The 57671-nt window shown below is 71.9% G+C and carries 52 protein-coding genes and 1 pseudogene (2 of these 53 cut by a window edge); 25 read left to right on the top strand and 28 right to left on the bottom strand.

Annotated features, from left to right (window positions below):
• Positions 1–2480, bottom strand: partial view of a glycosyltransferase gene (locus OG985_RS27625; RefSeq protein WP_371671035.1) — the 5' portion only. The gene continues 1207 nt to the left of window position 1, outside the view; 2480 of the gene's 3687 nt are visible here — the first part of the coding sequence; it begins with the start codon at positions 2478–2480; its stop codon lies beyond the left edge, outside the window.
• Positions 2481–2666: 186 nt separating this feature from the next.
• Positions 2667–2930 (bottom strand): WhiB family transcriptional regulator, encoded by a 264-nt coding sequence (locus tag OG985_RS27620; protein ID WP_003975777.1) that lies wholly within the window; start codon positions 2928–2930, stop codon positions 2667–2669.
• Between the two features lie 681 nt (positions 2931–3611).
• Between OG985_RS27620 and OG985_RS27615 the strand changes: the two genes are divergently transcribed.
• From OG985_RS27615 to OG985_RS27600, 4 genes are all read left to right on the top strand, one after another.
• Positions 3612–4130 (top strand): cysteine dioxygenase family protein, encoded by a 519-nt coding sequence (locus tag OG985_RS27615; RefSeq protein WP_371671034.1) that lies wholly within the window; start codon positions 3612–3614, stop codon positions 4128–4130.
• 57 nt (positions 4131–4187) lie between these two features.
• Positions 4188–5147, top strand: coding sequence for a 2-phospho-L-lactate transferase (gene cofD, locus OG985_RS27610; RefSeq protein WP_371671033.1), 960 nt, complete (start codon positions 4188–4190; stop codon positions 5145–5147).
• On the top strand, positions 5144–6448 hold the full coding sequence (locus OG985_RS27605; RefSeq protein WP_371671032.1) for a coenzyme F420-0:L-glutamate ligase: 1305 nt from the start codon (positions 5144–5146) through the stop codon (positions 6446–6448). Before cofD ends, OG985_RS27605 begins: the two co-directional genes overlap by 4 nt.
• 75 nt (positions 6449–6523) lie before the next feature.
• On the top strand, positions 6524–7525 hold the full coding sequence (locus OG985_RS27600; RefSeq protein WP_371671031.1) for a DNA-3-methyladenine glycosylase: 1002 nt from the start codon (positions 6524–6526) through the stop codon (positions 7523–7525).
• A gap of 137 nt (positions 7526–7662) precedes the next feature.
• Here the strand turns inward: OG985_RS27600 and OG985_RS27595 are convergent, their stop codons facing one another.
• The gene (locus OG985_RS27595; protein ID WP_371671030.1) at positions 7663–8745 is read right to left on the bottom strand and encodes a sugar phosphate nucleotidyltransferase; all 1083 of its coding nucleotides are present in this window, start codon (positions 8743–8745) and stop codon (positions 7663–7665) included.
• A gap of 192 nt (positions 8746–8937) precedes the next feature.
• Entirely contained in the window at positions 8938–10320 is a 1383-nt protein-coding gene (locus tag OG985_RS27590) for a peptidoglycan recognition protein (protein ID WP_371671029.1), read from the bottom strand.
• 129 nt (positions 10321–10449) lie between these two features.
• On the opposite strand from OG985_RS27590, the gene OG985_RS27585 reads away from it, so the two are divergent.
• The 4 genes from OG985_RS27585 to OG985_RS27570 all read left to right on the top strand — a co-directional run bounded on the left by OG985_RS27585 (position 10450) and on the right by OG985_RS27570 (position 16411).
• Positions 10450–11205 carry a TIGR03089 family protein gene (locus OG985_RS27585; RefSeq protein WP_371671028.1) on the top strand — a complete coding sequence of 252 codons (756 nt, stop codon included), beginning with the start codon at positions 10450–10452 and terminating at the stop codon, positions 11203–11205.
• Between the two features lie 120 nt (positions 11206–11325).
• Positions 11326–12672: an LCP family protein gene (locus OG985_RS27580; protein ID WP_371671027.1), complete on the top strand. Its 1347-nt coding sequence runs from the start codon at positions 11326–11328 to the stop codon at positions 12670–12672.
• A gap of 230 nt (positions 12673–12902) precedes the next feature.
• On the top strand, positions 12903–14651 hold the full coding sequence (locus tag OG985_RS27575) for an LCP family protein (protein WP_371671026.1): 1749 nt from the start codon (positions 12903–12905) through the stop codon (positions 14649–14651).
• Between the two features lie 116 nt (positions 14652–14767).
• Complete coding sequence (locus OG985_RS27570) at positions 14768–16411, top strand: LCP family protein (RefSeq protein ID WP_371671025.1); 1644 nt, start codon at positions 14768–14770, stop codon at positions 16409–16411.
• Positions 16412–16441: 30 nt separating this feature from the next.
• Here the strand turns inward: OG985_RS27570 and OG985_RS27565 are convergent, their stop codons facing one another.
• Positions 16442–17470, bottom strand: coding sequence for a glycosyltransferase family 2 protein (locus OG985_RS27565; protein ID WP_371671024.1), 1029 nt, complete (start codon positions 17468–17470; stop codon positions 16442–16444).
• 127 nt (positions 17471–17597) lie between these two features.
• Between OG985_RS27565 and OG985_RS27560 the strand changes: the two genes are divergently transcribed.
• Positions 17598–19061 carry an LCP family protein gene (locus OG985_RS27560; protein WP_371671023.1) on the top strand — a complete coding sequence of 488 codons (1464 nt, stop codon included), beginning with the start codon at positions 17598–17600 and terminating at the stop codon, positions 19059–19061.
• A 32-nt stretch (positions 19062–19093) separates the two neighbouring features.
• On the opposite strand, the gene OG985_RS27555 is transcribed toward OG985_RS27560, so the two are convergent.
• On the bottom strand, positions 19094–19651 hold the full coding sequence (locus OG985_RS27555; RefSeq protein WP_371671022.1) for an acyl-CoA thioesterase: 558 nt from the start codon (positions 19649–19651) through the stop codon (positions 19094–19096).
• 119 nt (positions 19652–19770) lie between these two features.
• On the opposite strand from OG985_RS27555, the gene OG985_RS27550 reads away from it, so the two are divergent.
• Together OG985_RS27550 and OG985_RS27545 are read left to right on the top strand one after the other, a co-directional pair.
• Complete coding sequence (locus OG985_RS27550) at positions 19771–21066, top strand: LCP family protein (protein WP_371671021.1); 1296 nt, start codon at positions 19771–19773, stop codon at positions 21064–21066.
• A gap of 204 nt (positions 21067–21270) precedes the next feature.
• Entirely contained in the window at positions 21271–22452 is a 1182-nt protein-coding gene (locus OG985_RS27545) for a M48 family metallopeptidase (protein ID WP_371671020.1), read from the top strand.
• 49 nt (positions 22453–22501) lie between these two features.
• Here OG985_RS27545 and OG985_RS27540 read toward each other — a convergent pair whose 3' ends face one another.
• Both OG985_RS27540 and OG985_RS27535 read right to left on the bottom strand, forming a co-directional pair.
• Positions 22502–22867, bottom strand: a complete 366-nt coding sequence (locus OG985_RS27540; protein ID WP_371671019.1) for a four-helix bundle copper-binding protein — start codon at positions 22865–22867, stop codon at positions 22502–22504.
• 243 nt (positions 22868–23110) lie between these two features.
• Positions 23111–24268: an acyl-CoA dehydrogenase family protein gene (locus OG985_RS27535; RefSeq protein WP_371671018.1), complete on the bottom strand. Its 1158-nt coding sequence runs from the start codon at positions 24266–24268 to the stop codon at positions 23111–23113.
• A 190-nt stretch (positions 24269–24458) separates the two neighbouring features.
• On the opposite strand from OG985_RS27535, the gene OG985_RS27530 reads away from it, so the two are divergent.
• Positions 24459–25802, top strand: coding sequence for a UDP-glucose/GDP-mannose dehydrogenase family protein (locus tag OG985_RS27530; RefSeq protein WP_371671017.1), 1344 nt, complete (start codon positions 24459–24461; stop codon positions 25800–25802).
• 127 nt (positions 25803–25929) lie between these two features.
• Here OG985_RS27530 and OG985_RS27525 read toward each other — a convergent pair whose 3' ends face one another.
• The gene (locus OG985_RS27525; RefSeq protein ID WP_371671016.1) at positions 25930–26430 is read right to left on the bottom strand and encodes a CGNR zinc finger domain-containing protein; all 501 of its coding nucleotides are present in this window, start codon (positions 26428–26430) and stop codon (positions 25930–25932) included.
• A gap of 136 nt (positions 26431–26566) precedes the next feature.
• On the opposite strand from OG985_RS27525, the gene OG985_RS27520 reads away from it, so the two are divergent.
• Positions 26567–26926, top strand: coding sequence for a VOC family protein (locus OG985_RS27520; RefSeq protein WP_371671015.1), 360 nt, complete (start codon positions 26567–26569; stop codon positions 26924–26926).
• Positions 26927–26943: 17 nt separating this feature from the next.
• Positions 26944–27336, top strand: a complete 393-nt coding sequence (locus OG985_RS27515; protein WP_371671014.1) for a VOC family protein — start codon at positions 26944–26946, stop codon at positions 27334–27336.
• 37 nt (positions 27337–27373) lie between these two features.
• Here the strand turns inward: OG985_RS27515 and OG985_RS27510 are convergent, their stop codons facing one another.
• The 4 genes from OG985_RS27510 to OG985_RS27495 form a co-directional block, all read right to left on the bottom strand.
• Positions 27374–28501, bottom strand: coding sequence for a dipeptidase (locus OG985_RS27510; protein WP_371671013.1), 1128 nt, complete (start codon positions 28499–28501; stop codon positions 27374–27376).
• A gap of 177 nt (positions 28502–28678) precedes the next feature.
• Entirely contained in the window at positions 28679–29857 is a 1179-nt protein-coding gene (locus tag OG985_RS27505; RefSeq protein ID WP_371671012.1) for a dipeptidase, read from the bottom strand.
• Positions 29858–29862: 5 nt separating this feature from the next.
• Positions 29863–30390, bottom strand: a complete 528-nt coding sequence (gene purE, locus OG985_RS27500; RefSeq protein ID WP_371671011.1) for a 5-(carboxyamino)imidazole ribonucleotide mutase — start codon at positions 30388–30390, stop codon at positions 29863–29865.
• A complete protein-coding gene (locus tag OG985_RS27495) occupies positions 30387–31526 on the bottom strand; it encodes a 5-(carboxyamino)imidazole ribonucleotide synthase (protein WP_371671010.1) in 1140 nt (379 codons plus the stop codon). Before OG985_RS27495 ends, purE begins: the two co-directional genes overlap by 4 nt.
• A gap of 230 nt (positions 31527–31756) precedes the next feature.
• Here OG985_RS27495 and OG985_RS27490 point away from each other — a divergent pair, with 230 nt between their 5' ends.
• Positions 31757–32308: a GtrA family protein gene (locus OG985_RS27490; protein ID WP_371671009.1), complete on the top strand. Its 552-nt coding sequence runs from the start codon at positions 31757–31759 to the stop codon at positions 32306–32308.
• 112 nt (positions 32309–32420) lie between these two features.
• On the opposite strand, the gene OG985_RS27485 is transcribed toward OG985_RS27490, so the two are convergent.
• The gene (locus OG985_RS27485; protein WP_371671008.1) at positions 32421–33704 is read right to left on the bottom strand and encodes an ATP-binding protein; all 1284 of its coding nucleotides are present in this window, start codon (positions 33702–33704) and stop codon (positions 32421–32423) included.
• A 180-nt stretch (positions 33705–33884) separates the two neighbouring features.
• Positions 33885–34562 (bottom strand): response regulator transcription factor, encoded by a 678-nt coding sequence (locus tag OG985_RS27480; protein WP_371671007.1) that lies wholly within the window; start codon positions 34560–34562, stop codon positions 33885–33887.
• A 557-nt stretch (positions 34563–35119) separates the two neighbouring features.
• Here OG985_RS27480 and OG985_RS27475 point away from each other — a divergent pair.
• Positions 35120–36625 carry a peptide MFS transporter gene (locus OG985_RS27475; protein WP_371671006.1) on the top strand — a complete coding sequence of 502 codons (1506 nt, stop codon included), beginning with the start codon at positions 35120–35122 and terminating at the stop codon, positions 36623–36625.
• A 99-nt stretch (positions 36626–36724) separates the two neighbouring features.
• Here the strand turns inward: OG985_RS27475 and OG985_RS27470 are convergent, their stop codons facing one another.
• The 6 genes from OG985_RS27470 to OG985_RS27445 form a co-directional block, all read right to left on the bottom strand.
• Positions 36725–37972 (bottom strand): hypothetical protein, encoded by a 1248-nt coding sequence (locus OG985_RS27470; RefSeq protein WP_371674513.1) that lies wholly within the window; start codon positions 37970–37972, stop codon positions 36725–36727.
• A gap of 71 nt (positions 37973–38043) precedes the next feature.
• Positions 38044–39141 carry a hypothetical protein gene (locus tag OG985_RS27465; RefSeq protein WP_371674512.1) on the bottom strand — a complete coding sequence of 366 codons (1098 nt, stop codon included), beginning with the start codon at positions 39139–39141 and terminating at the stop codon, positions 38044–38046.
• Between the two features lie 38 nt (positions 39142–39179).
• The gene (locus OG985_RS27460) at positions 39180–40055 is read right to left on the bottom strand and encodes a hypothetical protein (RefSeq protein ID WP_371674511.1); all 876 of its coding nucleotides are present in this window, start codon (positions 40053–40055) and stop codon (positions 39180–39182) included.
• A 294-nt stretch (positions 40056–40349) separates the two neighbouring features.
• Complete coding sequence (locus OG985_RS27455) at positions 40350–41060, bottom strand: LPXTG cell wall anchor domain-containing protein (protein ID WP_371671005.1); 711 nt, start codon at positions 41058–41060, stop codon at positions 40350–40352.
• A gap of 149 nt (positions 41061–41209) precedes the next feature.
• Complete coding sequence (locus OG985_RS27450) at positions 41210–41716, bottom strand: ATP-binding protein (protein WP_371671004.1); 507 nt, start codon at positions 41714–41716, stop codon at positions 41210–41212.
• Positions 41717–41916: 200 nt separating this feature from the next.
• Complete coding sequence (locus OG985_RS27445; RefSeq protein ID WP_371671003.1) at positions 41917–42321, bottom strand: STAS domain-containing protein; 405 nt, start codon at positions 42319–42321, stop codon at positions 41917–41919.
• A gap of 239 nt (positions 42322–42560) precedes the next feature.
• Between OG985_RS27445 and OG985_RS27440 the strand changes: the two genes are divergently transcribed.
• A complete protein-coding gene (locus OG985_RS27440) occupies positions 42561–43529 on the top strand; it encodes an RNA polymerase sigma factor SigF (protein ID WP_371671002.1) in 969 nt (322 codons plus the stop codon).
• Positions 43530–43771: 242 nt separating this feature from the next.
• The gene (locus OG985_RS27435; protein WP_371671001.1) at positions 43772–45328 is read left to right on the top strand and encodes a ricin-type beta-trefoil lectin domain protein; all 1557 of its coding nucleotides are present in this window, start codon (positions 43772–43774) and stop codon (positions 45326–45328) included.
• Between the two features lie 46 nt (positions 45329–45374).
• Here OG985_RS27435 and OG985_RS27430 read toward each other — a convergent pair whose 3' ends face one another.
• Positions 45375–45782, bottom strand: a complete 408-nt coding sequence (locus OG985_RS27430) for an ATP-binding protein (protein ID WP_371671000.1) — start codon at positions 45780–45782, stop codon at positions 45375–45377.
• Between the two features lie 196 nt (positions 45783–45978).
• Between OG985_RS27430 and OG985_RS27425 the strand changes: the two genes are divergently transcribed.
• Positions 45979–46830, top strand: coding sequence for a helix-turn-helix domain-containing protein (locus OG985_RS27425; RefSeq protein ID WP_371670999.1), 852 nt, complete (start codon positions 45979–45981; stop codon positions 46828–46830).
• An 8-nt stretch (positions 46831–46838) separates the two neighbouring features.
• The gene (locus OG985_RS27420; RefSeq protein WP_371670998.1) at positions 46839–47063 is read left to right on the top strand and encodes a DUF397 domain-containing protein; all 225 of its coding nucleotides are present in this window, start codon (positions 46839–46841) and stop codon (positions 47061–47063) included.
• Here OG985_RS27420 and hutI read toward each other — a convergent pair.
• From hutI to hutU, 4 genes are read right to left on the bottom strand one after another with little or no spacing between them, the layout of a single operon-like run.
• Entirely contained in the window at positions 47026–48198 is a 1173-nt protein-coding gene (hutI, locus tag OG985_RS27415; RefSeq protein WP_371670997.1) for an imidazolonepropionase, read from the bottom strand. The two genes, OG985_RS27420 and hutI, sit on opposite strands and share 38 nt — an antisense overlap.
• Positions 48199–48239: 41 nt before the next feature.
• On the bottom strand, positions 48240–49622 hold the full coding sequence (locus OG985_RS27410; RefSeq protein WP_371670996.1) for a formimidoylglutamate deiminase: 1383 nt from the start codon (positions 49620–49622) through the stop codon (positions 48240–48242).
• Complete coding sequence (locus OG985_RS27405) at positions 49619–50842, bottom strand: allantoate amidohydrolase (protein WP_371670995.1); 1224 nt, start codon at positions 50840–50842, stop codon at positions 49619–49621. The genes OG985_RS27410 and OG985_RS27405 overlap by 4 nt, the downstream gene beginning before the upstream one ends.
• Positions 50839–52503: a urocanate hydratase gene (gene hutU, locus OG985_RS27400; protein ID WP_371670994.1), complete on the bottom strand. Its 1665-nt coding sequence runs from the start codon at positions 52501–52503 to the stop codon at positions 50839–50841. The genes OG985_RS27405 and hutU overlap by 4 nt, the downstream gene beginning before the upstream one ends.
• A 115-nt stretch (positions 52504–52618) precedes the next feature.
• Between hutU and OG985_RS27395 the strand changes: the two genes are divergently transcribed.
• From OG985_RS27395 to OG985_RS27375, 5 genes and pseudogenes are all read left to right on the top strand, one after another.
• Positions 52619–54163: a diaminopimelate decarboxylase gene (locus tag OG985_RS27395; protein WP_371670993.1), complete on the top strand. Its 1545-nt coding sequence runs from the start codon at positions 52619–52621 to the stop codon at positions 54161–54163.
• A 169-nt stretch (positions 54164–54332) separates the two neighbouring features.
• Positions 54333–54737, top strand: coding sequence for a hypothetical protein (locus OG985_RS27390; protein ID WP_371670992.1), 405 nt, complete (start codon positions 54333–54335; stop codon positions 54735–54737).
• The gene (locus tag OG985_RS27385) at positions 54734–55627 is read left to right on the top strand and encodes a transcriptional regulator (RefSeq protein WP_371670991.1); all 894 of its coding nucleotides are present in this window, start codon (positions 54734–54736) and stop codon (positions 55625–55627) included. The genes OG985_RS27390 and OG985_RS27385 overlap by 4 nt, the downstream gene beginning before the upstream one ends.
• A 34-nt stretch (positions 55628–55661) precedes the next feature.
• Positions 55662–56195: pseudogene (locus OG985_RS27380) on the top strand (roadblock/LC7 domain-containing protein); the annotation flags it as partial.
• A gap of 279 nt (positions 56196–56474) precedes the next feature.
• The gene (locus OG985_RS27375; protein WP_371670990.1) at positions 56475–56849 is read left to right on the top strand and encodes a hypothetical protein; all 375 of its coding nucleotides are present in this window, start codon (positions 56475–56477) and stop codon (positions 56847–56849) included.
• 13 nt (positions 56850–56862) lie between these two features.
• Here OG985_RS27375 and OG985_RS27370 read toward each other — a convergent pair whose 3' ends face one another.
• Both OG985_RS27370 and OG985_RS27365 read right to left on the bottom strand, forming a co-directional pair.
• Positions 56863–57417, bottom strand: coding sequence for a hypothetical protein (locus tag OG985_RS27370; protein ID WP_371674510.1), 555 nt, complete (start codon positions 57415–57417; stop codon positions 56863–56865).
• Between the two features lie 139 nt (positions 57418–57556).
• Positions 57557–57671, bottom strand: partial view of a MurR/RpiR family transcriptional regulator gene (locus OG985_RS27365; protein WP_371670989.1) — the final stretch only. Its footprint extends 758 nt past the window's final position; the window shows 115 of its 873 coding nt (coding positions 759–873); its start codon lies beyond the right edge, outside the window; its stop codon occupies positions 57557–57559.

The raw sequence follows: 57671 nt of genomic DNA, 5'->3' as shown, positions 1-57671 counted from the left end.
GGGTCGCGCCGCTCCAGGGGTCCGTCGGCGCCGCCGATCATCCAGCCGGCGGCGACGAGCAGCGGGCCGGCGGCAGACGCGAAGGCGATCAGCACGGCCACCGGCTGGCGCCAGCCGAAGCTCTGCTCGGCCACACGCGCGCGTGCCCCGTCGGCGCCCAGCGCGGCGGCGGCCAGGAGGGCGAGGCCGTAGACGAGGGTGGCGGGGCCCGCCCAGGTGGAGCTGTTGGACAGGACCGCGAAGACGAGGCCGACCAGGGCGACGGCCCAGGCGCCCAGGATGCCGGGCTGGCGTTCGGTGCGCAGCAGGGCGGCCAGTGCGGCCAGGACGACGCCGATGAGCATCAGCCCGTTGACCGTGCCGGGGCCGCCGGGGCTCGCGCCGAGCAGGTCGAGGGCGGAGGCGGCCGAGGAGCCGTACTCCAGACCGGCTTCCTGGAAGAAGCCGAACGGGAGCAGCGACAGGGACCAGGGCGCGAGGATCAGCAGGGGCGTGCCGAGCTGTGCCAGGAAGCGCGGGCCGTAGGCGATGATCTCGCCGCGGCGCACGGCCAGCACGACGATGCCGAGGATCAGGGCGATCGGCCACAGGATCGGGGTGAACGCGGTGATGATCGTCAGCAGCAGGGCGAACGCCCAGGTGGCGCGCCAGCTGCCGCGCGCGCCCGAGGCGTTCGCCAGTCCGCTTGCCGCGATGCCCGCGCGTGCCAGGAGCGGCAGCAGGACGGCGAGTACGGCGGTGCCGATGCGGCCGCCGGCGAGCGCGCCGGTGGCGGCGGGCAGGAAGGCGTAGACGACGGCCGCCCACGCGCGCAGGAGGCGCGACTCGACGAGCGGCCGGGAGGCGAAGTAGGCGGTGAGGCCGGCCAGCGGCACGGAGCAGACCAGCAGGACGGTGACGGCGAGCCCGGTGGAGCCGAACAGCGCGGAGGCGAGCATCGCCACGAGCGCGAGGTAGGGGGGTGCGGCCGGGGTGCCGCCGGTGCCCACCGAGTGCCAGGCGTCCAGGTAGCGCGACCACAGGTCGGCGGAGTCGGCGGGCGCGGGCAGCAGGGCGCCGCCGGTGAGCGCGCCGCCGCCGAGGAGTTCGCGGCAGGCGACCAGGGAGACGAGCAGCAGGACCAGGAAGAGCACCGGGCCGGGCTTGCGGGCGATGCGCTTGAGGCGGGCGAACTGCTCGATCTCCAGGAAGTCGGCGTCGTCACCGCCGGGTCCGGACTCGATGCCGCCGCCGTGCCGTCCGGCTGCGGCGGCCTCGGCGTCGGAGCTGCCGAAGAGGTCGCCCGCGAACTGTTCGACGGTGGCGCGGATGGTGGCGCCGGGCGGCGGGAACAGGGGGCGCAGCTCGTCCTTGGTGACGGCCGGGCTGCCGCGCCGGCGCCGCCCGGCGATGATCCGCTCGGGTCGCAGCAGGGTGCCCACCAGGCCGCGGATCTCGTCGACGGCCTGGCCGGGGACCTTGCCGACGAGGTAGGCGACGGTTCTGACGAGGGTGCCGAGGACGAGGCGCAGCAGCACCCAGGGCAGCGCGGCGGTGCGCGTGTTGACGAGCAGGGTGTAGACGGCGCCGGCCTTGTCGACCTTGTGCGGGGAGGCGGCGGTGCGGCCCACGCAGTCGACGGTGCGGCGCTCGCGGGAGGAGGCCTCGGCGTGGCGTACGACGGCCTCGGGGGCGACGAGGACGCGGTGGCCGGCGGCCTGGGCGCGCCAGCACAGGTCGACGTCGTCACGCATCAGGGGCAGGCGCCGGTCGAATCCGCCGAGCTGTTCGAAGACGTCGCGGCGGATCAGCATGCCGGCGGTGGACACCGACAGCACGGGACGGACGTGGTCGTGCTGGCCCTGGTCCTGTTCGCGGCGGTCGAGGCCGGTCCAGCGGCGGCCGGAGTTGGCGATGGTGACGCCGACCTCCAGGAGCTGCCGCTTGTCGTACCAGCCGCGGAGCTTGGGGCCGACGACGGCCACGTCGTCCCGGCCGAGCTCCAGTTCGTTCTCCACGACCCGCAGCAGCTGGGCCAGGGCGTCGGGCTCGGGGGCGCAGTCGTCGTGCAGCAGCCACAGCCACTGGACCGGTTCTCCGTGGGGGAGGTCCGGCAGGTCGTAGGCGTCGTCGCGCCAGGTGCGTGTGACGGGGTCCCAGCCGCTCGGCCGCTTCAGGTACGGCAGCTCGTCCGGGGTGAGGACGGGCGCGGTGCGGCCCACCTCCTCCACGGCCTGACCGAAACCGGTGCGCCGGGCGAGGTGCAGTACCCGGTCGGCGCCGAGGGCATCGGTGAGCAGCTGGGCGGAGGCGTCGGCGCTGCCGGTGTCGGCCGCCATCGCGCACTGCGCGGGGCGCTCCTGGCCGAGCAGCCCGGCGAGGGCGTCGGGCAGCCAGCGGGCGCCGTCGTGGGCGACGAGGACCGCGGTCACCACATGACGCGGAAACTCGGGTGTGGCAGCGCTGTCGTGATGGGCTGCCGTGTGGCTGTGCACGGACATCGAGGTACGGGCCCCGGTTCGGTGGTCTGCGGTGGACGCCTGTGCCCCCAGGGGGCAGCGGTGCGTCTCGGACGAGCGACCACACTATCGGCTGGGCATGACGGCGGCCCGCCGCCTGTGGATAACCCACTTGCGACGGGCCGTTCGTGACGGAAGTCCGTAGGACGGGCGGTGCGTGCCCTCGGGTCAGACGGCGGCCTTCTTGAGTCTGCGGCGCTCACGCTCGGACAGACCGCCCCAGATGCCGAACCGTTCGTCGTTGGCGAGGGCGTATTCGAGGCATTCGGAGCGGACCTCGCAGGCGAGGCAGACCTTCTTGGCCTCGCGGGTGGAGCCGCCCTTCTCGGGGAAGAAGGACTCGGGGTCGGTCTGGGCGCACAGTGCGCGCTCCTGCCAGCCGAGTTCCTCGTCCGCGTCGTCGACCAGCAGTTGCTGCACCAGCTCGGTCATGTGCGCCCCTCGTCTGTCTTTCGCGTCCCCGTGATGTAGCCGTTACCGATGTCGGCTGAACGACACGAGTGAAATTACAAGTGTGCTGCTCCGAGCGAGTCAAGCCGAGATCTGCTATTGGGCCCCTTATTCACTCTGCGGAACCAAGGCCTAGCAGAAAGTGTTCAAATCGGCATAAACCTTGACAGGCAGACGAGGCCCGGAAGGATCGCCGACCGCACAGAGCCATTCCGCGGCTGTGCGGAGGAAGACGCCCAGGACGTCGATCTCGTTCCGACACGCGCGCCGAAGCGAACTGGATCACAGTTGGATCACGGGATCGCGTCGGGGCTTGTGCGCCCGGTTGTGCGCCATGTGTCCCGGGTGGCGCCTGAACAAACCTTTCACCTGAGAGGTGGACCGGATGAGGTGAAACTCGTCCCATGGACCGGCGCCGAGTTGACAGTGAAGGTGTGAACCGATGTCCTTGTGGGCATGCTCGCGCACTCGGCCCTCACCTCGACCCGCACCGCCGGGTCCCACGGTGCTGCCCGCGCTCGCTGTAGCTGTTGCTGTCCCAGCTGTTGAGCCCCACCGCGCTCCGGCTGCACTCCGCCCACCGAGGCGGCTCCTCCCGCTCGTGACCCGGGCGGAACGACCTGCGACACCCCAGCACTCTCCCGCCGAGGAACCACCGCACCCATGAACAGCGACAGCGACCTCCAGATCGCCGGCGACATCCTCGAAGTCCCGCACCTCCTCCAGCCGCCGCGCGAGCACCCGGCCACCGTGGCCGACTTCGTGGGCCTGGCCCGCGCCATCGCCGCGGACCGCTCCCAGTGGGCGCACCTGGTCCGGTACGACGCGACGACGCGCTGGTACCACCGGCTGCGTACCGGCCCCGGCTACGAGGTGTGGCTGCTGAGCTGGGTGCCGGGACAGGGCAGCGGACTGCACGACCACGGCCGCTCCTCCGGCGTACTGACCGTCCTGGAGGGCGCCCTGACCGAGCGCACCGAGCGCGGCACGCGCGCGTTGTGCGCCGGGGCGCAGCGGGTGTTCGCTCCCGGATATGTCCACGAGGTGGTCAACGACGCGCTCGAGCCCGCCGTCAGCCTGCACGTCTACTACCCGGGGCTGACCGAGATGCCCATGCACTCCGGGCGCTCCGCCTGCGCGGCACCCGCGACCCACGAGGACGTGGACGTCGTCACCGCGTGAGGCGCTGACGTCGTGACCGGCTGACGCGTTGTCCTACCCGCCTGCAAGACTTGGCCCATGCGCATTGTGGTTCTGGCAGGCGGCATCGGTGGTGCCCGGTTCCTGCGCGGTCTGAAGCGGGCCGTGCCGGACGCGGACATCACCGTCATCGGCAACACCGGGGACGACATCCACCTCTTCGGGCTGAAGGTGTGCCCGGACCTCGACACGGTGATGTACACGCTCGGCGGCGGCATCAACGAGGAGCAGGGCTGGGGTCGGGCCGAGGAGACCTTCCACCTCAAGGAGGAGCTCGCGGCGTACGGCGTCGGGCCGGAGTGGTTCGGGCTCGGTGACCGGGACTTCGCCACCCACATCGTGCGGACGCAGATGATCGGCGCCGGATATCCGCTGAGCGCGGTGACCGAGGCGCTGTGCGACCGGTGGAAGCCGGGCGTACGACTGATCCCCATGACCGACGACCGGGTCGAGACGCATGTCGCGGTCGACGTGGACGGCGAGCGCAAGGCCGTGCACTTCCAGGAGTACTGGGTGCGGCTGCGGGCCGCCGTGCCGGCCGGGGCGATCGTGCCGGTCGGTGCCGAGCAGGCCAAGCCGGCGCCCGGCGTCCTGGAGGCGATCGCGGCGGCGGACGTCGTCCTCTTCCCGCCGTCCAACCCGGTCGTCTCCATCGGCACGATCCTGGCCGTGCCCGGCATCCGTGAGGCGATCGCCGACGCCGGGGTGCCGGTGGTGGGCCTGTCCCCCATCGTCGGGGACGCGCCCGTGCGCGGGATGGCCGACAAGGTGCTCGCGGCGGTGGGCGTGGAGTCGACGGCCGCCGCGGTGGCCGAGCACTACGGCTCGGGGCTCCTCGACGGCTGGCTCGTGGACACCGTCGACGCGGGCACGGTGGAGCGGGTCGAGGCGGCCGGGATCCGGTGCCGGGCCGTGCCGCTCATGATGACCGACGTCGACGCGGCCGCGCAGATGGCCGGCGAGGCGCTGCGGCTGGCGGAGGAGGTGCGGGTCCCGTGAGCGCCCCTTCCGGTTTCCGCGTCTGGGCGGTGCCCGGCCTTCCCGAGATCGCGCGGGGGGACGACCTGGCCAAGCTGATCGCCGCCGCCGAGCCCGGGCTGGCCGACGGTGACGTGCTGCTCGTGACCTCGAAGATCGTGTCCAAGGCCGAGGGTCGGGTCGTCGAGGCGGCCGACCGTGAGGCCGCGATCGACGCCGAGACCGTCCGGGTGGTGGCGCGGCGCGGTGCGCTGCGCATCGTCGAGAACCGGCAGGGGCTCGTCATGGCCGCCGCCGGGGTCGACGCCTCCAACACCCCTTCCGGCACGGTGCTGTTGCTGCCCGAGGACCCGGACGGGTCCGCGCGGGCGATCCGCGACGGCCTGCGGGCGGCTCTCGGCGTCGAGGTCGGGGTCCTGGTCACCGACACGTTCGGGCGGCCCTGGCGCGCCGGGCTCACGGACGTGGCGATCGGCGCCGCGGGCGTGCGTGTGCTCGACGATCTGCGCGGGGGCACGGACGCGTACGGCAATCCGCTCGCCGCCACCGTCGTCGCCACGGCGGACGAGCTGGCCGCCGCGGGCGACCTCGTCAAGGGCAAGGCCTCCGGACTGCCCGTCGCGGTCGTCCGAGGGCTGCCCCATGTGGTCGCCGAGGACGGCGGCGAGGGGGCGCGGGTCATGGTGCGCGGCGCCCGCGACGACATGTTCCGGCTGGGCACCTCCGAGGCGATCCGGCAGGCGGTGACCCAGCGGCGTACGGTCCGGGCCTTCACCGACGAACCGGTCGACGCGGGGGCCGTACGGCGGGCGGTGGCCGCGGCCGTGACGGCACCGGCACCGCACCACACGACGCCCTGGCGGTTCGTGTTGCTGGAGTCCGGGGAGTCACGGACGCGTCTGCTCGACGCGATGCGGGACGCCTGGATCGCCGACCTGCGGCGGGACGGGAAGAGCGAGGAGTCCATCGCCAAGCGGGTGCGGCGGGGCGAGGTCCTGCGCGACGCGCCGTATCTCGTCGTGCCCTGTCTCGTCATGGACGGCTCGCACACCTACGGGGACGCGCGGCGGGACGCGGCCGAGCGGGAGATGTTCGTCGTCGCCACGGGCGCCGGGGTGCAGAACTTCCTGGTCGCGCTGGCCGCGGAACGCCTGGGGTCCGCGTGGGTGTCGTCGACGATGTTCTGCCGGGAGGTCGTACGCGAGGTGCTGGAACTGCCGGCGGACTGGGATCCGATGGGCGCCGTCGCGGTCGGGCATCCGGCCGGGGAACCGCGGCCCCGGCCGGAGCGGGAGGCGGGAGCTTTCATCGAGGTGCGGTGACCCACGCGCGCGTACGCCTACTCTCATAGGGCCCCCTACTCACCGGGGGCCTTCCGCTCCCCTAGGACCTCAGCCGTGGCAGGACGATTCGCTCCCCGGCCCAGCCGTACTACCGTGCGCGGCGGGCATGTCGCCGTACCCCCGGGCGTGCCCCGGCAGGCCGCCGGCCCCGGGCGGGTGCGGGCGTGGGTACCGGACGGGCCGCTCGATCTCGGGCTGGTGCTCGGGCCGCTGAGACGCGGACCCGGGGATCCGACCTTCCGTGCGATGCCGGACGGCTCCGTGTGGCGGACCAGCCGGACACCGGCGGGCCCCGGAACCCTGCGGGTCGCCGCGTACGGCGGTGAGGTGCGGGGCGAGGCGTGGGGGCCGGGCGCCGAGTGGCTGCTGGAGCGGCTGCCGGGTCTGCTCGGCGCCGAGGACGATCCGTCCGCGTTCGCTCCGCGGCACCGGCTGGTGGCGCTGGCCCGGCATCGCCGGCCGGGGCTGCGGCTGACGCGGACCGGGCTGGTGATGGAGTCGCTGATTCCGTCGATCCTGGAGCAGAAGGTCACCACCGACGAGGCGTACCGGGCGTGGCGGTTGCTCGTGCGGAAGTTCGGGGAGCCGGCGCCGGGGCCCGCTCCCGAGCGGATGTGCGTGGTGCCGGAGCCACGCACGTGGGCGTTGATTCCGTCGTGGGAGTGGCACCGGGCCGGCGTCGACAACAAGCGGGCGTCGACCATCCTGCGGGCCGTGCGGGTGGCCGCGCGGCTGGAGCAGGCGGTGGGGATGGAACCGGCGGCGGCGCAGGCGCGGCTGGAGGTCGTGCCGGGAATCGGGCCGTGGACGTCGGCGGAGACCGTGCAGCGCAGTCACGGCGCGCCCGACGCGGTGACCGTCGGGGATGTGCATCTGCCGGGGATCGTCGGGTGGGCGCTGGCCGGGGACCGGGACGCGGACGACGCCCTGATGCTGGAGCTGCTGGAGCCGTATGCGGGACAGCGGCATCGAGCGGCTCGGCTGATTCTGCTGAGCGGGCGGACTCCACAGCGGCGGGTGCCCAAGATGCCGAAGTGGGACATCGGGCTGTTGTGACCGGCCCGGCCGGGGCGGGGTGACGGCGAGGTCTTTTTCGCCCCCGCCGCCCCGGCCCGTCCCTGGGGGTGCGCCCGCAGACCCCGCTTCGGCCCGCAGGGCCTCGTCCTCGAACGCCGGACGGGCTGAAGGGACCTCTACTGGTCCGAGGAGAAGCGCACCGCACCCGCCGGGATGCGGGCGTCGCACCAGATCCTGGCGCCCTCCCTCAGTTCGTTGTCCGCGCCGATGACCGCGCCGTCGCCGATGACCGTGCCGGTGAGCACGGACCGCTGGCCGACGCGGGCGCGGGTGCCGATGAGGGAGTCGGTGATGACGGCGCCTGGTTCGATGACGGCGCCGGGGAGGATGGTGCTGCCGAAGACCCGCGCGCCCTCCGCGACGAACGCGCCCTCCCCCACCACCGTGCCGCCCGTCAGCTTGGCGTCGGGGGCGACCGTCGCCGTGGGCAGGACGAGCCGGTCGCCGCAGCGGCCGGGGACCGCCGGGGACGGGGCGCGGCCCATGACCAGGTCGGCCGAGCCGCGGACGAAGGCCGCCGGGGTGCCGAGGTCCAGCCAGTACGTCGAGTCGACCATGCCCTGGAGGTGGGCTCCCGCCGCCAGGAGGTCGGGGAACGTCTCGCGTTCGACGGAGACCGGGCGGCCCACCGGGATGGTGTCGATGACCGAGCGGCGGAAGACGTACGCCCCCGCGTTGATCTGGTCGGTGACGATCTCCTCGGGGGTCTGCGGCTTCTCCAGGAACGCCGTCACCCGGCCCGTCTCGTCCGTCGGGACCAGGCCGTACGCCCGTGGGTCCGTCACCTGGGTCAGGTGCAGGGAGACGTCGGCGCCGGTCGTCTCGTGCGTGTGGACCAGCGCCCTGATGTCCAGGCCGGTCAGGATGTCGCCGTTGAACACCAGCACCGGGTCGTCGGGGCCCGAGTGCAGCCGGGACGCGACGTTGCGGATCGCGCCGCCGGTGCCGAGGGGCTCGCGTTCCGTCACGTACTCGACGTGGAGTCCCAGCGCCGAGCCGTCGCCGAAGTACGGTTCGAAGACCTCGGCCAGGTACGAGGTGGCCAGGACGATGTGCTCGACGCCGGCCGCTCTCGCTCGCGCCAGTTGGTGCGTGAGGAACGGCACCCCGGCCGCCCGGACCATGGGCTTCGGCGTGTGCACCGTGAGGGGACGCAGTCGGGTGCCCTTGCCGCCGACCAGGAGGATCGCTTCTGTCACCTGTCGTCTCTGCTTCCTGCCGGGACCGGCCGAACTGTCTTTCGGCCGGCCAGTGTATGCAGAACCTCGTGTGGTGCCTTCGACGGCAGTGCGGCGACCCGCCCCTTGCCCCCCGACGGCGGTGAACGCTCCCCCGGCCGTTCACCTGAACCGGACCGGACAGCGTTGTCCCGTCCGGTTCCGTCCGCCCGCCTAGCGCCCCTGGTAGCGGGCCGAGGTCGAGCGGGCCGTGCCGAGCTTGCGGTAGAGCTGCCGGCCGGGGCACTCCGTGGAGAAGCCGTCCCGATGGCCGGAGATCACATTCAGTCGTACGTTCTTACCTTTTCGGTAGAGATTGCCACCGCCGGACTTCAAATATGTCTTCCCCTGCGGATTGGCCCCCCACAGGCCGAGTTTCCACGCGGTGAGCCGGGCGACGGCCGTGACGGCGGCGGCGGGCGGCTTGGCGGAACCGAACGTGCCGATCACGGCGATCCCCATGCTGTTGCTGTTGAAGCCGAGCGTGTGCGCGCCGAGGACCGGCTTCGCCACGCCGCCCGCGCGCCCCTCGTAGACGGTGCCGCACTTGTCGACGAGGAAGTTGTAGCCCACGTCGCGCCAGCCCATGCTCCTGACGTGGTAGCGGTAGATACCACGGATGACGGAGGGGACCTGTGAGCAGCGGTATCCGTTGCCGGATGCCGTGTGGTGCACGAAGGCCGCCTTGACCTTCTTCGTGTAGACGAAGCCCCGCTCGCGCAGCTTCTCGTTCGCGCCCCAGCCGCGCCGGGTGACGATCCGCGGCCGCGGTCCGATGTACGGCTTCGCCCGCTGCTGTTCGGTCAGTTCACCGGCGCGCAGGGCGAACAGCTCCTGCTCGGTCTCGCGCTCGTCCAGCGCGGGGATCTCGGTGGTGCCGAGCGGGGCGAGGTCGACGTTGGCGGCGGAGGCGGAGAGCGACTCGGCCGTCTCCAGGTCCAGCGTGCCGGTGCGGGAGGCGTCCACCGGGGCGTGCTGCGCCGGCGCCTCGTCGCCGGGGTCGACGAGTTCGAGACGCAGGCCCGAGGGAAGGGGGGAAGTCGCCGCCAGGGTTCGGGTGCCACGGCCGGTCTCCTCGGTGCGGCGTTCGTCGGCCGCCCGCACGCGCACCTCGACGCCGTCCGAGTCGCCCACCCACAGCGGTGCGGTGGCGCCGCGGACCCGGCCGGAGGAGCGCTCGGCCGTGTCCGGGTCGGCGGCGTGTTCGGTGTTGTGCGTCTCGACGTCCTGCCAGCCGGACCAGGCGTCGGTTCCGGCCGCGCGGGTGCGGACCTGGACGCGGCCGTGCAGTTCGGTGTCCGGGTTGTCCCAGATGACGCCGACCATCGAGAAGTGGCGCACGTCCTGGCGGAACAGGCCCTGTGCGGTGGCCGCGCCGAGGGAGCGGTCGTGGGTGAGGGGGGCGAGGGGCAGCGACTGGGTGCTGCCGGGGATACCGGCGACATGCGGCTCGGCCGCCCGTCCGGCCGTCGGGACCGCTCCCGCGGCCGGGACCGACGGAAGGGCGAGAACGGCCGCGCAGGTGACGCCGATCGAGGAAGCAAGGAATCCACGCATGCCCCTGATCTTGGACATAGTCATACATTTCTGTCCATCGGGGAATTGACGGGCCGTTGGCTGTCGTTCCGCCGAACCGGTGGCCCCGGGGTTGGGTGCTCGGCCGCCCGCCCGCGTACGCTTCTGCGGGTGAACGCCACCGATCGCACCCCCGCCGACCTGCTGCGTTCCGCGCTCGCCGCGGACCCCGGACGCCCCCTGGTGACCTTCTACGACGATGCCACGGGCGAACGCGTCGAACTGTCCGTGGCCACCTTCGCCAATTGGGTGGCCAAGACCTCCAACCTCCTCCAGGGCGACCTGGGCGCGGAGCCCGGCGACCGGGTCGCGCTGCTGCTGCCCGCGCACTGGCAGACGGCGGTGTGGCTGCTGGCGTGTTCCTCGGTGGGCGTGATCGCGGACGTGGCGGGAGATCCGGCGGCGGCCGACATCGTGGTGAGCGGGCCGGACACGCTGGAGGCGGCACGGGCGTGCGGCGGGGAGCGGATCGCGCTCGCCCTGCGGCCGCTCGGCGGGCGGTTCCCGCAGCCGCCGGCCGGCTTCGCCGACTACGCCGTCGAGGTGCCGGGCCAGGGTGACCGGTTCGCGCCGTACGCGCCGGTCGACCCGGAGGAGCCCGCGCTGATCGTGGCCGGGCGCGAGTTCAGCGGCGCGGAGGTCGTCGAGCGGGCCGGGGCGGAGGCGACCGCGCTGGGACTGACGGGACCCGGGTCCAGGCTGCTGTCCGGGCTGCCGTACGACAGCTGGGGCGGGCTCTGCGCCGGGCTGTACGCGCCGCTCGCCACCGGGGGGTCGGTGGTGCTGTGCCGGCATCTGGAGCAGGTGGGCGAGGAGACGCTGGCCAAGCGCATCGAGAGCGAGCGGGTGACCGCGACGGCCAGGTAGCAGCCCCGGCGGGTCCCCCGTTCGGCCCAGTTCCACCCACCCCCCGCACCGCGTTCGCGCCATGGTCGTAGGAGCAACACGCCCGAGACGCTCACACGCCATGAGGGGTGGGATCCAGACGTGACCGACACCGAGGGCACCGCCTCCGGACGCCGGGGCACTGAAGGGACCTTCGGGCCGGGGGCCGGGGCGTCCGCGAGCGGGCGGGGGCTGATACGCCGGCGTCGGCGACGGTGGGTGCGGTGGACCGGGCTCGGCGTGGCCGTACTGGTCACGGCGGCCGTGGCGGGCGGCTGGGCGGTGTACGCGAAGCTGGACGGGAACATCACCGCGGACGACGCGGCCGCGGACGAGCTCGCGCGGTACGAGAAGGAACGGCCGACCTCGCTCGTCCGGGACGCCCAGAACATCCTGCTGATCGGGTCCGACTCGCGCGCCGGGGACGGCAACGACCGCTACGGGCGGGACTCCGGGACCGAGCGGTCCGACACGACCATCCTGCTGCACCTGTCCGCGGGCCGGCACAGCGCCACCGCCGTCTCGCTCCCCCGCGACCTGATGGTGGACGTGCCCGGTTGCCGGCGCCCGGACGGCACCCGCACCGAGCCGATGTTCGCGATGTTCAACTACGCCTTCCAGGTGGGCGGTTCGGCCTGCACGATCCGGACCGTGGAGAAGCTCACGGACATCCGCGTCGACCACCACATGGTCATCGACTTCCACGGCTTCAAGGACATGGTCGACGCGCTCGACGGCGTCGAGGTGTGCCTGACGGAGCCGATCCGCGACAAGGCCGCCAAACTGCGGCTGCCGGCGGGCCGGGTACTGCTCGACGGCGAGCAGGCACTCGGGTACGTCCGGGCCCGCAAGTCCCTCGGCAACGGCAGCGACACCGACCGCATGGACCGTCAGCAGCGGTTTCTCGGCGCACTCGTCAACAAGGTGCAGAGCAATGACGTCCTGCTGAATCCGGTGCGGCTCTATCCCGTGCTGGACGCGGCGACGTCGTCACTGACGACCGACCCGGATCTGGCGAGTCTGCGCGGTCTGTACGAACTCGTGCGCGGCGTGCGCGACATTCCCGCCGAACATGTGCAATTCCTGACGGTGCCGAGGGAGTCGTACGTCTACAACGCCAATCGTGACCAACTCGTGGAACCGGAGGCGCAGAGACTGTTCGAACAGCTGCGCGCGGACGCGCCGGTGGTGGTCACGAAGGGGGCTCCGCCCGATTCCGCGGCAAAAGGCCGCAATTCGGCTGGAGGAACCGAAAAGAACTCGTACGAGAGCCTGAACAAGGGGTCGTACGAGCAATCGTACGACTACGGCGCGTACGAAGGGGACTACCGAGACGGTATGCACCGGGACGCGAAGTCGCCCCCAAAGCGGCCCGGTCAGCCCGCGGCCGACACGTCACCGGCACCCACGTTCCGCGGCAACAACGCCGCCGACGACTCCTGCGGGTAAAAGCATAGCCAAGGCAACGAACAAATGTCCAATAAAATGGGCGAATTGCCCGGGTGTAGGGACGTGGAATTTGTCACTGGCGTCCCTGAACGTTGAACTGGGCGGATAGTGTGAGCGATCCGGTGCACCCGGCCGCAAGGACCGACCTGGGGTCGTGCACTCTCTGACCGAGATCCGAGCGCCTAGGGGGGACAGGCGCCGCGTGGCCCCGACGGAGGATTCAGACAACCGTGGACGCGCAAGGCCGTGGGCGGGCGGACGACATCGACCCCGCAGACCAGTGGGTAATCAACCCGAACACCGGCGAATACGAACTGCGACTGGCTCCTTCCGCACCGCAACCGGCGGTGCCCGGGCCACGGAGGGCGGCCAGACCTGCCCCCGCCGGGGTCGGTGCCGGCGCTCGCGGCCGCACGGCCGCACCGGGGCGCGACACCGAGGCGGTTCCCGGACGTGAGGTGCCGCCGCAGCGCCGGCGGCGCGGTGCGCCCGAGGAGCCGCTGCCGGGCCGGCGCGGACGCCGGCCGGTGCAGAAGAAGTCGAAGGCCAAGAAGGCGCTGCTGTGGACCGGCGGCATCATGGCCTTCGTGCTGGTGGGTACCGCCGGAGCGGCGTACCTCTACCTGGAGCACCTCAACGGCAACATCCAGTCCGTGTCCGACGACGGCGCGAGCACCGGTGGCTTCAGCAAGGACAAGGCGATCAACCTCCTGCTGATCGGCACCGACAAGCGCACCGGCTCGGGCAACAAGGGCTACGGCGACTCCGGCAGCGTGGGGCACGCCGACACCACGATCCTGCTGCACGTCTCCAAGGACCGCACGAACGCGACCGCGCTCAGCATCCCGCGCGACCTGATCGTGAACGTCCCCGACTGCGAGACCACGCAGGAGGACGGCAGCAAGAAGGTCATCGGCGGCACCGAGAACGTCCGCTTCAACACCAGCCTCGGCCAGGACGACCGTACGCCCAGTTGCACCATGCGTACGGTGACGGAGCTGACCGGGATCACCCCGGACAACTTCATCGTGGCCGACTTCAACGCGGTCAAGACGCTCACCTCGGCGGTGGGCGGCGTCGAGGTGTGCCTGGCCAAGGACATCGACGACCCGGACTCGCACCTGAAGCTGTCCAAGGGCACGCACAACATCGAGGGTGAGCAGGCGCTGGCCTTCGTACGCACCCGGCACTCGGTGGGCTTCGGCGGAGACCTGAGCCGGATCCAGATCCAGCAGCAGTTCCTCAGCTCGCTCATGCGCAAGCTGAAGTCGAACGACACCCTCACCAGCCCCACGAAGATGATCAAGCTGGCGGAGGCCGGCACGAAGGCGCTGACCGTCGACTCCCAGCTGGACAGCATCGGCAAGCTGAAGGACCTGGGGCTGGAGCTGGGCAAGCTCGACACCAAGAACCTGTCCTTCACCACGGTGCCGGTGCTCGACAACCCGGCCGAGAAGGTCAAGGCCACGGTCGTCGTCAACGAGGCCAAGGCCCCCGCCCTGTTCGAGACGATCAAGGACGATGTGTCCCTGACCGCGGTGAAGGCGCAGAAGAAGAAGGAGAAGGCCGCGATCGCGGCCCGGCTCAAGGGCACCAAGTCCGACGCCTCCGAGGTGCGGGTGCGCATCCTCAACGGCGGTGCCGCGGCCGGCAGCGCGCAGGAGACCCTGGCCTGGCTGCAGAACGACGAGGGCGTGACCAAGTCGGAGAACGCGGGCAACGCGGAGGCGGCCCTGTCGAAGACGCGGCTCGAGTACGCTCCCGACCAGGCGGACCAGGCACGGCGGCTCGCCGCCATCCTGGGGCTGTCCGGCTCCGCGATGAAGGCGGGCGAGAGCGTGACCAACTCCCAGGGCCTGCCGACGATGACACTGACCCTGGGCAAGGACTTCAAGGGCGCCGGCGTGAAGCTCAACGCCACGTCGGACGCGCCGGACGTGGACAAGTCCACGGCTGACGAGGTCAAGTGCGCCAGTTGAGTTCGTGATGTGACCTGACGGGCCTGCCGTACGTCTAAGAGAACGTACGGCAGGCCTGTTCCATGGGCGCGAGGTCATGTCTTCGGACGCGACCAGGGGTGGGGAGGACGGGGAAAGTGACGCAGAACAGTGTGCAGGGGGAAGGGACGCGCCAAGGCGTTCGGCACGGTCGAGAACCCGTACGGCGAAGCGGCGGCGCGGGTGGTGAGGGCGGGGGCGACGGCAGGCACGGCAGACGCCGGGTGGCGCCGCGCCGTAAACACCGGGTCCTCAGATGGTCCGCGTCGACACTGGCCGTCCTGATACTCGGCACGGCCGGCGCCGGATACCTCTACTACCAGCACCTGAACAGCAACATCGAGAAGGGCCAGCGCAGCAGCGGCGACTCCAAGGCCCGCAAGACGGGCGCGAACGCCGCCGGGCAGACCCCCGTCAACATCCTGCTGATCGGCTCCGACAGCCGCGCCTCCGACGCGAACGTGGCGCTGGGCGGCGGCAAGAACGACCGGAACAGCCCGCCGTTGGGCGACGTACAGATGCTCATCCATCTGTCCGCGGACCGCAAGAGCGCCGCCGTGGTGAGCATTCCGCGCGACACCCGGGTCGACATCCCGAAGTGCACGGACCCGAAGACGGGCGACACGTATCCGGCGACCAACCGGATCATCAACGAGTCGCTGGGCCGCGGCGGCGCCGGCTGCACGCTGGCCACCTGGGAGAACCTCACCGGGGTCTACATCGACCACTGGATGACGATCGACTTCGCCGGCGTGGTGAGCATGGCGGACGCGATCGGCGGGGTCGAGGTCTGCGTCAACCAGAACGTGTGGGACCGCCCGCTGCCCGGCGTGTCCGGCGGCTCCGGTCTGAAGCTGACGAAGGGCTCGAAGAAGGTCCAGGGCAAGCAGGCCCTGCAGTGGCTGCGCACCCGGCACGCCTGGGGCAGCGACCTGTTGCGGGCCAGGGCCCAGCACATGTACATGAACTCGATGATCCGCACGCTGAAGAGCCAGAACGTCTTCACCGACACCGGCCGGCTGATGAACCTGGCCGAGTCGGCCACGAAGTCCCTGACGGTCTCCGAGGAGATCGGCACGGTCAAGAAGCTCTTCGACCTGGGCATGCAGCTGAAGACGGTGCCGACGGACCGCATCACGATGACGACCATGCCGGTCGTCGAGGACAGCGAGAACATCAACCACGTGGTGCCGGACGGAGCCAACGCCGAGAAGGTGTGGGAGATGCTCCGCGACGACGTGTCCTTCGACGACAAGGGCAAGGCCTCGGACGCGAAGGACGCGAAGGGCTCGGACAAGGAGAAGGTGTCCGAGGACCCGGCCGCGGCGGACGGCGAGATCGGCGTGGCGGTGCGGAACGCCACCGCCACCTCCACGCTCGGCCCGGTCTCCGGCCGCGCGAGGGAGCTCGCCCAGCGGCTGGCGGAGAAGGGCTTCACGAGGGCGGCGACGGACACCACGGCCGGGCTGTCCGAGGACGAAACCGTCGTCCGCTACCCGAGCGCCGAGTTGGAGGGCGACGCCCAGGCGGTCGCCAAGTCGCTGAAGATTCCGCTGAGTTCGGTGAAGAAGTCGACCGACGTCTCCGGGGTCACGCTCGTCGTGGGAGCCGACTGGCGCACCGGGACGACGTACCCGAAGCAGGCGGCGCCCGAGGCGGGCGACCTGCCCAGCAACGCCGACGCCATCAACGGCGCCGAGAAGGACAAGTGCATGGACGTGTACAAGCCCTACCGCTGGTAGCGACCGCCTCGAACGGCCGTCCCGCGGTGCTCAGTTGGAGCTGAGCACCGCGGGGCGCCGGGACGCGATGACCCGCTTCGCCAGTGACCTTGGGCTGGTGAGGAAGCCCCAGCCCCACGACATGTGCATGGTGGCGAGCGCGACGGGTATCTGCAGCCGTGCCCGGAGCGGCAGCCCCTTGCCGGTGAGCGCCGAGCCGGCGGCGATCGCCGCCAGATAGCCGCCCGGGACCACCAGGCCCCAGGGCGTGAGCGCGAGGCCGACCACCAGGCCGGCCGCGATCGCGCACACGGCGGTCGGCGGGGCGAGGTAGCGCAGGTTGATGGAGCCCTCGTGGTAGCGGGCGACGACGTGCCGCCAGCGGCCGTAGTCCTTGTACTGCTTGGCCAGGGCCTTCACGCTCGGCCGCGGCCGGTACGACACCTTCAGCTCCGGCGAGAACCAGATCAGCCCGCCCGCCTCCCGGATGCGGAAGTTGAGTTCCCAGTCCTGGGCGCGGATGAACTCCTCGTTGTAGCCGCCCTGTTGCTCCAGCGCCTCGCGCCGGAACACACCCAGGTAGACCGTCTCGGCCTGCTGGGCCTGGCCGCCGGTGTGGAAGGCGGCGTTGCCGACCCCGATCTTCGAGGTCATGGCGGCGGCGACGGCGTGCTCCCAGTCGGTCTCGCCCTCGGCGTGCATGATGCCGCCGACGTTCTGCGCGCCGGTCTCCTCCAGGAGCCGTACGGCGGTGGTGATGTAGTTCGGCGAGAGCATGCCGTGCCCGTCGACGCGGACGACGACCGGATGGCGGGAGGCCTTGATCGCGGCGTTGAGGGCGGCGGGAGTGCGGCCGGTGGGGTTCGGCACGGTGTGGACGCGCGCGTCTTCTCGTACGAGCTCGGCGGCGATCTCGTCCGTGCGGTCCGTGGACGGACCGAGGGCGATCACGACCTCCAGCTCGCCGTCGTACTGCTGCGCGAGGATCGCTTGGACGGCTCCGCGCAGATGCCGCTCCTCGTTGAGGACGGGCATGATCACAGAAACGGCGGGGAGACGCACGTCGGGCTTGGCGTTCATAGGGGGATCACGTTACCGCGAACGGGGGACACCGGTGCGCGCCGCCCGGAGCGCCGCCCGGGCTGCAGATCGTATGGGCTTACGGTGCTCAGGATCCCACGTACGGCCCTCGCGGAGGTGTTCCCCCATGCCCACGCCGCCCGGCTCTCCCGCCCGACCAGCGCAGCGGCGCCCCAGGCCCGCCGGTGCGCCGCATCCGCCCGTACGGCGGAAAAAGCCCCGCTGGGCCATGCGGGCGGTGACCACGCTGTCCGTCGTGGTGCTCGCCTCGGCCGGCATCGGGCACGCGGTCGTCACCAGCCTCGACGCGGACATCGAACGGGTGGACCCGTTCAAGGACATGAAGAACCGGCCGCAGGCCGGGAACGGCATGAACGTGCTGCTCGTCGGCACCGACGGCCGCGACCGCATCACGGCGCAGGACCGGCGGAAGTACCGGCTCGGCGGCGCCCCCTGCCACTGCACCGACACGATCATGATCGTGCACATCTCGGAGGACCGGGAGCGCGCGAGCGTGGTGAGCCTGCCCCGCGACTCGTACGCCATGACGCCCGCGCACGTCGACCAGGTCACCGGGAAGCAGCACGAGGGTCACCCCATCAAGATCAACGCGGCGTACGCGGAGGGCGGTCCGCAGCTGACCGTGCGCACGGTCGAGGACATGACCCACGTGAAGATCAACCACTACCTGGAGGTCGACTTCACCAGCTTCATGAAGACCGTCGACGTCCTCGACGGCGTTCCGATCTGCACCGCGGAACCGTTGAAGGACACCTACACCGGCCTGGACCTGCCGGCCGGCCGGCACACCCTGCGCGGCGGACAGGCCCTGCAGTACGTCCGCGCGCGGCACGTCGACGGCGCCTCCGACCTCGGCCGTATGCAGCGCCAGCAGCGCTTCCTGGCCGGTCTGATCGAGCGGTCGACCTCCTCCGGCGTGCTGCTGAACCCGATGAGGTTCCGGGACGTCACACAGGCGGTGCTCGGCTCCGTACGGGCCGACAAGGGCTTCGGCACGGACGAACTGCTGGACCTCGGGCGGGCGATGCGGAACTTCTCGCCCTCCTCCTCGGAGTTCACGACGGTGCCGATCGGGCAGATGGGCTTCCTCGTGAAGGGCGTCGGTTCGACGCTGAAGTGGGACCCGGACAAGGCCGGTCGCCTCTTCCGGGCGCTGCGCGAGGACCGGCCCCTGGCCGTGCACCGGCCCAGGAGCCGCGCCGTGCGGGTGGAGGTGGCCCCGCAGCAGATCCGGGTCCAGGTGGAGAACGGGACCCCCACGGAAGGGCTCGGCAAGCGGGTCGACGCGGCGCTGGCGGCGACCGGCTTCCGTACGACACGGGTGCCGACCCGTTCGCCGGACCACACCGCCAGGCGGACGGTCGTCGCCTACGACCCCCGCTGGGACCGTTCGGCGAAGTCGCTGTCGGCGGCGCTGCCGGGCAGCGAGCTGCGGGCGGTGAAGGGCCAGGGAGCCGTACTGAAGGTTGTCGCGGGGACCGACTTCAGGCAGGTGCGGAAGGTCCGGGCGGACGATCCGTCCCAGGGCGAGTTCGGGGTCACCACGGGCGACCAGGTGGGATGCGCGTGAGGGACGGCGGTACGGACGGGGGGCCGCGGGCCTCAGTCCGCGAGGCCCTCGGCGGCGCGCTTCTCCCGTAGCTCCATGATCGCCCGGCGGCGGGCCAGGCGGTGGGTGCGGCGGATCTGGGCCTCCTGGCAGCGGCGCTCGTCCCGCTCGGTCTCCGGGACCACCGGCGGCACCCGGCGCGGCTTGCCGTCGGCGTCGACCGCCGCGAAGACCAGGTAGGCGGAGCCGACCTGGGTGGGCGGGGTGGACTCGTTCCAGCGCTCCGCCAGGACCCTGACGCCGACCTCCATCGAGGTCCGGCCGGTCCAGTTGACCTGGGCCTTCACATGGACGAGGTCGCCGACGCGGACCGGCTCCAGAAACGCCATCTCGTCCATGGACGCGGTGACCGCGGGCCCACCGCTGTGCCGCCCCGCCACCGCGCCGGCCGCGTCGTCGACCAGCTTCATGATCACGCCCCCGTGCACCGTCCCCAGGAGGTTGGTGTCGGCGTGGGTCATGATGTGGCTGAGCGTGGTGCGGGACGCCGAAGTGGGCTTGCCGGGAATGTCCTCGACCGCCGACTGCGCGGCGGAGACCTGGTCTGTCATGGCCCCCACCTTATGCCGAGGCGACATTCGGGGAATTTGTGTCAGGTTGGCAACAGCACTGCCCTGATTTTCCGACGAACCTTGTAAGGCACCCCGCACTGCCCTGCACACTGGGCCCCATGAACGATTGGCCCCAGGGACGGTCCGGCGACAACCGTGACAACCGCTACGGACGCGGCAGCGCGAACGCGCAGCCCGAGAGCGCCCGCGTCATGCGTCAGGTTCGCCGCGGCGACCCCGCGGCGCCGCCCTACGGGGCCGGGGTGCCGCAGCAGCCGACGTACGTCGACGGCCAGGGCCACGGCGGCTACGGCTACGGCGACGGCTCCGGCGACACCTACGACAGCGGCTACAACACGGGCCACGTCTACGGCGCCCCCGGCGGCGGCGGACCCGGCGGACCGGCCGGTCCCGGCGAACGTGGTCCCCGCCCCGCGCCGGACTGGCGCCGGCGCATCAAGTGGACGACGATCACCGTGGTGACGGTGCTGGTCGTGACGACCGTCGGCACCTACTTCTGGGCCGACTCCAAGCTGAAGCGCGAGGTCGACCTCTCGAAGGTCATCGACCGGCCCGACGGGGGCGACGGTACGAACTACCTGATCGTCGGCTCCGACAGCCGCGAGGGCCTGTCCGACGCGGACAAGAAGAACCTGCACACCGGCTCCGCCGGCGGCAAGCGCACCGACTCGATGATGATCCTGCACGTCGGCGGCAACGGCGACACACTGATCTCGCTCCCCCGCGACTCGGACGTGGAGATCCCGACGTACGTCGGCTCGGAGTCCGGCAAGACGTTCAAGGGCAGCGGCCGGCACACGAAGCTGAACGCGGCCTACGCGGAGGACGGCCCGACGCTGCTGGTGCGCGCCGTCGAGTTCAACACCGGGCTGCGCATCGACCACTACGTGGAGATCGGCTTCGCCGGTTTCGCGAGCATCGTGGACGCGGTCGGCGGCGTCGACATCACCATCGACAAGGCCTTCAAGGACAAGTACTCGGGCGCCGACTTCAAGGCGGGCAAGCAGACGCTGAACGGCGAGGAGGCCCTCGCCTTCGTCCGTACCCGGCACGCCTTCGCGGCCTCGGACCTGGAGCGCACGAAGAACCAGCAGAAGTTCCTGGCGGCCCTCGCCCACCAGGTGGCGACCCCGTCGACCGTGCTGAACCCCTTCAAGCTCTACCCGACGATGGGCGCGGGCCTGGACTCCCTGATCGTCGACAAGGACATGGGGCTGTACGACCTGGGGTCCATGTTCTTCGCGATGAAGGGCGTCAACGGCGGCGACGGCACCTCCATGAACATGCCGATCTCGGGCTCCACCGGCGGCAACCTCGTCTGGGACAAGGCGAAGGTCAAGACGCTGGTGAACGAGCTGAACAACGACGAGAAGGTCACGGTGTCGGGCAGCTGACGTGACTCCGGAGGGCCGCCGCCGGTCGCGGCGGCCCTCCCCTGCATCCCTCCCCTCCACCCGGGACGAGCTGAAAGCAGGGCTTTACCGGGAGCCGTCGTCGCTGAGCAGACGACCCAGCCGTGCCCGCGGTGCGGGGCCGAGATCCGGGCGGACAACCGCTTCACCGTCTGGTGTGCCGGCTGTGAGTGGAACGTCGATCCGGTGAGACCCGAGGAACGGCAGGGGCGGCTGGAGCGCGCACGTCGGACACTGGCCCGGCGGCACGGCGAGAAGCTGCTCGCCGAGGTGACCGGCGGAGTGGAACTGCGAGCGCGACGGGACGCCTCCGCCCTCCTCGCCTACACCATCGCAGTCGCCGTGCACGCGCTGACCCTCGTGCTCGCCGCAGCCGGGATCTGGTGGATCGTCCGCGGCTGGGGCGGCATCTCGATGGCGCTCGGTCTGTTTCCGCTCGCGCTGGCATGGGGTCTGCGGCCGCGCCTGCCCCGGCTGCCGAAGGACGAGCCGGTACTGCGCCGCGAGACGGCCCCCGAGCTGTTCGCGCTGATCGACGAGACCGCACTGGTCGCCGGTACCCGCGGGGTGGACACGATCGCGGTCGACGCCGAACTCAACGCGAGCGTGACGACGTACGGACTCCGTGGGCGCCGGCTGCTGACGCTGGGGCTGCCCCTGTGGCAGATCCTCCCGCCGCGGCAGCGAATCGCCCTCCTGGTCCACGAGCTCGGCCACTACGGCAACGGGGACAGCCGCCACGGGCTGGTCGTCGCGACCGCCTGCCGTTCACTGACCGCCTGGCGTTACTACTTCGCCCTCACCCCGAAGCCGAACATCGTCCAACTGGTCGTGAACCTGGCCTGCTTCGTGCCCGGCCTGCTCGTCACCGGCGTCCTGCGGCTGCTCGACCGGCTGACCATGCGCGCCGCCCAGCGCGCCGAGTACCTCGCCGACCGCGTCGCCGCCCGGGCCGCGTCGACCGAGGCGGCCGTCGAACTCATGGACCGGCTGCTGGTCGTGGACTCCGCCGCCACGACGCTGCGGCGCGAGGCCAACCAGGCCGCTCTGCGCGGAGCGCGCCGTACCGGACAGGCCGGCGACCAGGACCGTGGGGAGGGACTGTGGGAGCGGCTCGCCGTGCACATGGCGTCGATCCCGGAGTACGAGTACGAGCGCCTTCGGCGGGTCGGCGCGCTGCGCGGACACAGTGTCGACGCGACTCATCCGCCGACCCATCTGCGGCGTACGGGCCTGCTCACCGGCCCGGTCCACCCCGCGGCCGTGGTGACAGGCGAGGAGCGCGAGGGACGGATCGCCGCGGAGCTCGCCGACGCGCGAAGCAGGACGGCGCGGCAGATCCTGCGCGACGGCTTCCCGGACCGGTGACATGTCGGGGGCACCCTTCCGGGTGCCCCCGACGTCGTTCCGGCGTGGGTCACATCGTGGTGGCGGCGCCCGCCATCGAGCGGCACATGTCCGCGCAACGGCGACACGCCTCGGCACAGCGCATCATCTGCGGGTCGTCCGGCATGGACATACACGCCTCCGCGCACATGTCGCAGGCCCGGGCGCACAACGCGCACATCTCGGTCGCCATGGGCGAGCGGCGCATCATCATGTCCGAGCACATGCGGGTCATCTCGGAGCAGTCCATGAGCGCGCGCATGATCTGCATCTGGGCCTGTCCGCCCATCTGCATGCAGGAGCTCATGGTCTCCTCGCAGACGCTGTGGCAGGACATGCACGCCTCGACGCAGTCCTGCATCTCCTTGCTCATGGTGGCCGTGGTGGGCTGCTGCATGGCTCCTCCAGGGGGTGAGGGGGCTCGGGGGGAGCCCCTTGCCCTACCGTCCTACGCCCGTCGGACCACCTCCGCCACAGGACGGACGGGATCGGAGCCGGCGCTCGCGGCCCACCGCGGCGAAGCGGATGACCTCGACGATCCGCGCGGACGACACCACTGGGGCGACAGAGGTCGCCTGACGCCCTGCGTGACGACAGCCCCCGGCGGCACGCCGGGGGCTGTCGTCACGCGGTGACCCTGTTACGGCAGGTTCCGCGCCATCACGATCCGCTGGACCTGGTTCGTGCCTTCGTAGATCTGGGTGATCTTCGCGTCGCGCATCATCCGCTCGACCGGGTAGTCCCGGGTGTACCCGTACCCGCCGAGCAGCTGGACCGCGTCCGTGGTGACCTCCATCGCCACGTCCGATGCGAAGCACTTCGCGGCCGCGCCCTGGAAGGTGAGGTCACTGTCGCCGCGCTCGGACTTGGCCGCAGCCGCGTATGTCAGCTGGCGGGCCGCCTCCACCTTCATGGCCATGTCGGCGAGCATGAACTGGATGCCCTGGAAGTCGGCGATCGGCTTGCCGAACTGCTTGCGCTCGCGCACATAGCCCTTGGCGTAGTCCAGGGCGCCCTGGGCGACACCGAGGGCTTGGGCGGCGATGGTGATGCGGGTGTGGTCGAGGGTCTTCATCGCCGTCGCGAAGCCCGTGCCCTCCGCGCCGATCATGCGGTCGGCCGGGATGCGGACGTTGTCGAGGTAGACCTCGCGGGTCGGGGAGCCCTTGATGCCGAGCTTCTTCTCGGGGGCGCCGAAGGAGACGCCCTCGTCCGACTTCTCGACGACGAAGGCCGAGATGCCCTTGCTGCGCTTCGAGGGGTCCGTGACCGCCATCACCGTGTAGTACTCGGAGACGCCCGCGTTGGTGATCCAGCGCTTCACGCCGTTGAGGACGTAGTGGTCGCCGTCGCGGACCGCCTTGGTCTTCATGCCGGCCGCGTCGGAGCCCGCGTCGGGCTCGGAGAGGGCGTACGAGAACATCGCGTCGCCCTTCGCGAGCGGCGACAGGTACCTCTTCTTCAGGTCCTCCGAGCCGGAGAGGATCACCGGGAGCGAGCCCAGCTTGTTCACCGCGGGGATCAGGGAGGAGGACACGCAGGCGCGGGCGACCTCCTCGATCACGATCACCGTGGCCAGGGCGTCCGCGCCGGAGCCGCCGTACTCCTCGGGTACGTGGACGGCGTGCAGGTCGGCGGCCACCAGCGCGTCGAGCGCCTCCTGCGGGAAGCGTGCCTCCTCGTCCACCGCGGCGGCGAACGGCGCGATCTTCGCGTCGGCCAGCGCGCGGATGGCCTCGCGGAGCATGTCGTGCTCGTCGGACGGGCGGTACAGGTCGAAGTCAGCCGATCCGGCCAAGGTGTCTCACGCTCCAAAGACGCTGCTGCGCTCACGCTAATTACCGTTAAGTAACCCAAATTTTAGGGGCCCGCCCACGCGAGTGATACGTGAGCTTGGCGACAAGGGAAAAGTTGCCCGTCGTGGGGCTCGGTCATGCCCCTACTAGGATCAGGCACCGCACCGAAAGACGTCCCCCTCTGGAGTATCCATGAGCCTCAAGATCACCGTGATCGGCACCGGCTATCTCGGCGCCACGCACGCCGCCGCCATGGCCGAGCTCGGGTTCGAGGTGCTGGGGCTCGACGTCGTGCCCGAGAAGATCGACATGCTCCAGCAGGGCCGGGTCCCGATGTACGAGCCCGGCCTGGAGGATTTGCTGCGCAAGCACGTCGCCGGCATCGAGGGGTCCAGCGGGCGGCTGCGGTTCACCATGGACTGGGCCGAGGTCGGGGAGTTCGGCGACGTCCACTTCGTCTGCGTGAACACCCCGCAGCGGCACGGCGAGTACGCCTGTGACATGTCCTACGTCGACGCCGCCATCGCCTCGCTCGCGCCCCACCTCAGGGGCCCCGCCCTGGTCGTCGGCAAGTCCACCGTGCCGGTCGGCTCCGCGGACCGGCTGGCCGCCTACCTGGCCGAGCACGCGCCCGCCGGCGAGGACGCCGAGCTGGCCTGGAACCCGGAGTTCCTGCGCGAGGGCTTCGCGGTCGACGACACACTGCACCCGGACCGGATCGTGGTCGGCGTGCGCAGCGAGCGGGCCGAGAAGCTGCTGCGGGAGGTGTACATGACGCCGGTGGGCGAGGGCACGCCGTTCGTCGTCACCGACTTCCCGACCGCCGAGCTGGTGAAGACCTCGGCGAACTCCTTCCTCGCGACCAAGATCTCCTTCATCAACGCCATGGCCGAGGTCTGCGAGGCGGCGGACGGCGACGTGGCCAAGCTCGCCGAGGCGATCGGGTACGACGACCGGATCGGGAAGAAGTTCCTGCGGGCCGGGATCGGGTTCGGCGGTGGCTGTCTGCCGAAGGACATCCGGGCGTTCATGGCGCGCGCCGGTGAGCTGGGCGCCGACCAGGCGCTGACCTTCCTGCGCGAGATCGACTCGATCAACATGCGCCAGCGGGGCCAGATGGTGGAGCTGGCCCGGCAGGTGCTGGGGGGCGGCCCGTTCCTGGGCAAGCGGGTCGCCGTGCTGGGCGCCACCTTCAAGCCCGACTCGGACGACGTCCGGGACTCGCCCGCGCTCAACGTCGCCGGGCAGATCCACCTTCAGGGCGGGCAGGTGACGGTCTACGACCCCAAGGGCATGGACAACGCCCGCCGGCTCTTCCCGACCCTCGCCTACGCCGACTCGGCGGTCGAGGCCGTCCGGGGCGCCGACGTCGTGCTGCACCTGACGGAGTGGCGGGAGTTCCGCGAGCTGGACCCGGCGGCGCTGGGCGAGGTGGCGGCGGCCCGGGTCGTCCTCGACGGCCGCAACGCGCTCGACCCTGAGCTGTGGCGGCGGGCCGGGTGGAGGTACCGGGCGATGGGCCGTCCGACCGCGTAGTCGCGGCGCGCGGCGCGGGCGACGCCGGTTCGGCCGAGGCTCAGTCGGCCGAACCGGCGTCTTGCTGCATTCTGCACCACCCGCGTGACCTGTGCGTGGGGGCCGGACAACTCCCCTTTACAGGCGCCTACTTGGCCCGGTACCGGCGCATCTTGGCGCGCGCGCCGCACACCGCCATGGAGCACCAGCGGCCGCGTCCGGCCGGGCTGCGGTCGTAGTACGCCCAGTGGCAGGTCACGGCCTCGCAGGCCTTCAGCCGGTTCCAGGTGCCCGCGACGAGCGCCTCCGCGACGGCCGCCGCGACCCGGGACAGCAGGGTGCGTCCGTCGGCGGGGCCGAGCCTGGCGGAGCCGTCCCGGGCGTCGACCGCCACCAGGAGCGGGGCCCCGGCCAGCAGCTCGCCCAGCGGGGTCACCTCGCGGTGCGGCGGGTGGCCGGCGTGCGCGAGCAGCACCGCGCGCAGCGACTCGCGCAGCTCGCGAGCCCCCGGCACCTCGTCCTGCGTGAGCCCGAGACGCGCCCGGCCCTCCGCCGTGTCCAGCGAGTCGGCCTCCGACTCGAGGTCCAGCGTGTTGACCAGGGACTCCACCAGCTCCAGGCCCCCCGGCGCCGGCGATCTCTCACTCATGGCTGCACGCTACCTCCAGAATCCCCTTGCGACGTTACCCCCGATAGGGAAGCATGCGGTAACGGTTACTGGTTACCCGCTCCTACAGGTAACCACGACAGGCAAGGCACCAACCGCATCCACGGAGGAGAAGGTCATGGCACTCGCCAAGCTGGGTGACGTCGTCCTGGACTGTCCCGACCCGAGCGCGCTCGCCGGTTTCTACGCCGAGGTGCTGGGCGGCACCGTCGAGCAGCAGGAGGACTGGGTGGACCTGAAGCTGCCCGGCGGACAGACGCTGGCCTTCCAGGCCGCGCCCGGGTACGTACCGCCGAAGTGGCCCGCGCCCGACGCGTCGCAGCAGTTCCACCTCGACCTGACGGTCGACGACCTGGACGCGGCCGAGAAGGGCGTGCTGGCGCTCGGAGCCAAGCCGCTGGACACCGAGGACCGGTCGCGGAGCTTCCGGGTTTACGCGGATCCGGCGGGGCACCCGTTCTGTCTCTGCGCCTCCTGAGCTGGAAGGACACCCCCATGGCAACCGTGGCCCGGCTGCGTTCCGTCGTCGTCGACTGTCCGGACCCGCACGCGCTCGCCGCCTTCTACGCCGAGGTCGGCGGCGGCACGCCCCGGGCCGAGGACGACGACTGGGTCGTTCTGACGATCCCGGACGGGCCACGGCTCGCCTTCCAGCGGGCGCCCGGTCTCACCCCGCCGGAGTGGCCGCGGGCCGACCGGAACGCGCAGCAGTTCCACCTCGACTTCGACGCCGGGTCCACCTGGGAGGAGATGGACGCGGCGCACGAGCGGGTGCTGGCGCTGGGCGCGAAGCCACTGGACCTGACGGACCGGGAGACGAAGGACTTCATGGTGTACGCCGATCCGGCGGGGCACCCGTTCTGCCTGTGCCGGATCGAGCGGGCCTGACCGCCGCTGTACCCGGCTGCCCGGCGCCCCGGTCCCGCTAGCCGTCGAGCTCGCTGATCTTGGCCGTGGACGGCTCGCGTCGCATCTGTGCGGCGCGGGCCGTGAAGTCGCCGTCCCGCAGCACCCTCTGCACGTTTCCCCAGGTCAGCATGGCGATGTCGGCCTCGGACCAGCCTCGCCGGAACAGCTCGGCGACGAGGTGCGGGTAGCGGGAGGCGTCACGGAGGTCCCACGGGTGAGCGGTCCCGGCGTCGTAGGTGCCGGACAGGCCGACGCACTCCGGGCCGGCGAGCCCGCGGACGTGGTCGAGGTGGTCGGCGACGTCCCGGACGGTCGTGCCGGTCTGTTCGGCGGTCAGCGGCACCATGCACAGGCCCTTCGCGGTGCCCAGCTCGGCGAGCAGTTCGTCGGGGAGGTTCGCCGGGTGCGGGCGCAGGGCGCGGGCGGCGGAGCGGGTGCACAGCACTGGTGCCTTGGAGACGCCGAGGACGCGCCGGATCGTGTCCGCGGAGGCGCCGGAGAGATCGGCGAGGACACCGAGACGGTTCATCTCGCGCAGCACCTCCTCGCCGAAGCGGGTGAGCCCCTCCTCGCTCGCCCAGGACGCCCCGGTGAGCGTCAGGACGCGCAGCCCGAGGGCGTGCAGGGAGCGCAGGATGCCCAGCGAGTCGCCGAGCGACGCGGCCGAGGCGGGCCCCAGCAGGACGGCGACGCGGCCGCAGTTGCGCACGTCGGTGACCTGTCCGACGGTGTGGGCCAGCCGCAGCCCCTCGGGGTGGTTGCGCACCACCGTCTTCACCAGGTCCAGCTGGTCCAGGGTGGCGCCGACGGCCCGCTCGCCCTGTAGTCCCTCGGGCAGGTGCAGCGACCAGAACAGCGCGCCCACGTGGCCCTCGCGCAGCCGCGGCAGGTCCGTGTCGACCGCGCACTCGCCGAGTTCCAGGTCGAACCAGTGCAGGTGGCGCAGCGCCCAGGGAAGCCCGCTGTACCCGTCGGCGACGGGGTGCACGGCGAGGAGGGCGTGAGCCCGCTCCAGGGGGGCGTCGTCCGGGTCGGACACGGCGGCGTGGGGCTCCGCCGCGAAGGGGTCCGCGGGGGGCTCGGACGGGTCGTCGAGCGCGTCGACCTCTGGGGCTGTGTGCAGTTCGTCCTGGAGGTCTGCCATGGCGGGCTCCGTACGTCGTGAGCTACGGCGTGATCGTCCTGATCTCCGTACCGTCACCGTCGCACGGCGCCCGGGGGGCTTCCCGGTGGGTGGGGCCGTTCGGGGGTACGCCACCGGGGCTCCCCGGTCCCTGGAGCGGGCCGGAGAGGCCCCGGTGGCGAGGCCGACGAGGCCCGGTCAGCCGTCGAGCGACTCGATCGTCGCGTTGGACGGTCCCCGCGTGGCCTGGAGGTCACGGGCCACGTCCTCGGCCACGCCCAGCACCCGTACCGCGTTCTGCCAGGTCAGCTTGGCCAGGTCGGCCCGGGACCAGCCGCGGTCCAGCAGCTCGGCGATCAGGTTGGGGTAGCCGGAGACGTCACCCAGGCCGTCCGGGGTGAAGGCCGTGCCGTCGTAGTCGCCGCCGATGCCGAGGTGGTCGACGCCCGCCACCTCACGCATGTGGTCGAGGTGGTCGGCGACCGTCGCGACCGTGGCGACCGGGCGGGGGTTGGTCTCCTCGAAGGCGCGGTGGACCTTCATCGCCTCGGCGGTGGTGTCGAGGTGGTGGAAACCGTGCACGCGCATGTTCTCGTCGGCCGCGGCCGTCCAGTCGACCGCCGCCTGCAGCACGAACTTCGGCACGAAGGTCACCATCGCCATGCCGCCGTTGGCGGACAGCCGCTCCAGTACGTCGTCCGGGATGTTGCGCGGGTGGTCGCAGACGGCCCGCGAGGAGGAGTGCGAGAAGATCACCGGCGCGGCCGTGGTGTCCAGCGCGTCCCGCATCGTCGTGGCCGCGACGTGCGAGAGGTCGACGAGCATGCCCTCGCGGTTCATCTCCCCCACCACCGCGCGGCCGAAGGCCGACAGGCCGCCGACGCCGGGCTCGTCCGTCGCCGAGTCCGCCCAGTCCACGTTGTCGTTGTGGGTGAGGGTCATGTAGCGCACGCCGAGCGCGGCCAGGGCGCGCAGCGTGGCCAGCGAGTTGGCGATGGAGTGGCCGCCCTCCGCCCCCATCAGGGAGGCGATACGGCCCTCCGCGCGCGCGGCCTCCATGTCGGCGGCCGTGAGCGCGGCGCGCAGGTCCGCCGGGTGGCGGGCGATGAGCTGCCGTACGCAGTCGATCTGTTCCAGCGTCGCGGGGACCGCGCCGGGCAGGTCCGAGCGGACGTACACCGACCAGTACTGCGCCCCGACGCCGCCCTCACGCAGACGCGGGATGTCGGTGTGCAGGTGCGCGTTCTGGTGGACGGCGATGTCGCGGGCGTCGAGGTCGTAGCGGACCTGTTCGCGCAGTGCCCAGGGCAGGTCGTTGTGCCCGTCGGCGACGGGGAACTCGCGCAGGAGTGCCCGGGCTTCGTCGAGCGAGGTCATCCGCGTCACTTCCCGAAGCCGAAGCCGCCGCCGGTGCCCGCCTCGACCTTGGAACGCAGCCGCTTGCCCTTCTCGGTGGCCTGGTCGTTGAGGTCCTGCTGGAACTCCCGCATCCGGCCGAGGAGTTCCTCGTCGTGGGCGGCGAGGATGCGGGCGGCGAGGAGACCGGCGTTGCGGGCGCCGGCGACCGAGACGGCGGCGACCGGGACACCGGCCGGCATCTGCACGATCGACAGCAGCGAGTCCATGCCGTCGAGGTACTTCAGCGGGACCGGGACGCCGATGACCGGCAGCGGGGTGACCGAGGCCAGCATGCCCGGGAGGTGGGCGGCGCCGCCCGCGCCCGCGATGATCACCTTGAGCCCGCGGTCCGCGGCCTGCTCGCCGTACGTGATCATCTCGCGGGGCATGCGGTGGGCGGAGACGACGTCGACCTCGTACGCGATCTCGAACTCGTCGAGGGCCTGGGCGGCGGCCTCCATGACGGGCCAGTCGGAGTCCGACCCCATGACGATGCCAACTACAGGGCTCATTCGGTGATCGTGCCTCTCAGATAGCCGGCAGCGTGACGGGCGCGCTCCAGCACGTCGTCCAGGTCGTCGCCGTAGGTGTTGACGTGGCCCACCTTGCGTCCGGGCTTCACGTCCTTGCCGTACATGTGGATCTTCAGCTGGGGGTCGCGGGCCATGCAGTGCAGGTACGCGGAGTACATGTCGGGGTAGTCCCCGCCGAGGACGTTGACCATGACCGTCCACCTGGCGCGCGGACGCGGATCGCCGAGCGGGAGGTCGAGGACGGCCCGGACGTGGTTGGCGAACTGGGAGGTGATCGCGCCGTCCATCGACCAGTGGCCCGAGTTGTGCGGGCGCATCGCGAGTTCGTTGACGAGTACGCGGCCGTCGCGGGTCTGGAACAGCTCGACGGCGAGGTGGCCGACGACACCGAGTTCCTTCGCGATCCGCAGCGCCATCTCCTCGGCCCGCAGCGCCAGCGCCTCGTCCAGGTCGGGGGCGGGCGCGATCACGGTGTCGCACACGCCGTTGACCTGCTGCGACTCGACGACCGGGTAGGCCACGGCCTGGCCGTGCGGCGACCGTACGACGTTGGCGGCCAGCTCGCGGACGAAGTCGACCTTCTCCTCGGCGAGCACCGGGACGCCCGCGCGGAACGGCTCGGCGGCCTCCGCCGCGGAGCCCACGACCCACACGCCCTTGCCGTCGTAGCCGCCCCGGACGGTCTTGAGGACGACCGGGAAGCCGTCCCCTTCCGCGGCGAAGGCCGCCACGTCGTCGGGGTCGCTCACCAGGCGGTGCCGTGGGCACGGCACACCGATCGCGACCAGTTTCGCCCGCATCACACCCTTGTCCTGGGCGTGCACGAGCGCGTCGGGGCCGGGGCGGACGGGGATGCCGTCCGCCTCCAGTGCCCTGAGGTGCTCGGTCGGGACGTGTTCGTGATCGAAGGTGATCACGTCGCAGCCCCGCGCGAAGTCACGCAGCGTGTCGAGGTCGCGGTAGTCGCCGATGACGACATCGCCGACGACCTGCGCCGCGGAATCCTGAGGGGTGTCACTGAGGAGCTTGAATCTGATGCCGAGCGGGATGCCCGCCTCGTGTGTCATACGAGCGAGCTGGCCACCGCCGACCATGCCGACTACCGGAAACGTCACGCCCCCAGGGTATCGGCCACGCCACGGCGGCCGGATTCCGCTCCTCGCCCCGGCCTCCCGCGGGGGCCCCGCGCGGTCACGGACTGCGCTCTTACCGGTCGTTTCCCGGCTTCTTGCCGACCTGTTTCCGTACTCTTCCCGGCCCTGTGACCTCATCCACAGGTGTTTGCGGAAGGGGGTGGTTAGCATGGCTGGGTTGACGAAACCGAAAGACGGGGGCCTGGACAGCCATGGAACGTAGTTCCTCGGGGCTTCATACGGCGCCCCCGACGCCCCGCAGCGCGGCGCGCGAGCGCCTCGACCGGCTGACGCGCGAGATCGCGAAGTTCGGCGCGGTGGGCGGGGTCGGGGTGCTGGTCAACCTCCTCGTGTTCAACCTCGTACGGCACACGACCGACCTGCAGGTGGTGCGGGCGAGCGTGATCGCCACGGTCGTCTCGATCGTCTTCAACTACGTCGGTTTCCGGTACTTCACCTACCGGGACCGCGACAAGAGCGGGCGCACCAAGGAACTCGTGCTGTTCCTGCTGTTCAGCCTGGTCGGGCTGGTCATCGAGAACGGCGTGCTCTACACGGCCACGTACGGCTTCGGCTGGGACAGCCCGCTGCAGAGCAACATCTTCAAGTTCGTGGGCATCGGCGTCGCGACGCTGTTCCGGTTCTGGTCGTACCGCACGTGGGTGTTCCGGGCACTGCCGGCCAAGGAGGCCGTGGCCAGCGCGGAGTCGTTCCTCGAGAAGGCGGTCACCAGGAAGCCCCGCACCCGGCAGCGCGTGGGCTGACCCGACCCCGGCGCACCACCGGCGGTCCCCCGCTACCGGACGTGGGTTCCGTCCCCCGCTACCGGACCGTGGGTTCCGTCGCCCGCTAGCGGACCGTGGGTTCCGTCCCCCACTACCGGACCGTGGGTTCCTCGTCCTCCGGCGTCACCGCCGCCGCCTTCTTCAGCGGCGTACGCGACAGGAACAGGCCGAACACCGGCGGCAGGGTCTGGAGCATCTCCAGCCGTCCGCCGTCCGCCTCCGCGAGGTCCCGGGCCACCGCCAGTCCGATGCCCGTCGAGTTGCGCCCGCTGATCGTCCGCTCGAAGATCCGCGCCCCCAGGTCGGCGGGGACACCGGGCCCCTCGTCCGTGACCTCGACGACGGCCTGGTTGCCGGTGACGCGGGTACGCAGCGCCACCGTGCCGCCGCCGTGCATCAGCGAGTTCTCGATCAGCGCGGCCAGCACCTGGGCGACCGCGCCCGGTGTGCCCACCGCCCGGAGGTGCCGCTTGCCGGAGGTGACGATCGCGCGGCCGACGTTCCGGTAGGCGGGGCGCCACTCGGCGAGCTGCTGCTGGATGACCTCGTCGAGGTCGAAGGAGACGGCGTTGCCGGTGCGGGGGTCGCGGGAGTTGGTCAGCAGCCGCTCCACGACGTCCGTCAGGCGCTCCACCTGCGTCAACGCGACGTTGGCCTCCTCCTTCACGGTGTCGGGGTCGTCGGTGAGGGTGATCTCCTCCAGGCGCATGGACAGCGCGGTGAGGGGCGTACGGAGCTGGTGGGAGGCGTCGGCGGCGAGGCGGCGTTCCGCCGTCAGCATGCGTCCGATGCGCTCGGCGGAGGCGTCGAGGACGTCGGCGACCCGGTCCAGCTCGGGGACGCCGTACCGCTTGTGGCGGGGGCGCGGGTCACCCGAGCCCAGGCGTTCGGCGGTCTCCGCGAGGTCGGTGAGCGGGGAGGCGAGGCGGTTGGCCTGGCGGATCGCGAGCAGCACCGCGGCCACGACCGCGAGCAGCGCCACAAGGCCGATGATCAGCAGGGTGCGGCCGACCTCCCGGGTCACGGAGGAGCGGGGCTCCTCGACGCTGACCGTCTCGCCCTCCTCGCCGTCGGCCTTGCCGCGGATGACCTCACCGGTGGGCCTGGCGCCGATCTCGATGGTCCGCTCCCCGGGGATGCGGATCTCGGCGTAGCGCTCCTGCGCGACCTGGTCCCGGAGGATCTGCGCGTCCACGATCTCCGAGCTGAGCAGGCGGCTGTCGACGATGCTGGCCAGCCGCTGCGCCTCGGAGTCCACCCGCTCCTGGGCGCTGTTGCTGATGGTCCGGGTCTCGACGATGACGAGGGAGACGCCGAAGACGGCGATCACCACGAGCACCACGGCGAGGGTGGACTGGATGAGACGACGACGCACGGGGCCCTCCGGCCGGTGGCTTGGTGACTACCAGTGTGGCGCGACCGCCAGGGGCACGGGGAACCGCGCGCCTCGCCCCGACGCCTCGCGGACGCCCACCCGCGGGAGCCGCGACGGACGCCGTGCACGCGGCCGCCCGGCCCCGCCCCGGCGCCGGCGGCAGTGGTCGGCGCCGTGGCCCTAGCTCTTCTCGAACCGGAACCCGACGCCGCGCACGGTCGCGATGTAGCGGGGGTTGGCCGCGTCGTCGCCGAGCTTCTTGCGCAGCCACGAGATGTGCATGTCGAGGGTCTTGGTGGAGGACCACCAGGTGGTGTCCCAGACCTCGCGCATCAGCTGGTCGCGGGTGACGACCCGGCCGGCGTCGCGCACCAGGACCCGCAGCAGGTCGAACTCCTTGGCGGTGAGCTGGAGCTCCTCGTCGCCCATCCAGGCGCGGTGCGACTCGACGTCGATGCGCACGCCGTGGGTGGCGGGCGGCTGCTGCGGTTCGGCGGCGCCGCGCCGCAGCAGGGCCCGGACGCGGGCGAGCAGTTCCGCGAGCCGGAAGGGCTTGGTGACGTAGTCGTCGGCGCCCGCGTCGAGTCCGACGACGGTGTCCACCTCGTCGGCGCGTGCCGTCAGGATGAGGATCGGGACGGCCAGGCCCTCGGCGCGCAGCCGGCGGGCCACCTCCAGCCCGTCCATGCCGGGCAGGCCGAGGTCGAGCACGACCAGGTCGATGCCGCCCTGGACACCGGCGTCGAGCGCGGTGGGGCCGTCCTCGCGCACCTCGACCTCGTAACCCTCCCGGCGCAGGGCGCGGGCCAGCGGTTCCGAGATGGACGCGTCGTCCTCGGCGAGCAGTACACGGGTCATGAGCTGATGGTAGTCCGCGGAAGACCTGAGCCGGAGTGTGATCGGCGGCTGTGATTCTTACCTGGGGACATGCCGGACTCGTCCGGTGGGACCCGCCGTCGCCGCACCGCCCCGGATCCTTCACACCGCCTCCCCGAGGCCTGGCACGAACCTGCGTCTTCGGGGTGCGATCCTGAGAGGAACCTTGGAAATGCGCCTGCGGTTGCAGCGACACCTGTGATCCGTGTCTCAAGTCCTTCCATTTCCCGCTCTGTCCTGCCGTATGGTGAATGCACGCCTGTAGCACCTTGAGGCCCTTTGGCGGCAATTGACGCTGAGGGTCACTTTTGTGTGCGGGCCGGTTCTCGCCGGCCTCGAAAGGAATGACCTGTGGCCGGGCCTCACAGCGCATCGACGCGCGCAGAGGCATGGATCCCGGTGACCGTCGTCCGCCGCCCCGCGACCCGGGGCGGACTCCCCGTGGGCGTGGGGTGGACGTCCGGTCCGGCCGGTGCCGGCCGCCCCCCACCGGGCGCGCATTCGCTCCGATAGCGCGTCCCGACCAGCAAGGAACGACCATGGCGTCCAGCCTGACGAAGGACTCGGTGACTCCGGGCACCCCCGGTTCCGACAAGACCTTCTTCGGCCACCCCCGCGGACTGGCCACACTCTTCATGACCGAGATGTGGGAGCGCTTCTCCTACTACGGCATGAAGGCTCTCCTCCCGCTGTACCTCGTCGCTCCCAACGGCCTGCACCTCGACGCGGCGACCGCGATCACCATCGCCTCGGTGTACGTGTCGCTGGTGTACCTGCTCGCCCTCCCCGGCGGCTGGTTCGCGGACCGCGTCCTGGGTCCCCGCAAGACGGTCGCCCTCGCGGGCGTGATCATCATGCTCGGCCACCTGACCCTGGCGATCCCCGCCGCCGGCGTCTTCTACGTCGGCCTGGCTCTCGTGGCCCTCGGCTCGGGTCTGCTGAAGGCCAACATCTCGACGATGGTCGGCCACCTCTACGACGGTCCGAACGACCCGCGCCGCGACGGCGGCTTCACCGTCTTCTACGTCGGCATCAACACCGGCGCCTTCGCCGCGCCGCTGATCATCGGCACCGTCGGCGAGAAGGTCAACTGGCACTTCGGCTTCGCGCTGGCCGCGCTCGGCATGGCGCTGGGTCTGGCCCAGTTCCTGCTCGGCAGCCGCCACCTGAGCGACCGCAGCGACCTCGTGCCCACGCCGATGTCCACCGAGGAGAAGTCGGCCATCCTGCGCAAGGGCCTGACCTGGCTCGCCGTCGCCGGCGTCTTCTACGCCGCCGTCGGTCTCTCCGGCCACTTCACGCTCAACTGGGCCATGATCCCGCTCACGCTCATCGGTCTGATCGTGCCGATCTGGGTCATCGCCCGCATCAAGCGGGACCGGGACCTGGACACCACCGAGCAGTCGCGGGTGTCGGCGTACATCTGGTTCTTCGTGGCCGCGGCCGTCTTCTGGATGATCTACGACCAGGGCGCCACCACACTCTCGATCTTCGCCGACTCCTCGGCCGACAACAGCGTCCTCGGCTGGGACTTCCCGGTCTCCTGGTACCAGTCGGTGAACCCGGTCATGATCATGGCCGCCGCCCCGGTCTTCGCCTGGCTGTGGCTGTGGCTGAACCGGCGCGGCAAGGAGCCGAGCACGGCCGTGAAGTTCGCCGTGGGACTGACCCTGGTCGGCGCGTCGTTCTTCCTCTTCCTCGCCCCGCTGGCGATCGCCGGGGACGGCCACAAGGCAGCGGCGATGTGGATCGTCGCGATCTACTTCCTCCAGACGCTCGGCGAGCTGACGCTGTCCCCGGTGGGCCTGTCGGTCACCACGAAGATGGCGCCGGCGAAGTACGCCTCGCAGATGATGGGTGTCTGGTTCCTCGCGGTCACCGCGGGCGACTCGGTCACCGCGCTGCTCTCCAACCCGGCCGTCGGCGGTGTCAACCTCGACAGGAGCGGCTTCGTGGCGATCGAGGCCGTGCTCGCCGTGCTCGCCGGTGTCGCGGTGTACATGTTCCGCAACAAGGTCAAGGCCCTGATGGGCGACGTCCGCTGACGCCTGCCGGCTCGACGTACGGAAAGGGCCGCCGCACTCCGGTGCGGCGGCCCTTTCCGTCCCTCTGTTCCGTCCGGTCAGCCCCTGCGTTCCGTCCGGTCAGCGCGACTGCCGCCGGGGCAGGAACGTGAAGACCGCCCCGCCCAGCAGGACGGCCGTGCCGGCCACCAGGCCGAGGGCCTTGAGCGCACCGTGGTCGCCGGCACCCGTCTCGGCCAGGCCGCCGCCGGTCGACGAACCCCCGGAGGACGAGCCCCCGGAGGACGAGCCGCCGGACGCGCCGCTCGCCTGTTCTGTCGTGTCCAGGGTCAGCGAGACCAACGCCGTCGTGGGTGTGCACGTCGTGGTCGTGCCGAGGGCCCTGATCGTCAGCACGCCCGGGGAGAGGGTCGACTCACCGCTGGCGCCCGGCTTGTAGGTGCCGGTCAGGTCGGGGATCGTCATCGGGTCGCCCGTCTTGATGGGCGCGGAGTTCAACGGCCCCTCCACGTGCACGGTGCCGGTGTCCGCGCCGCCCAGGACCACCTCCATCGACGGCTTGACCGAGTCCTTGGGGATGTCGGCCGGGCTGTCCATCACCGACTTCTTGAACTGCACGGTGAGGTCGTAACTCCCGCCGCTCTTCTTGGCGTTGATCTGTACGGGCGAGGTCGCGTCCTTGTCACCGATGGGCGTCACGCACTTGTAGGGGACCTTGACCTCCTTGCCGGTGAAGTCCGTCTGCCCGCTGCCCGTCCCGTCACTCGCGCTCGCGGTGTCGCTCGGCGTGGTGGTCGGGGTGGTGGTGGGCGTGGACGTCGGGGTCGTGGAACCGGTCGGGGTGGGGGTCGTCGTCGAAGTCCCTTCGCCCGCCGTCACGTTGATGGTCGCGGCCGGCTGCACGGCTTCCGTGGGCGCGCACTTCGTGTCCGTCGACATGACGTTGACGGCGTACGCGTCCGGGGTCAGCGTGACCGCGCCGGGCGCCGTCAGCTTGAGCGTGCCCTTCATGTCGGACAGCACCATGTCACCGCCCTTGGGGATGGCGGGGTTCTCGCGCGGGCCCTGCATCGCGATGGCGGCGGTCTGCGCGCCCGCCGCCTTCAGCGTGCCGGACGGCTGGACCGAGTCCTTCGGCAGGTCGATGAGGTCGGGGTTCTTCGAGGCGGCCTGGACGAACTTCCAGACCACCTGGACCTCGTCGCCGACCTTCGCCGTGGCCGGCGCGGTGATCTGCACCTTGGCGGTCCCCTCGACGGGTTCGAGGCCGACGCCCGCCGGCGGGACGCACTTGGTCGCGTACGCCACCTCCGCGGCCTGGGCGGGCCCGGCGGCCACGCCGAGCAGGGCGCCCGCGCCGCCGAGCACGAGGGCGACGCAGACCGCGCCCGCTCTCTGTCCGCGGCGCGGACCGGCCGGTGCGGCTCTCCTTGGCTTGCTCACGTGGTTCCCTTCCTGGTCGGAGTCGTGGGACTCGTCGGAGTCCCGGGACTCGGTGAGGTCGCAGGGCTCGTCGAGGTCGCAGGACTCGCCGAGTTGTCGTCGTGCGGTGCGGAGAGCCGGCCAGGCGTGCCCGGATCGGAGTCCGGGCTGAACCACGGCAGGGTCGTTGTGGGGGGAGGTCCGGCCGCGGGGGCGCGTGACCCGGGCAGCCGGCGGGGGAGTTGGGGCAGGCGCGGGCCGCGGTGGCGGACACCGCCCGGGCGGCGCGGCCGTACCCGGTCCACCACGGCCATCCCGACGCGGAACAGCGCGGCCGGCACGACCACACAGACCAGGACCCAGAACAGGGTGACGCCCCAGGGCCGGCCCACGCCCCAGGGCTGCTCGGCGAGGACCTTGCCGCCGTACTTCAGCGAGACGGTGTAGTCGCCGTGCGCCCCTGACGACAGCTCGATCGGCAGCTCGATACGGGCCTTCCCGCCGGGCGGGACCGTGCCGCGCCACTGCCGGTCCTCCCACTGCGGGGCGAACACGCCGTGCGAGGTGCCGATCTGGAAGACGGGGTTCTTGACGGCGGAGGTGCCGACGTTGCCGACGGTGAAGTCGAGCGTGCGGCCGGGCGGCCCGCCGAACCAGGTGAGCAGGCCGCTCGACCCGTCGAGCCGGGTGTCGGTGAGGACGGACAGACGGCCGCCGCCCGACTCCGCGGGCAGCGGTTCCACCGCGTGTCCGGCCACCTGGAAGACGGCGTCCGCCTCGGCCGCGGCCCCGGTCACCGTCGCCACGTGCACCACGCACGGGCACGGTACCGGCGGCTCGGTGACCGGCAGCTTCCTGGCGAACCGTCCCTTGGCGTCGGTGGTGACGGCCCGGCCGTCCGCGTTGGCGCAGGAGTTGGTGCCGCCGACCACCCCGCGCGAGGGCACCGCCTGCCCGCAGACCAGCAGCATCAGCAGGGCGTGCGGCCGCCATCCGCCGCCGGTGACGGTGATCGAGCCGCCCGTCCCGGCCTGGGCCGCGGAGAGCTTCACGCTCGGCCCGTCCGCCGCCGCGACGCCCGCCAGGGGCGCCAGCAGCAGGCCGAGCACCGCCATCAGCACCGCCGCCCGCACCCTGCCGCGCCCTGTGCCGCTCACGTCACCACTCCCGTCAACTCGTCCTCGGAACGGGGGTTTTCACGGGGGCTTTCACGGCGGCTCTCGGACACCGCGCCGCCGTCGGACGTACGCCGCCCGCGTTGTCGTACGACGGTCAGCGCGGCGAGCACCGCCACCGCGGTCCCGGCCCCCGCCACCGTGCCCCACGGCACGAACCTCGCCGAGGTGTCCGCCGTGTCCCGCGCCCCGCCCGCCGCCGTCACCGTCAGCCGTACCTCGACCGCGTCCAGGGCGGGCCGGCCGGACCAGGGCTCGCTGAGCGCGAGCCGGCGGCCCGGCGGCAGGTCGACGGGCAGGGTGCGCGGCGCGCGGTCGAGGAGGGTGCCGAACACCCCCTCGGCGCGCACGGCGAGCCGCGGTACGAGGACGGTCGTCCCGCGGTTGACCAGTTCGTACGTGATGCGGTCGCCGTGCACGGCGAGGTGCTCGACGGTCAGCGCGGACAGCGCCGGGCCGCCGACGCGCAGCCGGACCGGCACGGACCGGGAGCGGCCGTCGGCGTCGCGGACGACGATCGTGCCGGCGTGGTCGCCGGGGGCGGCGCCGGCCGGGACGCGCACCGTGAACGGGACGTCGGCGCGGGTGCGGGCGGGGACGCGCAGCCCGGGGTCGGCGAAGGTGACGCGCAGTCCGGTGGCGCCGAGCCGTACGGTGACCGGTTCGCCGCCCCGGTTGACCACGGACACCGTGTCCTGCAGGACCGTCCCGGGGGCGCCCTCGGCGTAGAAGGCGGGCCGCCCGCCGCCGGCGGGCACGACGGCCCACCCCTGGGCGGCCGCGGCGGCCGGGCCGGCGGCCGACAGGACCAGCGTGGGCAGGGCCAGCACGGCCGCCAGGCACAGCGGCGGCAGCACGGACCGCGCGGTCGGGTCTGGCGGGTTCGTCGCGGGCGGGTCCGGCGCGGGTGGGTCCGTCGCCGGCGGGTTCGTCGCGGGCGAGTCCGTCGCGGGCAGGTCCGTCGCGGGCAGGTCCGTCGCGGGCGAGTCCGTCGCGGGCAGGTCCGCCGCGGGCGAGTCCGTCGCGGGCAGGTCCGCCGCGGGCGGGTCCGTCGCGGGCGGGTCCGTCGCGGGCGGGTTCGGCGCGGGCGGGGGCTGGGCGCGGGTGGGGGACGGCATGGGCGGCTCCGGCGTCGTACGGACGTCCTGTCAGCGGCGCACTCGCGCCGTCTGGTTCCTGCGCGTCAGCCACAGCGTGCCCGCCGCGCCCGCGAGCAGCACCGTGCCGCCGAGCGTGCCGAGGGCGACCGCCGAGTCGTCGGGGCCGGTCTGCGGGAGTTCGGCGCCGGAGTCGCCGCCGCTCTGCGGTGTCTCCGTGGAGCCACCGCCACCGCCTCCGCCCGCCGCCGTCACGTCGAGTGTGAGCGACGCCTTCGGGCTGTTCGTCGGCGTGCACGTGGTCGTCGTACCGAGCGCCTTGATGGTGAGCACGCCCGCCGTGAAGGTGACCTTTCCGGTCTTCTTCGGGGTGTACGTGCCCGTCAGGTCGTTGATCTTGATGGGGGTGTCGGCGGGGATCGCGGCCTGGTTGGCGGGGCCGGTCACCGAGACCGTGCCGCTGTCGGCGCCGCCCAGTTTGATGGTGGCGCTCGGCTTCATCGCCCCCTTGCCCAGCTCGACCGGGCTGGAGGAGACGCCCTTCTGCCAGGACATGGTGAGTTTGTAGCCGCTGCCGCTCTTGACGCCCTTGATGTCGATGGGCGAGACGGCGCTCTTGTCCCCGATCGGTGTCTTGCACTGGTAGTTGACGTCGACGACCTCGGCGTGGGCTGCTGGGGCGGCCATCAGCACCGCCGAGCCGGCCAGGGCCGCGGCGGACGCGAGCGCGGCGGTTCGTTTGTGGAACGTCCGGTTCGACACGGTCCCCTCATTCCTGAAGGCATTTCTGACGGCACATCAGATCGGCCGTCAAGGTACGCCGGGGGCCCTGAGGAAGGAAGACACAGCACGCGCCGGATCTGTGGCGATCCGGCGCGCGTGGTGTGACGTGTGAAAAGGTCCGGCAACGACTAGGCGGGTGCGCCCAGTTCGGCCCAGACCGTCTTGCCCGTGCCCCCGGAGGTCCGTACGACCCCCCAGTCCAGGCAGAGCCGCTGCACGATGAACATGCCGTGGCCGCCGGGGCGTCCGGCGCGGTGCGGAGTGCGGGGGGCCGGCTGGCCCGCGCCCTTGTCGGAGACCTCGATACGGATCACCTTGTTGTCGCAGGAGATCCACAGCTCGTCGGGGCCGTCGGCGTGCAGGCAGGCGTTGGTGACCAGCTCGGAGACGACGAGCAGGACGTCCTCGGCGGCGGCGCGCCGGTCGGCGGTGGTCGCCGGCATCCAGTCCCAGGCGTACAACGCCTGGCGGGTGAAGTCGCGGGCCAGCGGAACGACACCGCTCTGCCCGTCGAAACTGAGTCTGCGGACCTGACGACCCCCCGAAGACACGGCCGCGCCTCCCTCGGACACCCCGGAAGCACCGCTGGGCTCCGGGCCGCGGTCGCCCGGCGGGTAAGGCCGGGTGGTGCTCATCAGCGCTTCACCTCACCGATTCACCAGTTCACGATTCACAGGTCACCACACGGTCGGTACGGCATTGGGTACGGAGGTCTCCTGCCCGACGGAACCCGCAGAACACCCCTGATCCGGCACGAAACCTCGTGACGCCTGAAAAACGCCGGTCACAGGGGGCCACCGGGACACGGGCGGCCGACTCGCTCGACACGATCGGCTCAGCCCTCCCCGCCGCCTCCGCCGCCACTGCCCGGCTCATCGACAAGGGCCGCCTCGACACTGTCATGAACAGTGAAGACGGCATCCGCCCCCGTGATTTCGAACACGCGTGCGACCACGGGCAGCATGCCCGCGAGATGCACTCCGCCCCCGGCCGCCTCCGCCTTGAGTCGCGCACCGAGCAGCACGTTGAGCCCGGTGGAGTCGCAGAACTCCAGGCGTGAGCAGTCGACCACCAGTCGACTGAATCCCTTGGCGAGGCAGTCCTCGAGTGGCTCGCGCAACAGATCGGCGGTGTGGTGATCCAACTCACCCGCCGGGGTCACGACGGCACTGGAGCCCTCTTCCCGCACTTCAACCAGAAGCCGGCCAGACTGTGCGCTGCCGACCGTCCCGCGGTCCATGCCGTCTCTCTCTCCCGACGTCGTGGCTGCTGACTGACGACCTCGAACACTACGCCTTCAAAGCGCGCTTCAACACCCGAACATCCACCCGCAAACGGACATTTCCGCACAAAACGCACTTGCGGTGTGCTCGGGAAAGCAGGTAGGGCTAGTAGGGACACGAACTCGACACGGCCGGCTTTGGAGGCGCCGCACACCGTAGTGCACACACCGGCTTCGGCAGCCATATGCCGAGAACGATGGAGGACATCATGTCACCCCGGCTCGACGCATCGCGTACCCAGGATGCGACGTCGACATCCCCCCCGGAACATCTGAATCCCATCGAGCGCGACGACGCACTCGTCGGCGTGGTGCCGAACGACCGGGACGACCTGTACGGCAGGCACGACCAGGACGACGCACTCGCCGGACTCCCGGAGATCCCCCCGTTCGACGAGGTGGGGCCGGTGGACGCGCGGGCTCTGTCCAAGACCCTCTTCGAGCGGCTCGGTTCGCTGGAGGAAGGCACCCGCGAGTACTCGTACGTCCGCAACACGCTCGTCGAACTGAACCTCGCCCTCGTCAAGTTCGCCGCCTCCCGCTTCCGCTCCCGCAGTGAGCCGATGGAGGACATCATCCAGGTCGGCACCATCGGCCTGATCAAGGCGATCGATCGCTTCGAACTCAGCCGCGGCGTGGAGTTCCCCACTTTCGCGATGCCAACCATCATCGGGGAGATCAAGCGCTTCTTCCGTGACACCTCCTGGTCCGTGCGCGTACCGCGACGGCTTCAGGAACTCCGGATCGACCTGGCCAAGGCCGGCGACGAACTGGCGCAGCGGCTGGACCGCGCGCCGACCGTGGCGGAGCTGGCGGAGCGCCTCGGCCTCTCGAACGACGAGGTCGTCGAGGGCATGGCCGCGTCGAACGCGTACACCGCCTCCTCGCTGGACGCCCAGCCGGAGGAGAACGACGCCGAGGGCGCCCTCGCCGACCGCATCGGTTACGAGGACCACGGCATCGAAGGCATCGAGTACGTGGAGTCGTTGAAGCCGCTGATCGCCGGACTCCCCTTCCGGGAACGGCAGATCCTCTCCCTGCGCTTCGTCGCCAACATGACGCAGTCGGAGATCGGTGAGGAGCTCGGCATCTCGCAGATGCACGTGTCGCGGCTGCTGTCGCGGACGCTGGTGCGGCTGCGGAAGGGCCTGACCCTGGAGGAGTAGGACCGTCGAGCCCGGTGGAGCCCGGCTCCTCCGGCCGACGCCCTCGTCGTGAACGCGGTGTGTCCGGTGCCCAAAACGGGCGGCGGGCGCACCGCGTTCGACGTCATGATCAGGCCGTTCACCGGTTACCCCCAGAAACCTCTTTTCCCACGGGCCGCCTTCCCTCACTATGGCACCCTCCAAACTGGCCGGTCCGTCAGGACCGGGCCGGACCACGTCACCGGGGGCGAGGAGGCAGGTGCATGGCTCGGGCCGACGGGAGCGACAACGAGGTCGAGGCCGGAGGCGGTTCGTACGCGGGCGGCTGGGCCGGCGCCTCCGACGCGCGGCTCACCGAACTGCTGCGCGCCGACACGGCCGCCGCGTATCCGGCTCTCCAGGAACTGCGGGCCCGGCACCGGCCGGCGGTCCTCGCCCACGCCCGCCTGTGCACCACGAGCGAGTCCATGGCCCGGCAGCTGGCGGCCCAGGCGTTCATGCTCGCGGCCCGGGAGACGGCGCGGGGCACCGACCCCGGCGTCCCGTGGCGGCATCAACTCCTGTTGCTGGCCGGTCGGGTGGCCGCGTCCTGGGCCGGGGACGAGCGGGCCGCCGGACTCGACGCGGGCCTGCTCCTGGTGCTGAACACGGCGCCGCCCGGCGGCCCGGTGCCGCCCATGCTCGGCGCGTTCCAGTCACTGCCGGCCCGGGCTCAGGGTCTCGTCTGGTACGGGATCGTGGAGCAGGAGGCGGCGGACCGCACGGCCGGTTTCCTCGGCCTCACGCGCGAGGACGTCGTGTACGGCACGGAGCAGGCGCTGCAGGCCCTGGCCCAGACCTGTCTGCGGTTCCGCCTCGCCGCCTCCGACGACCCGCGCTGCGGCGACTTCCGCCGGCTCATCGAGGAGTCGGTACGCCCGGACAACCCGCGCGACAGCACCGACCTGCACGCCCACATGACGCACTGCCCGCACTGCACGACGGCCTACGAGGAACTGTCCGCGCTGCGGGACAACCCGCGCCCGGCCCTGGCCGAGGGCCTGCTGCCGTGGGGCGGCACGGCGTACGTCACCGCCGAGGCGCGCGCGCCGCAGCGCCTCGACAGCCGGACGAAGCCCGGGCCCTGGCCGCCGTCCCGCCGCTTCGTGCTGGCCTCGGCCGCGCTCGGGGTGGCCCTCGCCCCGCTGCTGGTCCTGCTCATCGCGCAGGGCGGCGGTGGCCCGGCCGGACAGTCGGCGGCCGGAACGCCCGCACCGGCCGGGCAGCCGCCGGTGACGGTGACCGCGACCGTGCCGGTGACCCCGTCCCCGTCCGCGACCAGCCAGTCGCCCTCGCCGACGCGGAGCCCGTCCCCCTCGAAGAAGGCACCGTCGAAGTCCCCCTCCCCCAGGCCCACGCCCTCGTCGACGCCTCCGCCCGGCGCCACGTTCGCGCAGGTGGTGAACGTCGCCTCGGGCCTGTGCCTGGACATCCGCGACGGCGACCTGGAGAAGGGCACGGACGTCGTCACGGCCCCGTGTGCCGCCTCCAGCACCCAGCGGTGGCGTGTCGACTCCGCACGCGGCGTCCTCCAGTCGTCCGCCGACCCCGACTTCTGCCTGGACAGCCGCGGCTCCGTGGACGACGGCGTCGGCATCTGGGAGTGCGACTCGGTCGACGGGGACCACGGCGACAACCTGCGCTTCACCGTGGACGACGACGGCGTGATCCGCCCGGCCGTCGCCATCGCCACGGCCCTCACCCCGGCAAGCGGCGACGGCCTGTCCCTGGACCGACTGAGCGGCGGCACGGAGCAGAGGTGGCGGGCGGGGGCGGTGTGAGGGGCTTCGGGGGCGGCGCGGCGAAGTCGCGCCACGAGTCGACCGTCTAGGCCGCCACCATGTCGCACCACACGTACTTGCCCCGGTTGCCGAACCGGGACAGTGGCTGCCAGCCCCATACGTCCGCGCAGGCCCGGGTCAGGGCGATGCCGCGGTCACCCTCCGCCTCCGCCAGGTCCTCCAGCCGCCCGACCGGCTCCGGTGGTTCCGGGTCGGTGTCCCACGCGCCGATCCGCAGCACCCCGGGCGACCAGCGCACCCGTAGCGCGGCGGGACCCTTCGTATGGCGTACGGCGTTGGAGACCAGCTCCGAGGCGATCAGCTCGGCGGCGTCCGCGAGGCGGATCAGACCGTGCAGCGTCAGGATCAGACGCAGGGTGCGTCGGCAGACGGTGACGGCGCGGGGGTCGTTGGGGATGTAGAGGGAGTACTCCCAGGGGTCGCGTTCGGACATGCGTCGGCTCCAGTCGGGTCGTGGGGTGAGCACGGGCGGTGGCATGCCTCACCGTCATGGCAGGACGGAGCGGTGCGCTTCCGCAGCGTGGGCGTTGCGTCACTGACGGTAAGGCATTAATTTCTGCCCCTGCAACCGACTGCCGTAATCTGACACCCGAAAGTGGCACGACAGCAGGCATGTTGGGGAGAGGCGCATGGCAGCGAGGACCCATCCCACCGCGCGCCAGATGCGCCTTGGAGCCGAACTGCGCAAGCTACGCGAAGCCGCGGGTCTCAAAGCCCGCGAGGTGGCGTCATTCCTGAACTCGACGTCGGCTCAGATGAGTCAGGTTGAGGCAGGCATCGCAGCGGTGAGCGCGGAACGCATTCGCCGCCTCGCAGCCCACTATGCCTGCGCGGACGAAGCGCTGACCGACGCTCTCGCAGCCATGGCGGGCGATCGCACGCGTGGCTGGTGGGACGAGTATCGGGGAGTTCTCCCCCAAGTGAATCTGGACGTGGCGGAGGCGGAGCACCATGCCACGTTCCTGCGCGAGGTCGTCATCACTCACGTTCCTGGGCTGCTCCAGACCCCCGGCTACGCCCGAGCTGTGTTCCGATACATGCGCCCGGAGCTACCCGAGAGCGAGCTGGTACCCCGGGTGGAACACAGGCTGCGGCGACGCGCCGTCATCGAGGGTGGCCACCCCACCCCGTACGAGACGATCGTCCACGAGTTCGCGCTGCGCGTCCGAGTGGCCGACCGTCAGGCGTCCCTCGTTCAACTCCGTTGGCTGCTCGACCAGATCGAGCAAGGGCACACGACTATCCGCGTCATCCCCACCGACCAGGACGGCTTCGCCGGCGCCGACGCCTCGATGATGTACATGGGCGGGCCCGTACCCCAACTGGACACCGGAGTGCGTGACGCTCCAACCGGCACCCTGTTCATCGATGCGGAAGCCCAGCTAAAACGGCTCCGAACACTCTTCCGTACGGTGGAGCAGGCGTCCCTAGAACCCACAGCGTCACGGGACTTCATCCACCGCCTGACCAAGGAGCTGTGAGTCCCGCCATGGAGCACGCTTTGAACTGGCAGAAGTCCACGTTTTCCGGCGGCGGCGAGGGAAACACCTGCGTCGAGGTCGCCGCCACCCCCACCGCCGTCCAACTCCGTGAGAGCGACAGCCCCGCCGTCGAACTCACCACCGACATCGCACCCTTGGCGCATCTCATACGGGGGCTGAAGTCGGGGTCGGCCGTCAGAGTTCGCGTGTGCCCCGGCGCCACACCCCGCTGACCAGCGGTACGCCGGGCCGGTAGGCCAGGTGTACGTGGCTCGGGGCGTCGAGGAGGAGGAGGTCGGCGCGGGCGCCGGGAGTGATCCGGCCGATGTCGTCGCGGCGCAGGGCCGCCGCGCCGCCCGCCGTGGCCGACCACACCGCCTCGTCGGGTGTCATCCCCATGTCCCGCACCGCCAGCGCGATGCAGAAGGGCACGGAGGAGGTGAACGACGAGCCCGGGTTGCAGTCCGTGGAGAGGGCGACGGTGACGCCCGCGTCGAGGAGACGCCGGGCGTCCGGCCAGACGGCGCGGGTGGAGAACTCGGCGCCCGGCAGCAGCGTGGCGACGGTGGCGCCGCTCGCCAGGGCGTCCACGTCGGCGTCCGTCAGGTGGGTGCAGTGGTCGGCGCTGGCCGCGTCGAGTTCGACGGCGAGCTGCACGCCGGGGCCGTAGGACAGCTGGTTGGCGTGGATGCGCGGGTGCAGCCCCTTCGCCTTGCCCGCGGTGAGGATCGCGCGGGCCTGGTCGCCGTCGAAGGCGCCCTTCTCGCAGAAGACGTCGATCCAGCGGGCGTGCGGGGCGCAGGCGTCGAGCATCTCGCCGGTGACGAGGGCGACGTACGCGGCCGGGTCGTCGGCGAAGTCCGGCGAGACGATGTGCGCGCCGAGGTAGGTGACCTCGTCGGTGTGGCGGGCGGCGATGCGCAGGGCGCGGGCCTCGTCCTCGACGGTCAGGCCGTAGCCGGACTTCGTCTCGAAGGTGGTCGTGCCCTGGCGGAGGGCCTCGGCGAGGTAACGGGTGAGGTTCGCCTCCAGTTCCCCGTCCGTGGCGGCGCGGGTGGCGGCGACGGTCGTACGGATGCCGCCCGCCGAGTAACTCCGGCCGGACATCCGGGCGTTGAACTCCTGGGTGCGGTCGCCCGCGAAGACCAGGTGGGAGTGCGAGTCGACGAAGCCCGGGAGCACCGCCCGGCCGCCGGCGTCGACCCGGTTGTCAGTGGCGGGTGCTTTGCTTGATTCACCGGTCCACACGATGCGGTCGCCGTCCATGACGACGGCCGCGTCCTGGACCAGTCCGAGGGCTGAGCCGTCGCCGAGGGAGGGGTCGTTGGTGATCAGCGTGGCGATGTTGGTGATGACGGTGCTGCTCATGGCGTCGTCCTCGTGGGGCTGGGAGCGGAGTTCGGTGCGCGTCAGGCACGCAGGGCGTCTACGGCGGCCGCCAGTGCCTGCGGGACGTCGGGCAGCAGCGCGTGCGCCCCGTCCCGCACGACGTGCCGCCCGCCGACGATCGTGTGCCGTACGTCCGCTGCCGTCGCCGCGAATACGGCCGTCTCGGCGCCGAGCCGGGGCAGTGGGCCCGCTGTCCTGACCGAGTCGAGCGCGATCGTCGTGAGGTCGGCGAGCGCGCCCGCCTCGATGGCGCCGGCGTCCTCCCAGCCGAGGGCGGCATGGCCGTCGGCTGAGGCCGCGCGCAGCAGGGCGGCGGCCGTCCAGTGGCCGCGGGTGCGGGTGCGCAGCCGCTCGTTGAGCTCCATCGCGCGTGCCTCTTCGAACAGGTCGATGACGGCGTGGCTGTCGGAGCCGAGGGAGAGCGGGGAGCCGTGTCGTTGCAGGGCGACGGCGGGTCCGATGCCGTCGGCGAGGTCGCGTTCGGTGGTGGGGCACATGCAGGTGCCGGTGCCGGAGCGGCCGAGCAGCCTGATGTCCTCGTCGGTGAGATGCGTGCTGTGGACGCCGGTGGTGCGCGGGCCGAGGACGCCGTGGTCGGCGAGGAGCCGTGTGGGCGTGCGGCCGTGGGCTTCCTGGCAGGCGTCGTTCTCGGCGGTCTGCTCGGACAGGTGCACATGGAGTGGGGCCCGCCGCTCCTCGGCCCATCGCGCGACCGTCGCCAACTGGCCGGCGGGCACGGCCCGTACGGAGTGGACGGCCGCTCCGATCCGCGCGTGATCCCGGTCCTTGAGAACTGAACAGCGTTCCGCCCAGGCCTCGGCCGTCCGGTCGGAGAAGCGCCGCTGGTGGGCGTTGGGCGGCTGCCCGAAGCCGGCGGCGAGATAGGCGGTGTCGAGGAGCGTGATGCGGATGCCCGCGTCGGCGGCGGCCTGGATCAGGGCCTCGCCCATCGCGTTCGGGTCGGCGTAGGGCGTGCCGTCCGGGTTGTGGTGCACGTAGTGGAACTCGCCGACGGCCGTGACGCCGGCCAGCGCCATCTCGGCGTACACCGCGCGGGCGAGCGCGTGGTAGGTCTCCGGGGTCAGCCGGTCGGCGAAGGAGTACATGATCTCGCGCCAGGTCCAGAAGGTGCCGGAGCCCACCTGGACGGTGCCGCGCAGGGCGCGGTGGAAGGCGTGGCTGTGGGCGTTGGCCAGCCCGGGGAGGGTGAGACCGCGCAGGATCTCGGCGCCGGGCTGCGGTGTCGGCGTGTCCGTGCGGACGGCGGTGATGCGGCCCTCGCCGCCCGCGGAACCGTCCGTGGCGGAGCCGCTCGTGGACACGGTGACCGTCACACCCGGCTCGACGTTGGTGTCGAGCCAGGCGTGTTCCAGCCAGTACGTACGCGTGTGGGGGTGCGTCACCTGCAGGCCAGCCCTTCCAGAACGTCGGCGAGTGCGGTCACCCCGGCCACGCAGTCGTCCTCGGCGGCGAACTCGGCCGGGGAGTGCGAGACGCCCGTGGGGTTGCGCACGAACAGCATGGCGGTCGGAATGCTCCCGGACAGGATTCCGGCGTCGTGTCCGGCACCGGTCCCGAGGACGGGCACGGTGAGTTCGGGCTCGGTGTCCTTGCCCAGGATGCGGGCGAGTTCGTCGCGCAGGGCGTGGTCGAACTCCACGACGGGCGTGAAGGACTCCCGGACCACGTCCAGGTCGACGCCGTGGGCGGTGGCGTACTCGCGGGCGGCCTTCTCGACGCCGTTGACCACGGTGTCGAGGCTGTCCTGGTCGGCGGCCCGGGAGTCGAGCCATCCGCGCACCAGGGAGGGGATGGCGTTGACGCCGTTCGGCTCGACCGCGATCTTGCCGAAGGTGGCGACGGCGCCCGCGATCTCGGCCTCGCGGCGGGCGGCGAGCACGGTCTCGGCGTACGACAGCATGGGGTCGCGCCGGTCGGCCAGCCGCGTGGTGCCGGCGTGGTTGGCCTGACCCCGGAAGTCGAACCGCCAGCGCCCGTGCGGCCAGATGGCGCTGGCGAGGCCGACCCGGTCGCCGGACAGGTCGAGCGCCCGCCCCTGCTCGACGTGCAGTTCGACGAAGGCGCCGATGCGGGCGAGCCGCTCGGGGTCGGCGCCGATGGCCTCGGGGTCGTACCCGGCGGCCTCCATGGCCCGCGGCAGTGTGACCCCGTCTCCGTCGGTCAGCCGGTGTGCCTGCTCGACGGTGAGGTGTCCGGCGGTGAGCCGGGAGCCGACACAGGCGAGCCCGAACCGGGCGCCTTCCTCGTCGCCGAAGTTGACGAGCGCGACGGGCTTGGTGAACCGCGCGTTCCTGGCGCGCAGTTCGTCCAGGGCGGCGAAGGAGGACACGACCCCGAGGGGCCCGTCGTAGGCCCCTCCGTCGGGCACCGAGTCGAGGTGCGACCCGGTGACGACGGCGTCACCCGCGGTGGGATCCCCGAGCCAGGCCCACTGGTTGCCGTTGCGGTCCAGTTCGTAGGCGAGCCCGCGGGACTCGGCCTGCTCCCTGAACCAGGCCCGGCACTCGGCGTCGGCACCGGTCCAGGCGAAGCGGCGGTAGCCGCCGGAGGCGCGGTCGCGGCCGATCGGCAGCAACTGCGTCCACATGCTGTGGAAGGTCACGCGTCGTCACCCTCGCGCATGGGGATCCTGACGCCGCGCTCGTCGGCCACCGACTCCGCGATGTCGTACCCGGCGTCGACGTGCCGGATCACACCCATCCCGGGGTCGTTCGTGAGGACCCGGCGGACCTTCTCGCCGGCGAGCGGGGTGCCGTCGGCCACCGTGACCTGCCCGGCGTGGATGGAGCGGCCCATGCCGACCCCGCCGCCGTGGTGGATGGAGACCCAGGAGGCGCCCGAGGCGACGTTCACCATGGCGTTCAGCAGCGGCCAGTCGGCGATCGCGTCGGAGCCGTCGAGCATGGCCTCGGTCTCGCGGTAGGGGGAGGCCACCGAACCGGCGTCGAGGTGGTCGCGGCCGATGACCAGCGGGGCCGCGAGCTCGCCGCTCGCGACCATGTCGTTGAACCGCTCGCCGGCCTTGTCGCGCTCGCCGTAGCCGAGCCAGCAGATCCGGGCGGGCAGACCCTGGAAGTGGACGCGCTCACCGGCCAGCTTGATCCATCGGGCCAGGGACTCGTTCTCGGGGAAGAGGTCGAGGATCGCCTTGTCGGTCTTGGCGATGTCGGACGCCTCGCCGGACAGCGCCGCCCAGCGGAAGGGGCCCTTGCCCTCCGAGAACAGCGGGCGGATGTAGGCGGGCACGAACCCCGGGAAGGCGAACGCGCGGTCGTAGCCGGCGAGTTGGGCCTCGCCGCGGATCGAGTTGCCGTAGTCGAAGACCTCGGCACCGGCGTCCATGAAGCCGACCATCGCCTCGACGTGCCGGGCCATGGACTCGCGGGCGCGGGTGGTGAAGCCGGCCGGGTCCTTGGCCGCCGCGGCCGCCATGTCGTCGAAGTCGACGCCCACGGGCAGATAGGCCAGCGGGTCGTGGGCCGAGGTCTGGTCGGTGACGATGTCGATGGGGGCGCCTTCGGCGAGCATGCGGGGCAGCAGTTCCGCCGCGTTGCCGAGCAAGCCGATGGAGAGCGGCCTGCGCTGGTCGCGGGCCTCGGTGGCGAGCTGGAGCGCGTGCTCCAGGGAGTCCGCCTGCACGTCGAGGTAGCGGTGCTCGATGCGGCGCTCGATGGCGCGCGGGTCGCAGTCGATGCAGATCGCGACGCCGTCGTTCATGGTCACGGCCAGCGGCTGGGCGCCGCCCATGCCGCCGAGACCGGCGGTCAGGGTGATCGTGCCGGCGAGGGTGCCGCCGAACTTCTTCGCGGCGACGGCGGAGAAGGTCTCGTAGGTGCCCTGGAGGATGCCCTGCGTGCCGATGTAGATCCACGAGCCGGCCGTCATCTGGCCGTACATGGTCAGGCCGAGGGCCTCCAGGCGGCGGAACTCCTCCCAGTTGGCCCAGTCGCCGACCAGGTTGGAGTTGGCGATGAGCACGCGCGGGGCCCACTCGTGGGTCTGCATGACGCCGACCGGGCGGCCCGACTGGACGAGCATCGTCTCGTCCTGCTTGAGCGTGCGCAGCGTGCGGACCATGGCGTCGTAGGAGCGCCAGTCGCGGGCCGCCTTGCCGGTGCCGCCGTAGACGACGAGCTTGTCGGGGTGCTCGGCGACCTCCGGGTCGAGGTTGTTCTGCAGCATCCGCAGTGCGGCTTCCTGCTGCCATCCCAGGGCGCTCAGTTCCGTACCGCGCGGCGCTCGTACGGGGCGGGGTCCTGACATGGTCTGCCTCCTAGCGGATTGTTGCTGCCGTTATTCACATACTCGCCCTCTGAATAGAGCTAGTCAATACGTGGGCCCTTCGGCACGGGAACCTCGTCGGTGTTTGGCTGGATGCATGGGCACGGACGACGACATGACGGGGGACGCCGTGGACAACGCCAGAGGCGGCTGGGACGGACGGGACGGACAGGACGGAGACGGACGGGACGGGCACCGGTACGACACGGGCGCGGGGCCGTACGACACGGGCGCGGGACCGCACGAGGCCGACACGGAGCCGTACGAGCCCGACCACGCGGACGCGCAGCCCGGCCACGACCGGGCCGTCCGCCGGGACGAGGCGGTGCGGGCCGCGGTGGAGCAGGGGCTGCTCGCGCCGGGCGCCCCGATCGTGGGTCTGCTCGACGTCACGGGCATCCGGGAGTCGGCGGCCGAGCTGACGGCGGCGTTCGACGCCGTGGTGGCACCCGGTACGCCCGTGCTGCACGCCTTCGCCGTGAAGGCGACACCGCTGGTCCCGGTGCTGCGGCTGCTGCACGAGGAGGGGATCGGCGCGGAGGTGGCGAGCCCCGGCGAGCTGGCCCTCGCGCGCGCGGCGGGGCTGCCGCCGGCCCGCACCGTCCTCGACTCGCCCGCCAAGACCCCGGCGGAGCTGCGCGAGGCGCTGGCCCTCGGGATCGCCGTCAACGCGGACAATCCGCAGGAGCTGGACCGCGTCGACGTGCTGATGCGCTCCGCCACCAGCCGCTCACCGCTCGGAATCCGGGTGAACCCGCAGCTCGGCGGGGGTTCCATCGAGGCCCTGTCGACGGCCACGGCGACCTCGAAGTTCGGGGTGGCGCTGCGCGACGAGGGAGCGCGCGAATGGGTAGTACGCGCCTACGCCGACCGCCCGTGGCTGACCCGGCTGCACGCGCACACCGGCTCTCAGGGCATCCCGCTGTCGCTGATGGCGCGGGGCGCGGCGGAGACGTACGCGCTCGCCGAGGAGATCAACCGGCGGATCGGCCGGCCGCAGATCGACACGATCGACATCGGCGGCGGGCTGCCGGTGAACTTCGGCTCGGACGCGACGGCACCGACCTACGCGCGGTACGCGCGGCTGCTCCGGGAGGCGGTGCCGGGACTGTTCGACGGGCGGCACGGACTGGTCACCGAGTTCGGGCGGTCGCTGCTGGCCAAGCACGGAACGGTGGTGGCCCGGGTGGAGTACGCGAAGAGCGCCGGCGGGCGGCCGGTGGCGGTCACGCACGCGGGCGTGCAGATCGCGACGCGAACGGTGTACGTGCCTGAGGCGTGGCCGCTGCGCATCGCCGCGTACGACCCGAAGGGACGGCCCAAGAGCGGACCCGGGGTGGTGCAGGACATCGCGGGGCCGGCCTGCTTCGCGGGCGACCTGCTCGCCTCGGGGCGGGAACTGCCGCTGCTGGAGCAGGGCGACTACGCGGCCGCGCTGGACACGGGCGCGTACTACTTGGCCCACCACTACGCCTACAACTCCCTTGCCCGGCCGGGGATCTACGGCTTCGCTCCGGACGGTTCCGGGGGCGTCGCCTTCGCGACCGTCCGCGAGCGGCAGACCGTACGGGAGATCGTGGCCGAGTCGGGAGGGGCGCACGCCACCGCGCTCACCACCCTCAGGGCGTCCGGGCGCGGTTGACCTGCTCCGACAAATGCGCTGGTCAACTGGGGCGCATATGAGGTCAGTTGACCCACCTTAGCCATCCGCAGCATGTTCCGCCGGAAAATGCCAGAACACTCACTCCCCACGCACACGTTGCGTAGTTTCGGCGTCACTCAGCCGAATGTCCAGGCGGGAGGGAGCCACGGTGCCCGGAATCGACGAGTGTCTGCTGGAAGCGATGCGACTGCCCGGTGCCCGGGGCGCCTCGCTGGTCGACTGGACCAGCGGGCTGGCCCTGGGCAGCGTCGGGGAGTCTCCGGGCGGTGACCACGAGGCGGCCGCTGCGGAGGCGGCCGAACTCGCGCGACTGGCCGCCGAACAGCACGCCTTCGCGCCGGAGGGCGAGCCGGGGGAGGATCCGGACGGGGCCGGTCCGCCGGTCGAGGACCTGATCCTCAGCAACCGGGACAGCTATCACGTGCTGCGGTTCGTGCGGACGTCCTTCGACAGCAGCGTGTTCCTGCACCTGTGGCTGACCCGCGCGGACGGCAACCTCGCGCTGGCCCGCATCCGGCTCGGCGAGATGGCCGGACGGCTGGTGCTGGGATGACCACCGTCAGAACCACTCCGCCGCCCCGCCTGCCGGTGCGGGACAAGGCCGCGGCGCAGGATCGCGGCTGGGGCGGCGTCTCACCGATGCTGACCCGGCTCGCCGCCGAGCGGGCCACCGGGGTCCTCGTCCGCGAACGCGGCACACTCCATCTCGCGGAAGGCCAGGTGGTGCACGCGGAAAGCCCCTCCGCCCCCGCCCTCGACGTGCTGCTCAGCACCCGCGGCACGCTGCACGCCCACACCGACACGACCGCCGGTCCGACGGCCGGCCTGACCGTCGACACCACCACCGAGGCCGGCCCCCGGCGGTCCGTGCCCGGGGCGGGCGGCCGGCACCGCGACGGACGTGTCCCGGTCGACGGCGGCCGGCCCACCCCGGGCGCGCTGGAACTGTGCCATCTCGTGGCGCTGTACGACGCGGCGTACTTCGCCCTCGCCCCCAGCAGCACCCCCGGCCGCTTCCGCTACGGCACCGCGGAGGGTCCCGGCGCCGTACGGCCGGTGCCGGTGGACGCCCTGGAGAGGGAGACGCTGCGCCGCCGCGACCTGCTGCACCGCATCTGGCCCGACCCGAGGACGGACGGCATCCCGCTGGTGCGTGCCGAGGCGGTCGCCGCCCCGGCACTCACGGCCCGTCGGCGGGCGGTGCTGGCCCTGGTGGACGGCGTGCGCACGGCGTCGGACATCGCGCGGGAGCTGGGCCGGCCCGCGTTCCACACGCTGGTGGACGTACGCCGGCTGGTGGCGGCCGGTGTCGTGGCGCCCGGCCCGCAGACTCCCGTCGTGCCACTCCCGCCCGAACTCGCCGGTGGAGGGGACCCCGGCCATACGGACGACCCGAACATCACGCTGCTGAAGAGGCTCAGGGATGCGCTGGAGGCCCTTTGAAAGGCAGCGACCGCGCGCCGAGAGGAGAGACCCGATGGCAGCGGAGGTGACGGCGGCGGAGGCCGAGATCCTGGACGAGCTGCGCCGGCTGAGGGCCCGCGTTCCGCAGCTCACCGGTTCCCTCGCCTCCGGCGTCGACGGTCTCGTCCTCGCGCAGGACACCCCCGGGGTCGAACCGGAGGGCGTGGCGGCGCTGGCCGCGACCGCCCGTGGCGTGGCCGTGCAGCTGACGGACGCCACCGGTCACGGCGACTTCCGGGAGCTGCTGGTACGCGGGGTGTACGGCTGCGTGGCGACGTACTCGGCGGGGCCCTTCGCCGTGCTGACGCTGCTCGCCCAGGACCGCGTCAACGTCGGCCGCCTGCACCTGGAGGGCCGCCGGGCCGGCGTCCGGATCGGGGAGCTCGTCGTCGCGCCCGTCGCCCCGGTGCCCCGGGCGCCCGCGAGAACCCCGAAGCCGCCGTCGAAGCCCGCCGCGCGCGCCCCTGCCCGGGCCACCGCCAGGGCCACCACCAGATCCGCCCCGAAGCCGGCCGGCAAACCGGCCGCCACCCCGACCACCGGAACCGGCCCGGGCGCCGCCCCGACCACTGACCCACCCGACATGCCTGCCGCCAACCCGGCCGCGAAACCGACCACCGACCCGGGCACCGGCCCGTCCACCGACCCGAGCGGCAAGCCGACCGGCAAACCAGCCCCCACACCGGCTGACACCCCGGCCGTCGAGCCGGCCGCCGGCAAACCGGCCGTCAAGACCAGCACCACGCGCACCAGAACCGCGCGCGCACCTCGCGGCACGTCCGCCAACGCGCGCATCACCAAGGAAAGTTGAGAGGACCAGATCACCATGGCCAACACCGAGACCACGCTCAAAGAGGCGCTCGCCTCGATCGAGGGCGCCACCGGGGTCGCGCTCGTCGACTACACCAGCGGTATGGCGCTGGGCACCATCGGCGGCAGCAAGGGCTTCGACCTCAACGTCGCCGCGGCCGGCAACACCGACGTCGTACGCGCCAAGATGCGCACGATGGAGCACCTCGGCCTGAAGGCCGAGATCGAGGACATCCTGATCACCCTGTCCGACCAGTACCACCTGATCCGGCTGATCAGCGGCCGGGGCGGCAACGGCCTCTTCCTCTACCTGGTGCTCGACGCCAAGCGGGCCAACCTCGCGATGGCCCGCCACCAGCTGAAGAGGATCGAGGGGGACCTGGAGGTCTGACCCGGGCCGGAGCTCACACCAGCGCCGCGGTGCGGCGGCGGGCCCCGCCCGGGGCCGCGTCGCCCGCCGCGACGCCGGTGCCGCGGTACGCCTTGACCTGCTTGCCGGCCGGGCGTCCGCCCCGCGCGTCGAGCCAGTCGACGCGCACCCACAGCAGGGCCTCCTCGGTCCGCTCGTGGCGCCCGAGCCAGGCGGCCTTGAGCCGCAGCCCGGTGCCGCAGCCGGCGAGCAGCATGCCGCCCGCGGCGGGTACGGCGAACGCGCTGCCCAGCGCGGCGAGGCAGCCGAGCAGCAGCCACCAGCGGTGTCCCCGGCGCCAGTTGCGCGCGGTCACCGCACGGTCCTGGAGCACGTCGTGCCGGCCCGCGCGGGCGGCGCCCCGGGCGAGGGCGGTGTACCGGCCGCGCCGGCGGTACGCCACGAGGGCCGCGGCGACGATGAACAGCGCGGCTCCGGCCATCACCCCGATCCGGCGGCCGGTGACGCCCGGCACCAGAACGCCGACGCCCGCCGCGAACACCCCGGCCCACCACAGGGGTGCGGCTCCGGCCCGTACGACGACGGCCACCCGAGCCAGCCCCTGACCTCCGCGTTCTGCGCGTGCCACGTTGCGCCTCCTCGCCCTCCGGCACTGCCTCAACGACTTTCTGGGCATGCAGGTTAGCGAGCGAAGGTGAGACGAGTCTGAGAACGGCTCGCGCGGGCCGTCACTCCACGAACAGGCCCCGTGCCGCCGCCTTCGCGTCGAACTCCTCCAGCCGGGCCTGCGCGTCCGGCAGGTCGTCGCACATCGCCTCCAGGAGCACCCGGCCCAGCAGCATC

Source organism: Streptomyces sp. NBC_00289 (assembly GCF_041435115.1).
In the GTDB taxonomy this organism is placed as follows: domain Bacteria; phylum Actinomycetota; class Actinomycetes; order Streptomycetales; family Streptomycetaceae; genus Streptomyces.
Note: the sequence above shows the minus strand (reverse complement) of the source record. Positions and strands in the feature narration are given on the sequence as shown.

Coding starts and splice junctions, on each gene's coding strand:
- OG985_RS27620 (WP_003975777.1), bottom strand. CDS start 2,930: ATGACCGAGCTGGTGCAGCAACTGCTGGTCGACGACGCGGACGAGGAA.
- OG985_RS27615 (WP_371671034.1), top strand. CDS start 3,612: ATGAACAGCGACAGCGACCTCCAGATCGCCGGCGACATCCTCGAAGTC.
- cofD (WP_371671033.1), top strand. CDS start 4,188: ATGCGCATTGTGGTTCTGGCAGGCGGCATCGGTGGTGCCCGGTTCCTG.
- OG985_RS27590 (WP_371671029.1), bottom strand. CDS start 10,320: ATGCGTGGATTCCTTGCTTCCTCGATCGGCGTCACCTGCGCGGCCGTT.
- OG985_RS27565 (WP_371671024.1), bottom strand. CDS start 17,470: ATGAACGCCAAGCCCGACGTGCGTCTCCCCGCCGTTTCTGTGATCATG.
- OG985_RS27560 (WP_371671023.1), top strand. CDS start 17,598: ATGCCCACGCCGCCCGGCTCTCCCGCCCGACCAGCGCAGCGGCGCCCC.
- OG985_RS27555 (WP_371671022.1), bottom strand. CDS start 19,651: ATGACAGACCAGGTCTCCGCCGCGCAGTCGGCGGTCGAGGACATTCCC.
- OG985_RS27550 (WP_371671021.1), top strand. CDS start 19,771: ATGAACGATTGGCCCCAGGGACGGTCCGGCGACAACCGTGACAACCGC.
- OG985_RS27540 (WP_371671019.1), bottom strand. CDS start 22,867: ATGCAGCAGCCCACCACGGCCACCATGAGCAAGGAGATGCAGGACTGC.
- OG985_RS27530 (WP_371671017.1), top strand. CDS start 24,459: ATGAGCCTCAAGATCACCGTGATCGGCACCGGCTATCTCGGCGCCACG.
- OG985_RS27525 (WP_371671016.1), bottom strand. CDS start 26,430: ATGAGTGAGAGATCGCCGGCGCCGGGGGGCCTGGAGCTGGTGGAGTCC.
- OG985_RS27520 (WP_371671015.1), top strand. CDS start 26,567: ATGGCACTCGCCAAGCTGGGTGACGTCGTCCTGGACTGTCCCGACCCG.
- OG985_RS27515 (WP_371671014.1), top strand. CDS start 26,944: ATGGCAACCGTGGCCCGGCTGCGTTCCGTCGTCGTCGACTGTCCGGAC.
- OG985_RS27510 (WP_371671013.1), bottom strand. CDS start 28,501: ATGGCAGACCTCCAGGACGAACTGCACACAGCCCCAGAGGTCGACGCG.
- OG985_RS27505 (WP_371671012.1), bottom strand. CDS start 29,857: ATGACCTCGCTCGACGAAGCCCGGGCACTCCTGCGCGAGTTCCCCGTC.
- purE (WP_371671011.1), bottom strand. CDS start 30,390: ATGAGCCCTGTAGTTGGCATCGTCATGGGGTCGGACTCCGACTGGCCC.
- OG985_RS27490 (WP_371671009.1), top strand. CDS start 31,757: ATGGAACGTAGTTCCTCGGGGCTTCATACGGCGCCCCCGACGCCCCGC.
- OG985_RS27480 (WP_371671007.1), bottom strand. CDS start 34,562: ATGACCCGTGTACTGCTCGCCGAGGACGACGCGTCCATCTCGGAACCG.
- OG985_RS27475 (WP_371671006.1), top strand. CDS start 35,120: ATGGCGTCCAGCCTGACGAAGGACTCGGTGACTCCGGGCACCCCCGGT.
- OG985_RS27465 (WP_371674512.1), bottom strand. CDS start 39,141: ATGGCGGTGCTCGGCCTGCTGCTGGCGCCCCTGGCGGGCGTCGCGGCG.
- OG985_RS27450 (WP_371671004.1), bottom strand. CDS start 41,716: ATGAGCACCACCCGGCCTTACCCGCCGGGCGACCGCGGCCCGGAGCCC.
- OG985_RS27445 (WP_371671003.1), bottom strand. CDS start 42,321: ATGGACCGCGGGACGGTCGGCAGCGCACAGTCTGGCCGGCTTCTGGTT.
- OG985_RS27440 (WP_371671002.1), top strand. CDS start 42,561: ATGGAGGACATCATGTCACCCCGGCTCGACGCATCGCGTACCCAGGAT.
- OG985_RS27435 (WP_371671001.1), top strand. CDS start 43,772: ATGGCTCGGGCCGACGGGAGCGACAACGAGGTCGAGGCCGGAGGCGGT.
- OG985_RS27430 (WP_371671000.1), bottom strand. CDS start 45,782: ATGTCCGAACGCGACCCCTGGGAGTACTCCCTCTACATCCCCAACGAC.
- OG985_RS27425 (WP_371670999.1), top strand. CDS start 45,979: ATGGCAGCGAGGACCCATCCCACCGCGCGCCAGATGCGCCTTGGAGCC.
- OG985_RS27420 (WP_371670998.1), top strand. CDS start 46,839: ATGGAGCACGCTTTGAACTGGCAGAAGTCCACGTTTTCCGGCGGCGGC.
- hutI (WP_371670997.1), bottom strand. CDS start 48,198: ATGAGCAGCACCGTCATCACCAACATCGCCACGCTGATCACCAACGAC.
- hutU (WP_371670994.1), bottom strand. CDS start 52,503: ATGTCAGGACCCCGCCCCGTACGAGCGCCGCGCGGTACGGAACTGAGC.
- OG985_RS27395 (WP_371670993.1), top strand. CDS start 52,619: ATGGGCACGGACGACGACATGACGGGGGACGCCGTGGACAACGCCAGA.
- OG985_RS27385 (WP_371670991.1), top strand. CDS start 54,734: ATGACCACCGTCAGAACCACTCCGCCGCCCCGCCTGCCGGTGCGGGAC.
- OG985_RS27375 (WP_371670990.1), top strand. CDS start 56,475: ATGGCCAACACCGAGACCACGCTCAAAGAGGCGCTCGCCTCGATCGAG.